We start from the raw sequence: 54,645 nt of genomic DNA, 5'->3' as shown, positions 1-54,645 counted from the left end.
GTTGCCCCACACCGCCAGGGCCAGGGTGTGGCCGATGGCCTCCATCAGCGCGGGCATGCGTTCGCGTGCCAGGCGCACCGCGTCCAGCCGTGCCAGGGACGCCAGGCCCAGCTTCAGCGCCGCAGGGCCCAGGTCGTAGCGCGCGGTCCGCGGGTCCTGGGTGACCAGGCCCAGGCGTTGAAAGCTCACCAGGTACCGGTGGGCCTTGGCCGCGCTCATGCCGGCGGCTGCGGCCACGTCCTTGAGCATCAGCGGCCCGCGCGAGCGCGTCAGCCCGTCCAGCAGCGCAAAACCCACCTCCACCGATTGAATGCCCGCACGGCCTTTGTCCATGTGCACTAAAATTTGCGAGTTTTGTTTGGTTAAATCAATTCACCCAATCGTAATTCGTGTTGGGTGACGCACCGGCCTCGCCGCAGGTCCCGCCCCCATGAAACTCGCTACCTACAAAGACGGTTCGCGCGACGGCCAGCTGGTGGTCGTCTCGCGCGACCTGGGCACAGCCCATTATGCGACCGGCATTGCTGCCAAGCTCCAGCAGGTGCTGGACGACTGGGGCTTTCTGTCGCCCCAGCTGCAGGACCTGTACGACCAGCTCAACAGCGGGCGGGCACGCCACGCTTTTCCGTTCGACCCCGCGCAGTGCATGGCGCCGCTGCCCCGTGCCTACCAGTGGGCTGACGGCTCGGCCTACATCAACCACGTGGAGCTGGTGCGCAAGGCGCGCAACGCCGAGGTGCCCGAGAGCTTCTACACCGACCCGCTGATGTACCAGGGCGGCAGCGACGACTTCCTGGGCCCCTGCGACGACGTGGTGGTACCCAGCGAAGCCATGGGCATCGACTTTGAGGCCGAGATCGTTGTCATCACCGGCGACGTGAAGATGGGGGCCACGCCCGAGCAGGCGCTCGACGGCATCCGGCTGGTGACGATTGCCAACGACGTGAGCCTGCGCAACCTGATCCCGGCCGAGCTGGCCAAGGGTTTCGGCTTTTTCCAGAGTAAGCCCGCCACGGCGTTCGGCCCGGTGGCCGTGACGCTGGACGAGCTGGGCGACGCGTGGGAGCAGGGCCGCCTGCACCTCACGGTGCAGTCCACCTGGAACGGCCGCAAGGTCGGCATGTGCGACGCCGGCCCGGAGATGACCTTCCACTTTGGCCAGCTGATCGCCCATATCGCCAAGACCCGCAACGTGCGCGCCGGCTCCATCGTGGGCAGCGGCACCGTCAGCAACAAGGGCGTGGAGCACAACGGCCGCATGGAATGGCCCAAGGGCTACAGCTGCATTGCGGAAAAGCGCTGCATCGAAACCCTCCAGGACGGCAAGCCCAGCACCGAGTTCATGAAGTTCGGCGACACCATCCGCATCGAGGTCCAGGGCAAGGACGGCACCAGCCTGTTTGGCGCGATCGACCAGACCATCGCCGCGCCCGCAGCGTGACGAGAATTTGGATGAAATTGGCCTCTAGCGCCCGTCCATCCAGCGCAAGAAGCTATTAATTTAGTAGCGAATGAGCATGGACGCCGGGCGCGGGCGACGCTTGCTGGTGTCTGTGGGGCGTTCGGCGCCAGGGGGCTTCTGTCACCCGGGCGTGTGGCAGACCGCTTCCACGTTGTTGCCTTCTGGATCGATCACGAAAGCGCCGTAGTAATGGGCGTGGTACTCGGGCCGCAGGCCCGGGGCTCCGTTGTCCTTGCCGCCGGCGGCGATGGCCGCCGCATAGAACGCATCGACCTGGGCGCGGTTTTGCGCGCGCCACGCCAGATGGCATCCCGTGGTGGCCGGCGGGCCGCCGTAGGGCGAGGGGCCGTCGATGAACCACACATCGGCCTTCTTGCCGTCGGGCTCGGACGCATCGGGGTAGGCGAAGCCCAGGATGTTCATGCCGTAGTTGCCCTCAAAGGACAGGCTGTAGCCCAGCGGTGCCAGGGCGGCGCTGTAGAACGCCTTGGCCCGGCCGATGTCGGTCACGCGGAAAGTCATGTGGTCAAGCATGGAGTGGCTCCTGAATGGAAAGGGGCGCGCGCCGGGGTGGCGCGCCAGTGGACTGTATTTAAATACAGTGTCTCTGGCAAGACCTTCCTGCAGCCCTCGCCGTGACGCTGCGCACCCTAGTCCCACCCCTCCAGCACCAGCTTGCCCCGCGCCGTGCCGCTCTCGATCAGCGCGTGCGCGCGCCTCAGGTTGTCGGCGTTGATCGGACCCATGCGCTGGTCCAGCGTGGTGCGCAGCAGGCCCGCGTCCACCAGCTGCGCCACCTCGCTCAGCAGGCGGTGCTGGCCGACCATGTCGGCGGTGCCGAACAGCGCGCGCGTGAACATCAGCTCCCAGTGCAGGGACACCGACTTGCGCTTGAACTTCGTCACGTCGAGCGACACCGGGTCGTCGATCAGCGCGAACTGGCCCTGCGGCGCAATGGCTTCCACGATCTGGTCGAAGTGGGCGTCGGTCTGCGTGAGGCTCGCGATGGTGTCCACCGTGGGGTGGCCGATGCGCGCCAGCTCCTGCGTAAGCGGCAGGCTGTGGTCGATGACATGGTGGGCGCCCAGGTCGCGCACCCATTGCTGTGTTTCGGGGCGCGATGCGGTGCCGATCACCGTGAGGCTGGTGAGCCGCGCGGCCAGCTGCGTGAGGATGGAGCCCACGCCGCCGCTCGCACCGATGATGAGCAGGGTCTTGTGGGTCGGCCGCTTGCCGGGGGCCACGCCCAGCCGGTCAAAGAGCAGCTCCCACGCGGTGATGGTGGTCAGCGGCAGCGCCGCGGCTTCGGCAAAGTCCAGTGACTTCGGCGCGTGGCCCACGATGCGCTCGTCCACCAAGTGCAGTTCGCTGTTGGTGCCCGCGCGCGCAATGGAGCCCGCGTACCAGACGCGGTCGCCGGGCTTGAAGAGCGTGACCTCGGGGCCCACCGCGCGCACGATGCCGCTGGCGTCCCAGCCCAGCACCTTGTACCCGGGGCCATCGCCGCTGCGCGAGTTGCTGCTGCGCACCTTGGTGTCCACCGGGTTCACGGACACGGCGCGCACCTCCACCAGCAGGTCGCGGCCGGTAGCCACGGGGTCGGGCAGGGTGATGTCGAGCAGCGACTCGGGGTGGTTGATGGGGCGGGCGGTCTGGTAACCAACGGCTTTCATGAAGAGCTCCTGGGGTGTTGCAAGGAAAAGGGTGGGGAGGGCGGCGCTGGCGCTCAGGCCGCCGTCGCATCGGCCGCTGCCTGGGGGCTGGTGGCTGCTGCGTAGTCGGTGTAGCCGCGTGCGCCGCCGCCAAACAGCTGGGCCGGATCGAACGGCGCCAAGGACAACCCCGCCGCAAGGCGCGCAGGCAGGTCGGGGTTGGCGATGAACGGCCGCCCAAACGCCACCAGGTCGGCCAGGCCGGAGGCCAGGATCTGCCGGGCGCGCTCGGGGGTGTACTGGCCCGCCACGATCACGCGGCCGCTGAAGGCGGCGCGCAGCGCGTGGCGGAAGCTGTCCGGCACGGCGGGGGCGTCGTCCCAGTCGGCCTCGGCCAGGTGGATGTAGGCCAGGCCCAGCGCGTCCAGCTCGCGTGCCAGGTGCAGGATGGTGGGGATGATCTCGGGGCAGTCCATGCCGCGCTGGGTGATGAACGGGGCCAGGCGCATGCCTGTGCGCTCGGCGCCGGCCTCGCTGGCCACGGCCGCGGCCACCTCGCGGGCAAAGCGGGTGCGGTGCTCCACCGGGCCGCCATAGGCGTCGGTGCGGTGGTTGGACGTGGTGCGCAGGAACTGGTCGATCAGGTAGCCGTTGGCGCCATGGATTTCCACGCCGTCGAAGCCGGCGCGCATGGCGTTGGCGGCGGCCCGGCGGAAGTCGTCCACCACGCCGGGAATCTCGGCGGTGGCGAGTGCGCGCGGCACGGGGCAGTCCAGCAGGCGGCCCACGCCGTCGTCGCCGGCAACCCACACCCGGGCAGCGGGCGCCAGGGCCGAGGGCGCCACGGGCAGGCCGTCGGCATGGAAGCTGGGGTGCGACATGCGGCCCACGTGCCACAGCTGCAGCACCATGCGTCCGCCGGCGGCATGCACCGCCTCCGTGATGCGGCGCCAGCCCTGCACCTGGGCCTCGCTGTAGATGCCCGGGGTGAAGCTGTAGCCCTGGCCCTGGCGCGAGACCTGGCTCGCCTCGCTGACGATCAGGCCCGCGCTGGCCCGCTGCGCGTAGTAGTCAGCCATCAGCGCGTTGGGCGCATCGCCGGGCTGGCTGCTGCGGGCGCGGGTCATGGGGGCCATCACCATGCGGTTGGGCAGCTGCAACGGACCCAGTTGCAATGGTCGGAAGAGGGGCGCGGAGGGGTTGGTGGCGGTCATGGGGTCAAGGCGGGCAGCCCGGAGTTGGAACATGCCGCAATGGTGATTGCGGTGTGTATTTCTTTAAATGGGATGGCTGTTGAAGAAATATTCAAGGAAAATTTGAAAATACGCCGCGCCGACGCCATGCCCCATGAAAAGCCTGCAAGACCTCGACATCTTTGTGCGCACCGTGGACAGCGGCAGCCTGTCCGCCACCGCCCGTGCGCTGGACCTCACGCCCGCCGCCGCCAGTGCCGCGCTCAAGCGGCTCGAGGCGGAGCTGGGCGTGGCGTTGTTCGTGCGCTCCACCCGCAGCCTGCGCTTGACGCAGGAGGGCGCGCTCTTCCTGGAGCACTGCCGGCCCGCCCTGGCCGCGCTGCAGCAGGTGCACGGGCAGTTGCAGGGCGGGCGCGCCGGCGGGCTGCGCGGCACGCTGCAGCTGGCCGCCCCTTCGGACCTGGGGCGCAATGTGCTGCTGCCCTGGCTGGATGATTTCCAGGTGGAGCACCCGGGCATCGACTTGCGCCTGCAGCTCTCGGACCGCATGGCCAACGTCTACAGCGAGCCGGTGGACGCGGCCTTTCGCTACGGCAAGCCGCAGGACTCCAGCCTGGTGGCGCTGCCGCTGTCGGCCGCGCACCGCCGCGTGCTGTGCGCCGCGCCCGCCTACCTGGCCGCACGCGGCGCGCCCGCCACCCCGCACGCGCTGGCCGACCACGACGGCCTGTGCTTCATGCTGGGCGAGGACGTGCACGACCGCTGGCGCTTCTGGGACGCGGCAGGCCGTGAGGTGCAGGTGCGGGTGCGCAGCCGCAACGTGTCCAACGACGGCGACGTGGTGCGCCGCTGGGCGCTGCGGGGCCGGGGCATCGCCTACAAGTCGTTCTTTGACGTGGCCCACGACTTGGCTGCCGGCCGCCTGGTGCCGCTGTGCACCGACTGGGTGACGGAAACCGTGCCCCTGTTCCTGGTGGCCCCCAGCCGGCGCCAGCTCACGCCACTGCTGCGGGCACTGCGCGACTTCATGGCCGGGCGGCTGCAAGCGCTGGCCGACCAGGCCCCTGGGCGGACCTGACCGAATGGAAGAGGGTTGTCCGGCGGGCGACGTGCAGGGCGCACGCGCCAGTCGCACAATGACCTGCTGCGCGCGCGGGCTGTTCCGGGCGCTCGTTCACCCACCACGCCATTTCCACGCCATGCTGAACTTCGACTTCCACAACCCCACCCACATCGCCTTCGGCCAGGGCCGCATTGCCGACCTGGACCGGCTTGTGCCCGCCAGCGCCAAAGTGCTGATCCTGGTGGGCGGCGCCAGCGCCGAGAAGACCGGCACCCTGGCCGAGGTGCGCGCCGCGCTGGGTAGCCGCCAGCACGCCACCTTCAGCGGCATCGAGCCGAACCCGAGCTACGAAACCTCCATGAAGGCCGTGGCGCAGATCCGCGAGGGCGGGTTCGACTTTCTGCTCGCGGTGGGTGGCGGCTCGGTCATCGATGCCACCAAATTCATCGCGGCGGCGGTGAAGTTCGAGGGCGGCGACCCCTGGGCCATCCTGGAAAAGCACGGCCGCAACGTCGCGGGCGCGCTGCCGTTCGGCACCGTGCTCACGCTGCCCGCCACAGGCTCGGAGATGAACAACGGCGGCGTCATCACCCACCGCGCCCAGGGGGCGAAGCTGTCGTTCGGCAGCAACCACACCTTCCCCGTGTTCTCGGTGCTGGACCCCACCAAGACCTACACCCTGCCGCCCCAGCAGCTGGCCAATGGCGTGGTCGATGCCTTCGTGCACACGGTGGAGCAGTACCTGACCTACCCGGTCAACGCGCCGGTGCAGGACCGCTTTGCCGAAGGCATCCTGCAGACGCTGATCGAGATCGGCCCGCGCCTGCTCACGGCCTCCGAGCCCGTGTACGACGACCGCGCCAACCTCATGTGGGCGGCCACCATGGCGCTCAACGGCCTGATCGGCGCCGGCGTGCCGCAGGACTGGGCCACGCACATGATCGGCCACGAGCTGACGGCGCTGCACGGCATCGACCATGCGCGCACGTTGGCCATCGTGCTGCCCGCGCTGCTGCACGAGCGCCGGGTCGCCAAGCGCGCCAAGCTGCTGCAGTACGGCGAGCGCGTGTGGGGCATCACCACCGGCACGGACGACGAGCGCATCACCGCCGCCATCGAGCGCACGCGCGACTTCTTTGAAAGCATGGGCATTCGTACCCGGCTGTCGGGCTATGGCCTGGGCGCCGACGTCATCGACAAGGCCGTGGCCCAGCTCGAGGCCCATGGCATGGTCAAGCTGGGCGAGCAGCGCGAGATCACGCCCGCCGTGAGCCGCCGCATTCTCGAAGCGGCGCTGTAGGCCAGCGTCCCCTTCGCCCCGGGGTTCTCACCGCGCTGGCGCCGCATGCGTCATCAGTACGGCAGGATGCCCGGCAGCAGCGGCCGGTGCAGGCGCTGGCACCACCATTTGAGGGCCTCGCCCCGGTGCTCCGGCTTCCAGGCCAGCCAGAAGGTCTCGTCGGGGCGGGGCTCCTGCACCGGCAGTTCCACGAGGATGCCGTTGTGCAGCTCCACGCGCACGCAGGCGCGCGGCACGAAGCCATGGCCCAGCCCCGCGGCCTGGCACGCGATCTTGGCCTGCATGGAGGGCACCGTGATGCGCCGTTGGCCGGGCAGCAGGCCCACCGTGCGGTCTGACAGCGTGCGCGCCCCGTCGCCCACCACCACCGCCGTGTGCTCCAGCAGGTCTGCACGGGTGAGCGGGCGGCCCAGCCGTGCCAGCGGGTGTGTGGCCGTCACGCAGAACACAAAGTCCAGGCGGCCCACCGCCACGGCCTTGTAGCCGCCGCCGGCCGGGCCTTCCCCGGCCGCCACGATGAGGTCCGCCCGGCCCTCGCGCAGCGCTTCCCAGGTGCCGGTCAGGGTCTCGCAGCCAATGCGCAGCCGCGTGCCGCAGTTCAGGGCCTCGAAGGCGGCAATGTCGTCGTTGAACGCACTGGTGGGGATGAGCGAGTCGTGCACCAGCCGCAGCTCGGACTCGAAGCCCGTGGCGATCTGCCGCAGGCGGGACTCCAGCTGCCGTGCCGACGCCAGCAGCCACTGGCCCTCCTTGAGCAGCTCCTGGCCCGCCGGGGTGAGCGCCACGCGCGGCCCGTTGCGCGTGAACAGGGCCAGGCCCAGCTGCTCTTCGAGCTTGCCCACGGCATAGGAAATGGTGGAAGGCACCTTGTGCAGCCGCTCCGAGGCGCCTGCGAACGAGCCATGCCGGGCAATGGCATCCACCAGTTCAATGGCTTCGAGGGTGAGTTTCAACATGGGCGGGCGGCTGGATGTGGATCATCGAAATTATCGATGATGAAGGGCCAAAACGTTCAACCAACGCGCCCGCCATGCGTCCGATACTTCCTTCATCGCAGCACCGAACGCCAATGAGGTTGCGCTGATTTTCAAGACGGCGTCCAGTGTGAAATTTATCGACAGCTACTGAAAGGAAGACCCCATGCTCGACATCCGCAAAGCCCAACACCGCGGCAAGGCCAACCACGGCTGGCTGCAATCGAACCACACCTTTTCCTTCGGCCACTACCACGATGCAAACCAGCAGGGGTTCTCGGACCTGCTGGTCATCAATGATGACCGCGTGGCCCCGGGCCAGGGCTTTGGCACCCACCCGCACCGCGACATGGAGATCTTCTCGTATGTGCTGGAGGGCGCGCTGGAGCACAAGGACTCGATGGGCACTGGCTCGGTCATCCGCCCGGGCGACGTGCAGATGATGAGCGCCGGCACGGGCGTGCGCCACAGCGAGTTCAACCACTCCCACGAGGAGCCGGTGCACTTCCTGCAGATCTGGATCGTGCCCGGGGCGCGCGGCGTGCAGCCCCGCTACCAGCAGGTGCATTTCAGCGCGGCCGAAAAGCGCGGCCGCCTGCGCCAGATCATCTCGCCCGAGGGCGAAGGCGGGTCGCTGGCCGTGCACCAGGATGCCCGTGTGTATGCCGGCCTGTTTGACGGCAGCGCGGAGACGGCCACGCTGGACGTGGGCCCGGACCGCCATGTGTATGTGCATGTGGCCCGCGGCAGCCTGGAGGTGAACGGCGAGCGCCTGTCCGAAGGCGATGGGGCGCGCATCCGCAACGCCGGCGCGCTACGCTTCGGCCAGGGGGAGGGCGCCGAGGTGCTGGTGTTCGACCTGCGCCCCCACGAGCTGCCCACGATGCCGCAGTGAGGTGGCAGCCGGGGGCCGTGGGCCGCGTTCAGGGCCTCAGGCCGGAACGGCCGGCCCGTGCGGCTGCAGGCACATGGGCCGCTCGTCAAACGCCAGCCAGCCCAGCGTGTCGCACAGCGATTGCACCCAGGCGGTGTAGTCGGTGCGCAGCGTGCAGTGCATGGTCAGGGGGCCGTCGGCGGCCGCCTCGGGCAGGTGGAATTCCACCGGATGGCCCAGCACGGTGGCGTGGCCCCAGGTGGGCAAGGCCCACTGCAGGCCGGGCAGCACCCGGGCCAGCGAAGCCTTGATGTGCTCGATGTCGCGCAGCACCTGTACCGTGTCGGGGGAGAGCTCCTCGGTGGTCAGCGGCAACCGCGTGGGTTGGAAGAACAGGTAGGTGTAAGCCATGGGCCGGATGTTGCACCTGGTTGCACCTGGCGCCCGCAAGCCGCCGGCCCCGGGCGTGAACTATTGCGCAGCCGGGCCTTCCGGCTGCGGCCGGGGCGCAGGCGGGGACGGAACGCCTGGGGCGGCCCGTCGGCTACCCGAAGTGGTCGAACGAGGCGTAGCGGTGGTCCACCGGCCGCCCTTGCGCGTCCACCAGGCGCAGGCCGGTTTCTGCCTGTACCGTGCCGATGCGGGTCACCGGCGTGGCGCTGGCGCGGGCCGCGGCCGCCACGGCCGCGCTGCGCCCCGGCGGGGCGGTGAACAGCAGCTCATAGTCGTCGCCCCCGGCCAGGGTGCATTGGCGCACTAATTCTTCATCAAAATGGCCTGTAGCGCTTGATGGGCAAGCGCAAGCAGCTATCAAATTTGAAGTAACCTGGGTGTCGATGCAAGCCCCCACGCGGGAGGCTTTCAGCAGGTGCGACAGGTCGCCCAGCAATCCGTCGCTCACGTCCATGGCGCTGCTGGCCACGCTGCGCAGCACCTGGCCCAGCGCCACGCGCGGCGTGGGCCGCTCCAGCCGCTGGCGCGCATGGTCCAGCACGGGGGCTGGCAGGCGGATATGGCCCAGCAGCGCCTCCAGGGCCAGGCGCGCGTCGCCCAGCGTGCCGCTCACATAGATGTCGTCGCCCGCCCGTGCGCCGCTGCGCAGCAGGGCCTGGCCTGCGGGCACCTCGCCGAACACGGTGATGCAGATGTTGAGCGGCCCCTGCGTGGTGTCGCCCCCCACCAGTTCGCAGCCGTGCGCATCGGCCAGCGCCAGCAGCCCGCGCGAGAAGCCGGCCAGCCACGGCTCGTCCACGCGCGGCAGGGCCAGCGCGAGCGTGAAGGCCAGCGGCCGCGCGCCGCAGGCCGCCAGGTCCGACAGGTTCACGGCCAGCGCCTTGTGGCCCAGGGCCTGCGGGTCCACGTCGGCAAAGAAGTGCCGCCCCTCCACCAGCATGTCGCTGGAGACGGCCAGCTGCATGCCCGCGGCGGGTGCCAGCAGCGCGCAGTCGTCGCCCACGCCCAGCGCGGCGTGGCGCACGGGGCGCGTGAAATAGCGTGCGATCAGGTCGAATTCACCCATGGTGTGTGCAAAGAAACGGTGAGGGAGGCCTATGCGCCGCCGCGCTCCTGCGCGGCAAACCACCCGGCCCAGTGGTCGATGCAGGCTTGCACCTTGGGCAGGCGGTGGCGGCGCGTCAGGGTCACGGCGTGGATGGGGCTGGGCTGCAGGTCCACACAGTCCGCCAGCACGGGCGCGAGCACGCCCTGGCGCACCAGCGGCCCAGCCACCACGGTGGCCAAGCGCGCAATGCCCAGGCCCTGCAGCGCCATGCGCGCCGTGATGGCCGTGCTGTCGGAACGCCAGTGGCCGTCGGCCACCAGCACCTGTGGCGCGCCATCGACCTGGAAAGGCCAGTGGTTCAGAAAGGCCACCGCGCTGTTCGTGATGAGCCGGTGCTGGCGCAGATCGTCCGGGCGCCGGGGCACGCCGTGGGCCTGCAGATAGCCGGGTGTCGCGTACAGTCCGCGCGCCAGCGTGCCCAGCGGGCGCGCCACCACGGTATCGGTGGGCGGCGGCCCCGTGCGGATGGCGATGTCGATGCCATCGCGCGCCATGTCGGCCATGCGGTCGTCCACCACCAGTTCCACGCGCAGCTGCGGGTGGCGTTGCTGCAGGCTCTCAAAGCTGGGGATCAGCAGGTGTTCGGCCACCACCGAGCTGGAGGCCACGCGCACCCAGCCGCTGGGCTGGCCGCTCTGGGTGGCGAACTCGCCTTCCAGCTCGTCCAGCGCGCCGGTAATGCGCCGGCAGTAGTCCAGGAAGGTGAGCCCTTCGGCTGTGAGTGCAAGCCCGTGGGTGCTGCGGTGGACCAGCCGGGCGCCGCACGATTGCTCCAGCCGCGCCAGGGTGCGCGAGGCTTGGCTCACCGGGGCGTTGCGCTCGCGCGCCACGGCCGAGAGCGAGCCCAGTTCGGCCACGCGCACGAACAGGTGCATGTCTTCGAAACGGAGGTCGCGCATCGGGCAATGGTAACGGGGCCTCGGGTGTGCCAGGCCTTGCACCCGCTGCAAAACGCCCTTGCGCGGCAGGCTGTTTCGCGGGCGGTGCGCGGTGCCTACAGTCCCGTTCACCCCAGCCAACCCCCGATGAGGAGCCGCGCCATGCAACCCCTGTCTCCGGACGAATACCACCGCCTGCGCGAGCAGGCCCAGCGCCGCGCGGTGGAGCTGCGCCGCGCGGCGGTCCACGATGCGCAGGACCGGCTTGCCCGCACGCTGCTGCGGTGGGTGCGCCAGGCCCTGCACCGCCCGGGTGCGCGCGCTGCGGCCCGCGCCACTCCCTTGATGCCATCGCCCCAGGAGACCACAGCACCATGCCCACGCTCGTTTTGAAGATCGCCCCCTTGCACAACCCCGAGCGCTACCCGCAGCTGGCCCGCGCGCTCACCGATCTCACGGTGGAGCTGCTGGGCAAGCGGCGGGAGGTCACGGTCGTGGTCATCGACGATTTGCCGGCAGCGCGCTGGCACATCGGCGGCCAGGCTGCGGCGCAGCCCGCGGCACTGCTGGAAGCCAGCATCACGCAGGGCACCAACACGCCGGCGGAGAAAGCCGCTTTCGTGCAGGCGGCCTTTGCCGAGCTGCGCCGGCAACTGGCGGGCGACGGACCGCTGGCCGAGGCCAGCTACGTCATCGTGCGCGAGCTGCCCGCGGGCGACTGGGGCTATGGCGGGCGCACCCAGCAGGCCCGCAAGGCGGCCCTGGCCGCCTGAGCCCGCCGCCGAGCGGGCGGCGTGGAGCGCTCAACCAAGCGCGCCGCGGAAACGCAGCGCCGCCTGGCGGCTCACCTCGGCCAGCAGCTGCTCCTCGCTCTGGCGCTGGCGCAGCCAGCGGGCGTCGTTCTGGCCCGCTTCCACCTCGGTGCGCAGCATGTGCATGGCGCTCGCCGCCCCTTGCCGGGCGGCGTGGCTGGCCACGGTGTCCATGGTGCGCAGGATGTGCTCGCGCAGCGGCATGTGGTCGCCGGTGGCCGGGTCCACGTACACCGCGTCCATGCCAAAGCGGCAGGCCTGGAAGCGGTTGTAGGTGTAGACCAGGTAATCGTCCTCCTCGGGCATGAACGGCTGGTCGGCCAGGAACCAGGCCCCCAGGGCCTGCACATAGCCCGCGAGCGCGGCCGCGCGCTCGATGGTCAGCGGCGTGTCGAACACGCGGATCTCGATGGTGCCGAACTCGGGCTTGGGACGGATGTCCCAGTAGAAGTCCTTCATGCTGCGCACCACGCCCGTGCGGGTCATCTTGTTGAAGTAGACCGTGAAGTCGTCCCACGTCAGGGCCATGGGCGCGCGTCCCGACAGCGGGAAGGCGAACACCGAGTTCAGCCGCGCCGAATCGAACGCCGTGTCCTGCCCCTGCACATAGGGGCTGGAGGCGGACAGCGCGATGAAGTGCGGGATGTAGCGGCTCATGCGGTGCAGCATCAGCAGCGCGGCGTTCGCATCGGGGCAGCCGATGTGCACGTGCTGCCCGAAGATGGTGAACTGCTTGGACAGGTAGCCGTACAGCTCCGACAGCTCGCGAAAGCGCGGCTTGTCGTAGATGCGCCGCTCGTGCCACTGCTGGAAGGGGTGCGTGCCGCCGCCCACCACCGCGATGTTGAGCTTGTCGGCGCTGCGCACCAGCGCGTCGCGGATGGGCGTGAGCTGGCCCAGCACCTCGCTGGCCGAGTGGCAGATGCCGGTGGAGATCTCGATCATGCTGTTCGTCATCTCCGGCACCACGCTGCCGGGCAGCGGCGTCTTGCGCATGAGGCGCAGCATGTCCTCGGCGTAGGGGGCCAGGTCGTAGTCGTTGGTGTTGACGAGCTGCAGCTCCAGCTCCACGCCCAGCGTCAGCGGTTCGGAATGGTTGAAGGCTTCAAGACTCACGGCCGGTATCTCCGTTGTTGTTGTTGCCAGGGCTGGTCAGTGCGGCCCAGGGCTTGGAGCTTTCGCCCGCACGGTAGATGGCCACGGTGGCAATCACCGAGCCCAGCACTTCCATCAGCAGGATGGCAGGCAGCGCCACGCCCGCGATGACGTGGCCGGTGGATGGCGACGCCAGCACGAACTGCGATGCGATCAGGAGCGCGATGGAGGACATGGGCGTCATCGCGCAGCCCACCCACAGCGCCTGCTTCCAGCTCGCGCCGCTGCCCACGTTGCCCAGCGCCACGCCCACGGCCTTGGCCAGCAGGCGTACCGTGATCAGCGCCAGCACCACGCCGGCCACGTGCGCGCTCCAGTCGGCCTGCGCGGCCACGGTGGAGACCAGCACGAACATCAGCATGGTCAGCAGCGACGACGCATTGCCCAGCTGCCGCGGCCAGGCCCAGGGCCGGGGGTTGAGCTGCTTGAGCAGCATGCCCGCCAGCAGCGCGGCCAGCGGCGCCGAGCCGCCCATGTGCGCGGCCACGGCGGTGCCAGCGGCCACCAGGGCCAGGAACAGCATGGACGTGTTCTCGCTGGTAGGGCTCATCACGCGCAGCGCCATGCGCAGCACCAGGGCCAGCACGGCGGCCACGATGATGGAAACCCCCAGCACCACCACCACCGGCGAGATGGTCTCCAGCACCGTCACGCTCTGCCGGTTGAGCAATTCGGCGCGTGCGCTGCCCAGGGTCAGCGCGTACAGCGACGAGAGGGTGGTGAGCACGATGGCGCGTTCCGTCACCGGACCGGCGGCGCGGGTGTCCGCCACCACCCGGGTCAGCACCGCGGGCGATGCGGCCAGCGCCACCAGGGCCAGCGGCCCGGCCACCTGCGTGGGCAGGTTCAGCCACACCAGCACCCAATACACGGCAAAGTAGGTCAGCACCGATTCGGCAATGCTCTGCACCAGCACCATCGGGTTGTGCCGGAACCAGCGCAGCGGAATGCGCCCGCCGCATTCGAACAGCACGATGGCCAGGCCCAGTTCCAGCAGGAACAGGCCGATGCCCTGCAGCGGCCACACGGCGCCGCTGAACCCCGCCAGCCCGGCGGCCGTGCCCACCAGCGAGTAGCCCAGCACCTTGGGCAGGCCCGTGTGGCGCTGCGTGAGATAGCCTGCCATCGCGGCCACGGCCAGCAGCAGCGACCATTGCACCGTAGGCAACCCGGCCGAGGGGCGCAGCCATTGCGCCCAGAAGCTCAGGATTTCATTCATGTCATGGAACCTCCGTGTCACCGCAGGAGCCCCCGCGGTGCTGTTGTTGTCGATAGCCGGGCCCTGGCGGGCCCTGCAGGGTTACGCCCCGCGCGGGCTTGAATTTACAGGCTGAAACACGGGGGCGGTGTAGGACACGGGCGCCGATTGGCCCAGGGACGGCCGGACCTGTGGGCGACCCGCCGGGTTGGCTGGCTATCAACGCCGCGGCAGGAAGAAGCTCAGCGGCGCGCTGCGCAGCCGGGCCCGCAGCGCCGCGTAGATGCGCGAGCGTTCCACGCCGCTCACGTTCTGCGCCTGCAGTGCCAGGCGGAACGCCAGGTAGAAGCTGACGGACACATTGAAGGCCCCCAGCAGCGGCAGCGTGGCCGCCGCCCACCAGAAGGCCGGCGTGTGCAGCGCCGGCAGCCCCAGCGATGCCACGGCCGCGGCGACTTGTCCGGTGGACAGTGTGACATGCCGGACGTCCAGCGCCAGCCCGAAAAACCCCGCGAACGCCGGCACCAGGCCGAGCATGAAGCCCAGGGAAATGTTGGCCGCAAAGCCTGAGATGTTCTCGCGCAGGAAGCGCGCCCAGCGGGCCGCGCGCGCGGCGCCCAGCCAGCGGGTGATGCGCGGGTTGTAGTGGATGGCCGAGTCCAGCCGGTGCAGCACGAACCAGTTTTCCGTCCAGCCCGCGACGATGCTCGACGCAAACAGCAAGACCCCCGTGAAGGCCGCGAACAGCACGGAGGGGCCCAGTAGGTGCAGCGACTCCAGCACATGCCCGGCCTGGGCGTGGCTGATCGCGGGGGCGCCGGTGCCCCAGGCGATCAGCGCGGCCAGGGCCAGCACGGCCGGGAACACCACCAGCACGTTGCCCAGCACCGCGGCCACCTGCGAGCGCACCAGGTGCGTGATCTCGTCCACAAAGGCTTCCGTGCCGCCGCCGGTGCTCAGTTCCTTGAGCTTGGCCGCCATGGCCGGCGCCGTCATGGCGGGCTGCTTGGTGGCCACGGTCAGGTGCAGCAGCTGGATGAGCACAAAGCTCACGGCGTAGTTCACGCCGGCCCAGAAGCCGCCCCAGAAGGCCGACAGGGCCAGCGCGTACAGCCCGAACTTGGCGAGCGTGGTGAAGGCCATCAGCGCCCCGCCGCCGGCGGCCTTGCGGACCATGGCGCGGTATTCGGCGCCGGTGCGGGTGATGTAGTGCTCGCCGGTCTCGGCGCTGCGCTCGGCCACCTTGGCGGCCAGCAGTGATGAGTTGGAGGCCAGCAGCGCGCGCAGGCTGCGGCGGTCCTGCCCCACCATGACCAGATGCGCCATCAGGCGCGCGGCGGTGGCGGCGGGGGTGGGCGAGAGCAGGCAGTCCAGCAGCTCGCGCACCCGCAGGATGCGCTCGCGCAGCTGCCGCAGCCGGAACACCAGCCCCACGGAGACGCCGTTGTCTTCAAAGTGGGTGTACACGGTGGCGGCGGCCGCGCGGCAGCCCTCCAGGCGCTCGCGCAGGCGCTGTGCGGCCTCGTTCAGGCGGTCGGGGGTGCGCAGCGCGTGCAGCACCTCCACCCGCAGGCTCTCCACATCGCGGATCAACGCGTGAAAGGGCTGCGCATCGCGCGCCGCCTCGCTCATGCGCAGGCGCAACTCGGGCGCAAAGCCGGTGGAGAGGATCTGCCCCGCGCAATAGGTGATGGCGTCCAGCAGCGCCTTCTGCCAGCGCGAGGCGCCGCCCCCGCCCCGCGTCTCATCCGCAGGGGGTGCGGCCAGCAGCGCGACCAGGCGCTGGAGTTGCGTTTCCTCCAGCGCCGCAAGCCATTGCGCGTCGAATTCGCCCGGCAGGGCCAGCATGAACAGCTCCGACGCGTCGATGGTCTCGGGGCTGTGCGGCAGCAGCTTGGTGCGCAGGCGCTCGGCCATCTCGCTGACCAGCGCGGTGCGGGGCGCGAAGCCGAAATCCGCCAGCAGTGTCGTGATGTCCACATGCTCCACCAGCGTGGTCCACCAGGCCCGCAGGCGGGTGGCCACGTCCGGCCGGGCTTCCACCGCATCCAGGAACAGCTGGACCCGCCCCACGGCGGCCGGCACAGAATCGCCCTTGCCGCGCACCCAGTCCAGCAGCTGGATCAGCCACAGATGGCGGTCCGCCAGGCCGGCCTCGGGGTCCAGCGCCGCCAGCAGGCCGGCGAGGTCGGTCGGGGCGGGGAGCGGCAAGCCCGGGTTCTTCGCCGTCAATGCAGCACCCGGCTGCTGATGGGCGTGCCGCCCGGGCCCTGGTGCATGGCCTCCAGCATAAAGAGGGGCACGGGGGTATCAAACGGCTCGCCGTCTTCCGCCACGCAATGGAAGGTGCCGTGCATGGTGCCGCTGGAGGTGCGCAGCCGGCAGCCGCTGGTGTACTGGAAGGATTCGCCGGGCTTGAGCAGAGGCTGGTGGCCCACCACGCCCAGGCCCTTGACTTCCTCGGTGTGGCCCTGCGCGTCACTGATGACCCAGTGGCGCGAAATCAGCTGTCCCGGCGCGTCGCCGGCATTGGTGATGGTGATCGTGTAGGCGAAGCTGAACACCGCGCTCTCGGGCGACGACTGTTCGGGCAGGTACTCGGGGACCACCGCCACATCGAACTGGTACTTGGGCATGGCGGAATGGTAACCGTGGCCGGCAAATAGCCGCCGGGCCGCGGGCTTTGCGACAATCCGGGCATGAGCAGCCCCACCTACCGCATTGCCCCCTCCATCCTGTCTGCCGATTTCGCCCGCCTGGGCGCAGAAGTGCAGACCGTCATCGCCGCCGGCGCCGACTGGATCCATTTCGACGTGATGGACAACCACTACGTGCCCAACCTCACCTTCGGCCCCATGGTGTGCCAGGCCTTGAAGCCCCACGCCAGGACCCCCGCGGGCGCGGCCGTGCCCATCGACGTGCACCTGATGATCCAGCCCGTGGACGCGCTGGCCGCCGCCTTTGCCGAGGCAGGCGCCGACTACATCAGCTTCCACCCCGATGCTTCGGGCCACGTGCACCGCAGCATCCAGGCCATCCGCGCCAAGGGCGTAAAGCCCGGCCTGGTGTTCAACCCCGCCGAGCCGCTGGATGTGCTGGACTGGGTGATCGACGACATCGACCTCATCCTCATCATGAGCGTCAACCCCGGCTTTGGCGGCCAGAGCTTCATCGACTCGGCCCTGCGCAAGATCGAAGCGGTGCGCAAGCGCATCGACGCCTCGGGCAAGGACATCCGCCTGGAAGTGGACGGCGGCATCAAGGCCGACAACATCCGCCGCGTGGCCGATGCCGGCGCAGACACCTTCGTGGCCGGCAGCGCCATTTTCGGCAAGCCGGACTACAAGGCGGTGGTGGACGCCATGCGCGGCGCACTCGCCGCAGCCTGAGCCTTCGGGTTCCGCCGCGGTTTACGTGTCCCGCGGCTGCAGCGTGCTGTAAATGCTATTAAATTAATAGCTTCTAGCGCTTGATGGATAAGCGCTAGAGACCATTTTAATGATATTCCGCCGCCCCCCGCTTACTGGGGAATCACCGTGGTCGTGATCGACTCGCGCAGCACGCCGCCGCCCGGCACGGAACCGCTGGCGGGGTCGCTTTCGATCCGGCGCACGCATTCCGCACGGTCTGCCGTGTTCTGGAACGCTTCGCAGCGCTGGGTTGCGTTGGCAATGGCAATCGGACCCGGGTCGCTCAGCTGGCCCTTGCGGGCGGCGTCGTAGGCGTTGGTGGCTTCACGCAGGCAGGTGGCCAGACTGTCCTGGATGTTGTTCGTCTGGCACCGCTGGCGTTCCTGCTCGTAGCGCGCCCGCGCGTCTTGCGGCGGCGTCTGGGCGCTGGCGGCGGCGCAGGCCAGCAGCAGGGTGGCGGTGAAAAGCGGTTTGACGGCATCACGGTATCGCATGGGACAACTCCTTTTTGGTGCGCGGGCAGACTGGTCCACCCATGGAAGGGCAGCGTACGCCGGGGTGCGGCGGCTGTCTGTCAGACACCACCAGACGCGGCCGTCCGCAGAGGCGCCGCTGGGCGTCTCTGTGCAATGAATTTCCGACTTGGCACACTAACCCAGCCGCTGGAACGTCAGCGTGAAGGCCACGCCGCCCTCCGTGTTGCGCGCATTGACGGTACCGCCCATCTTGGCCATGTAGGTCTTGGCGACGAAAAGCCCCTGGCCTCGGTGCTCGGATTCACCCGGCGGTGCGGGCTGGCCCGGGTCGGATACGCCCAGCTCGAAGATGCGCTCCAGCAGCTCTTCCTCGATCGTTGAGCCCTGGTTGTGCAGGGTGGCGCTGGCGGTGGATTCCGACGCGGCCAGCGTCAGCGTGATGGGCGAGCCCGCGGGGCGGTAGCGGTCGGCATTGCCCAGGATGTGGGTCACCACGTCCTCCAGCGCAAACTCGTCCGCCCGCACGATGACCGGCCCGGCACCGCCCTGGTACACCACGTTGGCAATGCCTGCAAAGTGCGCGTTGTCGGCCACATGGCGCAGGAAGGCGCCCAAGTCCAGCCGGCCCTGCGGCACATCGGCGGCCTGCAGCGCCTCGGCCGGCGAGGCCGTGCCGTAGAGCACGTGCACCGCCTGCTGCATGCGCTGCACGTAGCGGTGGCCGGGGTCGTCGGCGCCGCCGTGCAGCACCATCAGCGACTGCAGGGGCGACATGATCTCGTGCCCCACGGCGTGCCACATGTCGCGCTCCTGCTGGGCGCGCAGGCGCTCGCGCGCCAGGTCGTCCTTCACGCGCTGCAGCAGGTCGGCCAGGCCGCCGGCCAGAATGCCCAGCTCGTCCGATCCGCGCAGGTCCGACACCTCCAGGTCGCCCAGGCGCGGGCCGACATGGCCGTCCTGCACGGTGTACGACACGGCCGCGGCACGGCGGGTGAGGGCGGTCACGCGGCGCAGCAGGCCCACCTCCACTACCAGCCACGCCAGCCCGATGGCGGCCAGCATGGCGCCCAGGTACCACGACATGCGCGTGGCCACCACGGCCAGGTTCTGCTCCACGCCGCGCAGGTCGCCGGTGAAGGTGACGGCGTAGTTGCCCACGGGCGTGTCCAGCATGTCCAGGCCCGCCGGCGCCTTGGGCTGCGGGCGCCGGCCTGGGTGGGTCAGCGTGCCGTCCAGCGGCAGCCAGCTGATCAGGCGCAACAGCCAGGGGGCCGAGGGCCCCGCCTCCACTGCCGAGCCGCGCAGCGTGAGCGCCTCCTGCTCGCTGCTGCCCAGCTTGCGGATCTGCACCTTTTCGCCCGGCAGCAGCGAGCGCACCACCTCGGCCAGCGATGCCGCGGGCTGGGCGCCGGGGGTGTTGCTGTCGAACAGCGCGGGCGCGGAGCCTGGGCCCAGCATCTCCACCCGCAGGCGCATGCTGCCCAGGTCTTCGGGCGGCCACACCACGCGCTGCTTGTGGTTGAACAGCGCCTCGCGGAACAGCTCCACAGGCAACCGCACCGAGTAGAACGTGCGCCGCTGGCAGCCGGGCTGCGTTCCCGCCAGATCGCGGCACAGGTTGTTTTGCCACAGCCAGCCGCGGAAGTCGCGCACCGGGCGGGCGCGGGCGTCCAGCAGGTCGGCGCCCTCGCTGCCGTCGCTCCCGTTGCTGTGGTCCACAAAGCCGGTGAGCCGCCCGCGCGTCTGGATGCTGCCCTGCGGCGGCAGCGCCTCGAAGGGGGCTACCCATCGGTAGGTGCTGCCGCGCATATCCAGCGTGATGCGGGCGCGGTGCACGCCGGCCAGGTCCAGCACCCCGCGCTCGCGCGGAACCAGCTCGCCCGCGTAAAAACTGCCCACCAGGTAGATGAAGCCGCCCGCGTAGGGGTTGTTGCCAATGGCCGCGCAGGCCGTGGCGCCGTCGGGGTAGGCCACCGAGCAGCCCGCCATCTCCACCGCCTGCTGGGCCTTGTTCTGGTCGTCGAAATCGATGGCCGAATACGGCAGCAACAGCGGCGCCAGCGGCGTGGCGGCCTGGCCCTGCAGGTGCGCGTTGAGCAGCGCCAGCTGGCCCGACGGGTGGCGCAGCCGCGCCATCACCTCGGCCTGGCTGCGCTCGAAGCCGTGCTGGTAGCTCTGCCAGGCGCGCTCCTTTTCCTCCTTGAGCAGCACCACGCTCAGCGCCAGCGTGGCCACGGCCAGTAGCACGAACACACCACGCACGAGGATGCGCAAACGGAACGCCGGCAGGCCCAGCCGGGGCATCTCCAGGCGCGGGATTTCCAGCGCGGGGCGCAGCAGGCGTTTCATGGGCGCTTGCTGCCCGCCGAGGCGGGCAAGCCCACCCACCGGAATCCGCGCATCGGCACGTTCTCGATGCCTTCAAAGCTCGGGTCCACTTCGCGCAGCGCCTCCCGGATGGTGCTCACATGCTTGCGCACGTTGTCGCGGTTGCGGCCGCTTTTCACCACCTCGAACAGCTCGTCGTACGAGACCACTTCGCCGCTGCGCTGGTGCAGCGTGGCCAGGATGCGCTGGGCCGTCAACGGCAGGTTGATGCGCTCGCCGCGCCAGGTGGGGCTGCGCTGCCACAGCGGGTCCAGCACCAGGGCGTCGCCCGCGGGGGCAGCCGGCGCAGCGGACACGGGGGTGGCGGTGCGCAGGATGTCCAGGAAGGTCTCGATGAAGTCGGACTCCTCGAACGTGGTTTTCTGCAGGTAGTCCCACGCGTCCAGCGCCTTCATGATGCTGCGGTAGATGGCGGCCGGCATGGCCGACACCACCAGCACGGGCGTGCCCTGGCGGCGCTTGTTGATGGCGTTGATGAGCGCCACGCCCGCATGGCGCTCGCGGCCCAGCTCGATGTCGAGCACCACGGCGTCGTAATGCTCGCGCGCCAGGGCCGCCTCGGCGTCGTCGCGGGTGAACCACTGGTCGATCACGATGCCGCTCTTGGCGCTGGCAATCCAGCCGGCCAGCTGGTTGCTGGTGGGCAGGTCGTCTTCGATCACGGCAATGCGGGTCATGGCAGAGGGCGGGGCAGTGGGGGTGAGCGGATTATCCCGGCCGCCCGGGTTGATCCGGTGTGAGTTTTTCTTCCGGGGCCGGAGTGTTCACGCGGCCAGCGTGAGGGGTTTGGGCGGCGCGCCGCGTTGTTGCTTCCGGGGTGGATTCGAACAATCGGTCCTCAATGAGCCAGCCTTGGCGGCGGCCCAGAGACTGACAACAACACCGAACCCCAACCGAGAGAGAACACACCATGAAAACCACCTGGAACCGCCTCGTGCAGACCCTGAAGGGCCGCTCGTCCACCGCTTTGCCCGAGACCGGCACAGAGCCCGTGCTGGATGCTGACCTGCAAGAAGGCGCCGCCGCGGCGGACACCGCACCGGCAGCGCCCCTGAACTGGGCCTACCTGCTGCCCACCGCCCGCACCGTGCGCTGGCTGGCCGCGGGCACGGTGGTGGCGGCGGCGGGCTGGATGGTGGTTCGCAACCCGCCCGTGCAGCACATGGCGCAGGGCGAGCTGGGCGTGCGCCTGAACCAGTTCACCGGCAGCGTCAGCCTGTGGCGCGACGGCAGCGTGTGGGTGGTGCCGGGGCTGCACACGCTGCGCGTCTTCTCGCTGCGCGACCAGAGCTACCGCCCCGAGGCCATGCGCCAGGCCACGGGCAGCGCACCGCTGCAGTCGGTGGAAGGCCTGTCGCTGGGCCTGGACCTGAGCGTGCGCTACGCCCTGGACCCGAACTCGCCCGCCGTGCGCGGCGGCAACCTGCCGGACAACGTGGGCGCCGACATCGTGGAGCCGGCGGTGCAGGGCCTGGTCTACAAGGTGTTTGCCCGCTACACCGTGCGCGAGATCTTCTCGTCCAAGCGGGCCGAGATCGCGCAGACCATCGAGACCGAACTGCGTGCCCGACTGGCTGCGGACGGCGTGACGCTGCGCAGCGTGCAGATCGGCAAGGTGGACTTGCCCGCCGAATACCGCCGCGGCATGGACAGCCTGCTGGCTGAGGAGCTCGCTTCGGAAAAGATGCGCTACACGCTGGAGCTCAAAGACAAGCGCGTAAAGGAAAACGAGCTGGACGCCACGGCCGAGAAGGTGCGCCGCGAAGTAGCGGCCGAGGCTGCTGCGCGCGAGCAGGTCATCGCCGCCAAGGCCCAGGAAGAAGCCATGAAGCATGTGCTGCCCTTCAAGCAGCGACAGATCGAGCAGCGCCAGCTGGAGGCCGAAGCTGAGCGCGTGGCCCGCGTGAAGGCCGCCGAAGGCGCCGCCCAGGCCCGCCGCATCGAAGCCGCCGGCGAGGCCGAAGCCCGCCAGAAGTTGGCCGAGGCCGAGGCCTACCGCATGGACCGCATCGGCAAGGTGAACGCCGAGCAGATGGCGCGCGAAGGGGCGCTCGTGACCAAGCACCCGCTGCTCATCCAGAAGACGTTGGCCGACAAGCTCTCGGACAAGATCCAGGTCATCATCGCGCCCCCGCCCACCAACGGCGACTTCATTGGCGCCGCATTGCTGGGCGGCCAGCGCAACGCCCAGGCCGGGGCAGCGCAGGCCGCGGCGGCTGCAGACGACGCCACCGCCACCACCACGGAGCAATGAACATGAACGCCACCCTCGCAACCCTGGTGGTGGCCGTGGCCAGCGCTGCAGCCACCGTGGCGGCCGAAGCCGCTCCCACGTCCCCCGCCAGCACCCTCGGCAGCGCCATCGTGGTGCAGGACCAGGCCAGCCTGCGCGCCGCGCCGCGCGATGGCGCCCAGCAGCAGACGGTGCTCTGGCAGGGTGAAGTGCTGGAAGTGCGCGGCGAACGCCTGGACTACCTGCAGGTGTGGGACCACAAGCGCGAACGCGGCGGCTTCATCCGTGCGAGCGAGGTGCGCCGCGTGGTGCTCACCGAGGCCGAGGCCCCCGCACTGCTGGCCGTGGTGCGCTTTGTGCAGGATACGCCGGGTGCGGAGGCGCTGGGCATTGGCCTCACCGCTGCGTATCTGCAAGCTGCGCCGGCCCAGACACTGGCGGGCGCGGAGGGCGCGCAGGCCTTCGATGCGCTGGGCACCTTTGCCGACCGGCTGGCGCGCCGTGCCTCGGCGGCTGTGCCGGGCAAGGCCTCGGGCGCCACGCTGTCGGCGCACCTAGACGTGGCCAGCGGCTACGGCGTGCGCTTTGCCACCTATGAGGTGGAAGGCCGCATGCAGGTCTGCTATGACGGCGAAGCCTTCCGCCGCCTGCTGGCCCTGCCTGTGGCCGATGCCGGGCAGCGCGCCCGCGCGGCCCTGGCGCTGACCCGCCCCGAGTGCATCAACCCCGACCTGCCTGCGCACGAGCGCGCCCAGGTCACCGCCTGGCAGGCCGACGTGCTGGAGCGTGCGGACGTGGCCGGCCTGCCCGGCTACCTGCGCAACCGCGTGCAGATGCGCCGCGCCAGCGTGTGGGGCGCCACGGCTTTCCAGCAGGCCCGCAAGGGCGTGACCGACCCGGCCGTGGCGGCCGCTGCAGCCCGTGCCCTGACCGAATTCACGGGCGTGAACAAGGCGGATCTGACGGACGACGACCAGAGCACGTACAACGATGCCGCCATGCGCGTGAGTGCCGTGCGCTGGGCCTTGGTGAGTGCCGCGGCGCCTGCCACTGCGACCGCCGGCAATCGCCCCATGCTGCTGACCGAGCCCGGCGCCCCAGGGGAAAACTGCGTGCTGCTCGTGGACGCCCAGCATGGCGCCCAGGCCCCGCTGCTGCGCCGCTGCACCTATGGCGTGGTGTGGACGGCATCGGCCAGCACCAACCGCGAAGGCACGGCCGTGGCGCTGGCCGTGCAGCCGATGGAAGGCTGGCGCGAGCTGTGGGTGCTGCGCAAGAGCGAGGGCGGCTGGCTGGCCGACGTGCTGCCCCCTGCCGCCGCCACGCCCGAGACCGGCGTGGCCGAATGGGCCGGCTGGGTGCCCGGCGGCCAGCAGATGCTGGTGGCCCGCGAGGCGCGTGGCCAGGGCCGTTACCGCAAGAGCTTCGAGGTGGTGCGGCTGGATGGCTTGGCCACCGAGCGCGTGACGGGCGATGTGGCTGCGCTGCCCCTGTTCCAGCGCTGGCAAGACCCCGCCTGGAAGCGGCAGACGCTGAGCCTGCGGTGATTGGCAGGGCAGGCCGAGTGCGCTGTGCCCTCAGCCTGCCGCGGCGTTGAATTCGGCCTGCATCGACTGCACCAGCTCGGCCACGGGCGGCAGGGCATTCACGCCCGACACGGAATGGCCCGCGCTCCACAGGTCTGCCCAGCGCTGGATGACAGCGCTTTCCGAACCCCCGCCAAACTTCTCGCGCGCCGCTTGCACCGACACGGTTTCGTCCAGGTCGTCGGGGTTCAGCCCCACGCGGACGATGGACGGCTTGAGGAAGTTGGCGGGCAGCCCCGTGAAGGCGCGCGTAGCCAGCACGTCGTCCATGGAGCTGTGCAGCAGCATCTCCTTGTACGGGTCGGACGCCAGGCTCTCCTGGGTGGCGATGAAGCGCGTGCCCACGCACCCCAGGTCGCAGCCCAGGACGGTCGCGGCGCGCAGGGCAATACCGTCCGACAGGCCGCCTGAGAGCACGATGGGGCCGTCGAACATCTGGCGCACGGCGCGCACAAAGGCAAACGGGTTGGCCCAGCCGGTGTGCCCGCCAGCGCCGGACGACAGCAGAACCAGACCATCGACCCCCGCCTCCAGCGCGCGCTCCGCGTGGTGCAGCGATGCCACGTCGGCCAACACCAGGCAGCCGCCGTCGTGCAGCGTGGGAATCACCGAGGCCGGCGAGCCCACGCTGGTGATCACCAGCTCGGTGCGGTGCCGCACGATCAGATCCACCTCGGCCTTGAGCCGCTCGGGGTTGCGGCGCATGATGAGGTTCGGGCAGTACGGGGCCCGCTGTGGCTGCTCCGCAGCTTCCCGGTTCAGGCGCTGCAGCCAGGCGTCAAACTCGCCCAGTGATGCGCAGTTGGCGGTCGGGAAGGCGCCGATGACGCCTGCGGCACAGGCCGCCGACACCAGCTCGATCCCCGAGACGCGCAGCATGGGCGCCGCAATGACCGGCAGCACGAGCCGGTCCATGAAAGGCAGTCGGTTCATTGTTTTTCCATTGAATCCATCGAATCCATTGCAACCAAGGCGGGGAGGGCCGTGATGGCTTGCACGGCCTCCGCCACCAACTCATTCACGATGACCTGCAGCGGCTCGATCCGCTGCGCAAACGCAATCGACGGCCCGAGCGAGGCCATGCCGTGCTGCCAGTCGCCCTGCGCGTAGCAGCGGTCGCGCGTGGTCGTGCCGGCGAGGAGGTCGCCAAAGGCAGCGTGGTTCCGCGCGCCGGCCTGTTCTAGGGCTTGCACTTGCCGCGCGGTCTCGTTGTGCAGCACGCGCCAGGTGCTGCCCAGCGACTGCAGCAGCCGTACGGTGGCGTGCTCGTCACAGGTCAGCAGGTGCTCCTTGTAGCGCGCATGCGCGCTGATCTCTTCGCAGACCAGAAAGCGGCTACCGATGAGCACGCCATCCAGCCCCTGGGCCAGCACCGCTGCCAGCTGCCTGCCACGCCCGATGCCGCCGCCCAGCACCACCGGCACGCTGAACCGGCCGAGCGCCAGCGCGCCCAGGAGCATGGTCGGCAGCTCGTTGGCACCCGGGTGGCCGCCTTCTTCCATGCCGACCAGCGCGATGGCATCCGCGCCCGCGCGCTCGGCCGACAGCGCGTGCCGCAGGTTCGATGCCTTGTGGACCACGATGGCGTTGGAGCGGTGCAGTGCGCGGATCAGTTCGGCCGGCGCATGCCCGGCGGTCTCGAAGATCCGCACCCCATGCGCGAGCGCGGCCTCCATCCAGCGCGGCACCGCTGCATTGGCCTCGGGCCGGTGCGACAGCGTGAGGTTCACGCCAAAGGGCTTGCCCTGGGTCAGCTCCGCGCAGCGCTCCAGGGCGTCGCAGAAATCCGCCTCGCCCGCATAGGACCGCGGCGTGACGAAGCCCATGCAGCCCGCATTCACCAGCGCGGCCACGTATTGGGCGTCGGACAGCCACATCAGGCCGCCGCCCAGAATGGGGTGGTCGATCCCCAGCAGCTGGGTGATCCGTGTGCGCAGTGGGCCGGGCATCGCTTTGCTTTGCCTGTCTACCAGCCCGAGCTGCCCAGCGCGGGGCAGGGCCCCAGCACCGCGCCCTCCACCCCTTCCATGCGCACTGGAAAGCGCACCAGCGGCAGATCGGCGCCCGGCGCGAATTTGCCGCGCGAGACAAAGTGCGGCTGCGCTGCCAGTTCGGCGGGAGGCACCACGGGCGCACAAGGCACGTCGTGCCGGCACAGCAGGTCGAACGCATCGTGCGAGTCCATGCCCTCGACGGCTTGCTGGATGCGCTGGTTGATCGCGTCGGCCACGGCCTTGCGGGCCTTGTGCCCGGCGTACTCCGCGCCGTCGAAGGGCGCAAGGCCGAGCGCAGTGCACAGGCGCTTCCAGAAATGGTCCTCCAGGGCGGCAATCGAAAGGTAGCGCCCGTCCCGGCACCGGAAGGCACCGTAGGCCGCCTTGACCAGCGTGATGTCCCGCTGCGCCTGCAGCGTGTCGGCCCCGCCGGCACGGTACGCGCCCAGGCGGGGGTTCATCCAGTGCAGCGCGCAGTCCGCCAGAGCCACGTCCAGGTGCTGGCCTCGGCCGGTGGCCTGGCGCTGGAACAGTGCAGCCAGCGTGGCGGACAGGGCGTACATCGCACCGCACAGGTCGGCCACGGGCAGCCCGAAGCTCTGGGCTGGCGCGCCGGAAGGCGTGCCCGAGACGGCCAGCACGCCCGCGGCGGCCAGGTAGTTGATGTCATGCCCCGGCAGGTCGGCCCAGGGCCCCGTCTGCCCGTAGCCGCTGAGCGAGACGTAGATCAATTGCGGGTACGCCTGGCAGAGCGACGCCGCGTCCAGACCGAGCCGCGCCATCACGCCGGGGCGGTAGGACTCGACCACGACATCGGCCGACGCGATCAGCTCGCGGACCTGGGCGCGCTGGGCTTCGTCCTTGAGGTCCGCCAGCAGGCTCTGCTTGCCCCGGTTCACGGCCTCAAAGGCACCCTGGCCCAGGTGCCGCGCGTTGTCGCCATGCGGCGGGCGCTCGATCTTGAGGATGCGTGCGCCCATTTCCGCCAGGTTCTGCGTGAGGAAGGGGCCCGGCAGCAGCTCGCTGAAATCCACCACCGTGATGCCCTGCAGCGGCGGCCTGGCTGTGGCGGCGGTCATGCGCCGGCTCCTTCGGCCACGCGTTCGATGATCACGGCATCGAGCGGCAGCACGCCCTCGCCTTGCACGCCAATCCACACGGGGTTGAGGTCCATTTCCTCGATGCGATCGGCGTTGTGCACCACGAAGTCCGAGATCCGCAGCAGCAGCGTCTGCAGTGCCTCCAGGTCCGCCGGCGGGCGGCCGCGTGCGCCTTCCAGCAAGGGAAAGCACCGCATCTCGCGCACCATCGCCGCGGCCTCGCCGGCAGAAAGCGGCAGCATGCGGCGGGTCACGTCGCGCAGGATCTCCACGTAGATGCCGCCCAGGCCGAACGTCATCACATGACCGAACACCGGGTCGCGCGTGACGCCGACCATCAGCTCCAGGCCACCGCGCGGCGCCATCTTCTCGACCAGCAGGCCGTCGATGTGCGCGTCGGGCCGGTGGTGCCTGGCCGCCGCCATGATGTCCTCCCAGGCTTGGCGCAGTTCGTCGGCGCTCTGCAGCCCCACTATCACGCCGCCAATGTCGGATTTGTGGACGATCTGTTCGCTCGCAATCTTCGCCACCACGGGGTAGCCCATGGCGTTGGCGGCCGCGACGGCTTCCTCCACGGAGGGGGCCAGTGCGTTGGGCAGCAGCGGGATGCCGGCAGCCTGCAGCTGCGACTTGGCTTCGGCCTCGGAGAGGCTGCGGGTTGCCGTGGCAGGCGGCAGCGCTGCCGCAGGGTTCAGCGGCGGGTGCGCATCGCGCGCGCGCTTCCAGCGGCCGTATTCGATCCAGCGCTGGATGGCCTTGATGGCCTTGCCCACCGAACGCGGCGGTGCGAATCCGGCTTCGACCAGCATGCGATAGCCCTCGCCCATGCGGTCGCTCATCCAGATGGGAATGACGGGCGTGGCGCAGCCTTTTTGCGCCGCGATGATGGTGCGTGCCAGCTGGATCGTGGTCTCTCCATAGTCCAGCGCAATGGGAGCGATCACACAGCTCAGGTTCGGGTCCACCGCCACCGCGCTCAGCGATTTTTCGATCAGCGCCGGGTCGCTCAGCACCGCCGCAGTGGTATCCACGGGGTTGTCCAGCGCCGCGTAGGTGGGCAGCAGATCAGCAAGCGCCTGCCGCGTGTGGGGGGCAAACTGCGCAAGGGTCAGGCCCGCGGTGCCCACGGCATCCGCTGTCAAAGCGGCGGTGCCGCCCGACGAGGTGTAGATGGCCACCCCTTCGCTGGGCGCCGGCTCGCCGCGTGCGAACAGCCAGGCGGTATCGACCAGCTCGTCGATGTCATCCACCTCGATCACGCCGCACTGCTTGAACACCGCGCTGTTGACCTCGGCCGATCCGGTGAGGGACGCGGTGTGGGACTGCGCCGCCTTCTGCCCGTAGGCCGACTTGCCGACCTTGAGCGCGATCACCGGCTTGCCGTTGGCCGCGGCCCGGTTCACCGCGGCCACGAACTTCGCGCCATCCTTGATGCCTTCCAGCAAGGTCACGATCACCTGGATGTCGGGTGCATCGGCCATGTAGTGGATGAAGTCCGCCACCTGCAGGTCCACCTCGTTACCGGTGGAAGCCCACAGGCCGATGCCGATGCCGCGGTCCATGGCCTGCATCACGTTGCGCCCCAGGCCGCCGCCCTGCGTCGCCAGGCCGATGGGCCCTTTGACGAGGTCGTGCGGGAACGAGGGCGAGAAGGTCAGGCCCAGGCGGTGATTGACGTTGGTGAGGCCCGGGCAGTTGGGGCCATACAGGCGCATGCCACTGGCGTCGGCGATTTCCTTGAGCCGCACCTGGGCGCGCTCGCCTTCTTCACCGGCTTCGCCAAAGCCCGAGGTGAGCACGATGGCGAACGGCACGCCCCGCGCTGCGCACTCCTCGGCCACCGCCAGCACGCCGGAGGCGGGCACCACGATCACCGCCACATCGGGCGTAGCGGGCAGCGATGCGACGCTGGGCCAGCAGCGGCGCCCGCGGATCTCTGCCTTGGTGGGGTTGACGAGGTAGATGTCCCCGTCGAACTCGGAATAGTCCAGCAGGTTGGTCAGCGTGCGCTCCCCAATGCTGTGCGTGCGGTCCGAGGCGCCCACGAGGGCGATCGAGCGCGGGCGGATCAGTCGTGAAAGGTCGGTCAATCTTGTCTCCTGGTTGTTCTGTGGCGCGAGGGATCAGGCAATCGCCGAGATGCCCAGGATTTCGCGGCCGGCAATCAGGGTCTGCACTTCGGTGGTGCCTTCGGGGATCGTGCCGCCGCGGGTGTCGCGGAAGATGCGCTCGATGGGGTAGTCGGTGGCATAGCCCAGGCCGCCATGCACCTGCAGCGCCATGCTGGCCACTTCATGCGCGGCCTCGGTGGCGTAGAGCTTGGCGATGGAGCAGGCCGTGCGTGCGTCGGCATTGGCGTCCAGCGCGGCAGCGGCGCGCAGGCCCAGCGCACGGGCCGCCTCCACGCGGATCGTCATGTCCACGATGAGCTTTTGCACCAGCTGGAAGCTGCCGATGGGTTTGCCGAACTGCGTGCGGGTGCGGGCGTAGTCGATCGACAGGTCCAGGGCTGCCTGCGCGGCGCCCACCGCGCCCATGGCGATGTTGACGCGCGCGCTATCGAGCCCCATCAGCATCTTCTTGAGCGCATTGCCTTCTTCGCCCAGCAGGTTCTCGCGCGGCACCTTGACGTTGTCGAACGAGAGCTCTGCCGTGCCGGTGCTGCGCAACACCATCGTGTCGACACTGCGCACTTCATACGGAGATACATCGCGCTCCACCAGGAAGGTGGAGAGCCCGCCCTGGCAATCGGGGCTGAACGTGCGCGCGACCACGATGCCGAAGTCGCCAAAGGCCCCGTTGGTGATCCACAGCTTGCGGCCGTTGAGCACGTAGTGGTCCCCCTGCAGGTCGGCGCGCGTCTGCACCTGGGCGATGTTGGAGCCCGTGCCCGGCTCGCTGATGGCGTTGAACACCTTGCGCTCGGACGCCAGCAGGGGTTTCAGGAAGCGTTCGCGCTGCTCTTCGTTGGCCTCTGCGGCCAGCTTGTTGATGGCCGCGTTGGTGATGTTCACCATGGTCCGCAGCGACAGCCAGGTGTAGCCGGCTTCTTCCATGAGCATCGCCCAGGTCATCTGGTCCATGTCCATGCCGCCCAGGGCCTCGGGCAGCCGGCCGCCGATGTACCCGAACTGGGACAGCTCCTGGAGCAGTTCGAACGGGAAGGTCTTGTCCTTGTCGTGCTGGGCGACATAGGGTGCGACTTCGCTTTTCATGAAGCGGCGCACGCTGTCACGCAGCATTTCTTGTTCGGAATTCATGGCGGCAAACATGGGTAGGTCTCCTGGTAGTGAATGCGTGGGCCGGGCCGCTAGGCCGGGCTGGTGTCTTTGGCGGCGGCGCTGCGCCGCCCCGCTGGGGCCCGCAGTGGCGGTGTGGCGTTGGGTGCGTGGAACACGAGGGCCTGCACCTCCTTGAGCGCCTGCAGGCAGGCCTCCTGCGTGCGGCGCAGCCGTTCCGTGGGCCCGGCGATTGACAGCGCCAGCGGCTCGTCGCCCAGGTAGCCGGCCACGGCAATCGCGGCCAGTCCGTCAAAGCCTTCGTTTTCCACCCACATCCAGCCCTGCTGGCGGGCTTGCTCCACCTGCGCCTCCAGCACCGCGAGGTCGGTGATGGAGCCGGGGGCAATCTGCTTGAGCGGCTTGAGCCGCAGCTGGCGCGCGGCTTCCTCGGGCGTGCCCAGCGACAGGACAGCCTTGCCCAGGGCGGAGACGTGCAGGGCAATCTTGTTGCCCACGTTTTCCACATAGCGCAGCGGGTGCGTGCCTTCGGCAAAGGCCAGCACCTTCACGACGCCCGCCTCGACCCGGCCGCACATGCCGGTCTCGCCGGTCTTGTCGCGCAGCAGCTCGCAGGCTTCCGAGGCCACGGCGTAGAGCGAGTCACCTGCGGCGATGCCCTTGGCAATGGTGAGCAGGCGGGCCGTGGGATAGAAGCGCCGCGTGCGTGCGGTGCGCATCAGGTACCCCAGTTCGTGCAGCGTGTGCAACAGGTCGGAGCAGCTGCTCTCCGGCAAATCCATCAGGCGTGCGAGGTCGGAGTTGGAGAGTTCGCGGCGTTCGCGGGCGAACACCTCCAGTAGGGCCATGGTGCGCGAGGCGGCGGGGACGATGGTAGGCATTTTTTCTCCGGTATTTCGTAGATATCAACGAATCATAGCTAGGGAGATGCGTGATTGCTTTTGTGTTGTTGGGAGAAATTTTCAGCAAAACCTCTGTCAATCAAGCGACTCCAGGTATTGCATGTCTACGAAATGTTGAAGTATTCTACGACCAGCCGCAATCAAGTGGCAATACAAAACGGAGACAAGCATGCGTAGAACCTTGCGAAAACTGGTGGTTTTTGGCGTGGCCTCGCTGGCCGTTGGCGTCCTTCATGCGGCGGGCGATGCCTGGCCCAGCAAGCCCATCACCTTCGTGGTGCCGTTCCCGCCCGGGGGCATCACGGACAACACGTCGCGGCTTCTGGCCAAGCTGCTCAGCACGCAGCTGGGCCAGTCGGTGGTGGTGGACAACCGGCCGGGCGCCGGCGGCTCCATCGGGGTCGAGTCGGCGTCGCGCCAGCCGCCGGACGGCTACACCCTCATTTACGGCACGCAGGGAACGCATGGCGCCAACCTGGCGCTGTACAAGAACGTGCGCTACGACCCGGTGGCGGATTTCGTGCCCGTGCACGCCATGTCCGAGACGCCGCTGATGCTGGTGATCAACCCTTCGCGCCCGTTCAAAACAGTGCCCGAGCTGATTGCCTATGCCAAGGCCAACCCCGGCAAGCTCAACTACGGCTCTGCGGGGCCGGGCACCGGCACCCACCTCACGGCCGAGCTGTTCCAGACCGCGGCGGGCATCAAGATGACCCACGTGCCGTACCGCGGCAGCGCCCCCGCGCTCACCGACCTCATGGCCGGCAGCATCGACCTGATGTTCGACTACCCGGCCGTGGTGCTGCCCCAGGTGCAGGCCAACAAGCTCAAGGCGATCGCGGTGACTTCCAAGACCCGGCTGGCCAGCTCGCCCGACGTGCCCACCGTGGGCGAGCTGGGTGTTCCGGAAGCCGAGTCGACGGCCTGGGGCGCCGTGTTCGCGCCGGCCAAGACACCGCCGGACATCGTGAAGCGCCTGGGCGACGAGATCGCCAAGGCCATCGTGAACCCCGAAATGGTGCAGGCCACGGAGAAGTTCGGCAGCGTGCCGCTTGTTGGCCTGCGCGACGCCAAGCTGGGCGCCTTCGTGAAGTCGGAGATGACCCGCTGGCGCACCGTGGTCCAGCAGTCCGGCGCCAAGCTCGACTGATGTGCCGGGCGGCGCGCGCACGACCACCCCATTCCTCTTTTCTTTGACACCCATCCTGCCCATGACTGATACCCAGGCTTCCCTGAAGCCGGCGCAGCCCACGCTCTACGCGCTGGCTGAAGACGGCCGCTCCCTCAACTTCCTCTTCACGCAATGCGGCGCCTGCGGGGGCTTAAGCTTTCCGGCCAATGTGCCGGGCTGCATGCATTGCGGGCAGCCGCTGGAAGGCGCCGCGCAAGTCGCCCGCCCTGGCGGCGGGGAGTTGCTGGAATTCGTCACCCTGCATGTGCCGCTGCTGCCCGGCATGGCCGCGCCCAGCATTGCCGGGGACATCCGTATCGCGCCCGGAATCATCGAAGAGGGCGTGATTGCCGTCGCCGATGAAGCGCTGCTGCGGCCCGGCATGGCCCTGCAGGCAGTGGCGGCGGTGAATGCAGCCGACGGCGTGTACGCCTGCCGCTTTGTTCCTGTGAACCCGGAGGCCGTGCAATGAGCGACGCTGACACCCAGGCTGGCAACTGGCTCGACGCCAACGGTGGCGTCTTCATTGCCGGCATCGGCCTGCACCCCTACCAGTTCCCCACCGAGACGCCCTACACCGTGCTGGGCCTCACGGCGGTGCGCGCAGCGCTGGCCGACGCAGGCGTACCGTGGGATCGCGTGCAAAGCGCCTATGTGGGCACGACCTCCATCGGCATGGCCGCGGGCCGCGTAATGCTGCGCCACCTCGGGTCTTCCGGCCTGGCGGTGACGCAGGTAGAGAACGCTTCTGCCTCCGGCTCGTTCGCCTTCCGCCAGGCCTGCATGGAAGTGGCCACCGGCATGAGCGATGTGGTGCTGGCCGTGGGCGTGGACAAGCACGGCGACGGCCGCCGCGCAGCCAACAAGGACGGCCTGGAGCGGCTGAGCGAGACGGCCACCATCCCGGCGGTCAAGTTCGCCATGATGGCGCGCACCTACCTGCGCGAACGCGGTGCCTCGGTGGAAGAGATGGCTGGCGTGGCGGTGAAGAACCACGCCAACGCGGCGCGCAATCCGTTCGCGCAGTTCCGCAAGCCGCGCACGCTGGAGCAGGTGCTGGCGTCGCCCCGCGTGGTGGGCGACCTCACCGTGCAGCAGTGCTGCCCCCGGGGCGAAGGGGCAGCCGCCGTGATGGTGGTCTCGGGCAACGCGATCCGCAAGATGGGTCTGGATGCGCGCCGCTGCGTGCGCGTGCGGGCATCGGTTGCGGGCAGCGAGCGCCCCGAGACGCACTACGGCGACAGCGCCGTGGAACTGGTGCGCACCAGTGCGCAAGCGGCTTTTGAGCAGGCCGGCATCGCGCCCCGGGAGCTGGACCTGCTGGAGCTGCACGACGCCTTCTCGGTAGAGGAGCTGCTGTACAGCGAGGCCATCGGCGTGTGCGATCCCGGCGAAGGCGCGCGCTACCTGGCACGCGGAGATTCGCAGATTGGCGGCCGGTGCGCCATCAATGCCTCGGGCGGCCTGATCGGCATGGGCCATCCGCTGGGTCCCACCGGCATCGGCCAGCTCGCGGAAATCACCCGCCAGCTGCGCGGTGAGGCCGAGGGCCGCCAGCACGCCCGCGCGCGCTGGGGCATGGCCCACATGATCGGGCTCGGCTCCGTCTCCGTCGCCCACGTGCTCTCGGCATCCGCCTGAAGCGCCCCTGCCCATTCTTTGAAAGCAAGCCAATGACGACCCCTGACATCCAGGACCTGGGCACACTGCTCTACGAAGTGCGCGACCGCGTGGCGGTGATCACGCTGAACCGGCCCGACCGCATGAACACGCTGGGCGGCACCATGAAAGCCGACCTGGCCCGCGCGTTCTTTGAACTGGCGAGGAACGACGACCGTGTGCGGTCCGTGCTCATCACCGGCAGCGGAGACAAGGCGTTCTGCGCCGGTGCCGACATCAAGGAGCGCGCCACCGACGTGGTGCGCGGCACGGAATACTTCGTGCGCCAGAAGGCCACGCACGAGCTGTTCCGCAACATCGAGGAGTTCGAGAAGCCCGTCATCGCCGCCATCAACGGCGTGGCCCTGGGCGGCGGGCTGGAGATTGCGCTGTGCTGCGATCTGCGCATCGCTGCCGATCACGCCCGCTTCGGCCTTCCGGAGCTCAAGCTGGGCGTGATCCCCGCGGCCGGCGGCACGCAGCGCCTGCCCCGGGTGATTGGCGAAGCCCGCGCCAAGGAACTGATCCTCACGGCCGACCTGGTGGATGCCGAGACCGCGCTGCGCTACGGACTGGTCAGCCGCGTGCTGCCGCAAGCCGAACTGATGGCCGCCGCGATGGAGCTGAGCCAGCGCATCGCCCGCCATCCCCCGCTGGCCGTGCGCTTTGCCAAGCGCGCCATCAACCGCGGCATGCAGACCGACCTGGACTCGGGCCTGGAGTACGAGCGCTATGCGGCCGCCATGATCGTCGACAGCGAAGACCGCCTGGAGGGCATGCGCGCCTTCGTCGAGAAGCGCGAACCCCAATTCAAGGGACGGTAGTGCGGCACCGCACGCGTTCCCCCATTCAAACAGCCAACACGAAAAGGAATCCCATGCAACTCGGATTGAACGGACAGGTCGCGCTCGTCACGGGCGGCGGCCAAGGGGTGGGTCGGCAGATCTGCATCGAACTGGCGGCCGAAGGCGCGCGCGTCGTGGTGAACGACCTGTTTGCCGAGCGCGCCCAGGCGGTGGCAGATGAAATCAACGCCACGGGCGGCCAGGCCTATGCGGCGCCTGCGGACATCACGAAGCTGGAGGAGGTCGATGCCATGGTGGCCGGCGCCGCCCGGCATTTCGGTGCGCCCATCACGGTGCTGGTGAACAACGCGGGCATCATCCCCGAGCGCCGCGAGAAGGGCGGCCGCACGCCCCCCTTTGTGGACACGCCCGTGGCGGACTGGGCCAAGATCGTGAACCTGAACGTCTACGGCACCATGCACTGCTGCCGCGCCGTGCTGCCCGGCATGGTGGAGCGCAAGACAGGCCGCATCATCAACATCATCTCGGAAGCCGGCCGCATCGGCGAGGCCAACATGGCCGTGTATTCGGGCGCCAAGGCGGCGATTGCCGGCTTCGCCAAGGCCCTCGCGCGGGAGCATGGCCGCCATGCGGTCACCGTCAACTCCATCGCGCTGGGCGCCGTGTCCCACGAGGGCATCAAGGACGGCCCGCTGAACATCCACGCCACGGTGGAGAACAACGAGCTGCTGGGCAAGATGCTCAATGCCTATCCCATCTCCAAGGGCGTGGGGCGCCTTTCGCGGCCGGCCGATGTGTCGGGCATCGTGGCGTTCCTGGCGTCGGACCGTGCGCTGTTCATCACCGGGCAGACCATCGGCGCCTCGGGCGGGTTCGCGATGGTTTGACGCCAGGCGGTGCGCCCCGGCGCCCGCCGCGCTCTGCATCTCCCGCTGCGCTACCGCACACACACAAGAAACCAGGAGACAAGTCCATGATGAACCGCCGCCATTTCTCGGCCTCTCTGGGAGCGCTGGCGCTCTCGCCCTCGGCCTTCGCGCAGGGCAGCTACCCGCAGCGTCCCATCACCCTTGTGGTGCCGTTCTCCGCGGGCAGCGTGGTGGATGTGCAAGCCCGGCTGATCGCGCGGGCGCTGAGCGACAACCTGGGCCAGCCCATCGTCATCGACAACCGGGTCGGGGTGAGCGGCTCCATCGGCGCCGAGTTCGTGTCCCGGGCCGCGCCCGACGGGTACACCCTCCTGATCGGCACGCAAGGGACACAGGGCACGAACACGGCGCTCTTCAAGAACATCCGCTACGACCCGGTCAAGGACTTCGTGGCCATCCACGGGCTGACGGGGAACGCGAACGTGCTGGTCGCCAATCCCGGCCTGAAGTTCAGCACCGTGGCCGATGTGATTGCCTTTGGCAAGCGCAACCCGGGAAAGCTCAACTTCGGGTCGGGCGGCAACGGCACGTCGGCGCACCTGTGCCTGGAACTGCTGCAAACCGAGACGGGTGCGCGTTTCAACCACATCCCCTACAAGTCCAGCACGGCGGCCATGGTCGACCTGATTGCCGGGAACCTGGATGTGATGTTCGACTACGTGCAGACCTCCCGGGCGCAGATCCGCGACGGGAAAATCACCGCGCTGGCCGTGACCAGCCCCGGCCGCCTGGCCGTGCTGCCCAACGTGCCCACCATGGCCGAGGCCGGAATCCCCAGCGTGGTGGCCATGAACTGGGGCGGTGTCTTTGCCCCGGCCCACACACCGGCGCCCATCGTCAAGCGCTTGTCCGATGCGGTGGGCCGGGCACTGAACTCGCCCGAGGTCACGGCGTCGCTGGATGCGGTCTCGAGCGTGAAGATGGGCATGCCGCACGAGGAGTTCGTGCCCTTCGTTGCGGCCGAAGCCGCCAAGTGGGGCGAGGTGATTCGCAAGTCTGGAGCGAGCCTGTGATGCCCGCGCGCCAAGTCGCCGTGGTCACTGGCGCGGGCAGCGGCATCGGCCGCGCGCTGGCCCTGGCCTGCGCCCGCGAAGGCATGGCGGTGGTGGCGGCCGATATCGAGGCTGATGCCCTGGCGCAAACGCAGGCGCTGGTGGAAGCCGCAGGCGCTGCGTGCATGGTGCAGCGCTGCGATGTGTCCGACGCCGCGGACGTGGAGCAGCTGGCCGAGGCCAGTTGGCGCCGGTGGGGCGGCGTGGACTGGCTTTTCAACAACGCCGGCGTGGCCGTGCTCGGGACAGCCTGGGAAGCCACGGACGACGACTGGCAGTGGGTGCTGGGTGTCAACCTGATGGGCGTGGTGCATGGCGTGCGCAGCTTTGTTCCGCGCATGCGCGCCCGGGGCACGCCGGCCCACATCGTCAACACCGCGTCGGCCGCCGGCCTCGCCACCGTCGGGGGCTCCGCCGTGTACTGCGCCAGCAAGCATGCAGTCGTCGCCTACTCGGAATGCCTGGCCAAGGATCTGGAGCAGGCGGGCTCGCCCATCGGCGTGTCGGTGCTGTGCCCTTCTCTGGTGGCCACGCGCATCCACGAGTCGCAGCGCAACCGGCCCGCCGCTTTGGCAGGGGCCGGCCCGACGGCGGCGGCCTATGAAGAGCGGGTGCGCGCCGGCATGGCCGCCTCCGCCGTCAGTGCCGAGGATGTCGCGCGCGCCGCCGTCGAGGCGATTCACGCGCGCCGCTTCTACGTCATTCCCCACGCACACACGGGTGCGTCCGTGAGAGACCGCGCCCAAAAAATCATGGGCGATTTCCAAGCCATTCACCAGGAGACTTTTCAATGACCGCAGCCTACCCATCGGACGAGCTTTCGGCTCTCCAGGACCAGGTCCGAACACTCGCGGAACGCGTGGAACAGATGGAGAGCATCGAAGCCATCCGCGCACTGCGCGCCCGCTACCACGAACTCGTGAACGAGGATGCGGGCCACCGCCTCTACGAACTGTTTGCCCCCGGCGCGTACGTGGCCTACGGCGGACGTCCCGAGGTGCAAGGGCGCGACAACATCCGCGCGTTCTTCGCCTCGTTTCCTGTGCAAACGGCCCGGCAGTTCATCCACAGCCATGTCGTGCAGGTGCAGGGCGACCGGGGCACGGGGTCCAGCTACCTGGACGGCCGGCCCGTGCGGGACGGCAAGAGCTTCTATGTGGTGGGTCGCTTTGACGACGAATACATCCGCCTGGACGGGCAGTGGTTCTTTCAGCGGGTCACCTTGAGCGTGCACTACATGATCGAGGCCACCGAGCGCTGGGACCACCTCATTCCGCTGCAAGGAGCTCATTGATGCGCGGTGCTGAAACCAGGGCCTCGTTGCCTGCCTTGTTTGATCTGACCGGCCAGCGGGCGTTGGTGACCGGCGCCGCCAGCGGCCTGGGCCTCGCCATCGCAGAAGCCTTGCTGGACGCGGGCGCGGAAGTCGTGCTGTCCGACAGCAACGCCCAGGCGCTGGACGCCGAAGTGCAGCGCCTGCGCCAGACGCATGCGCAGGTGCAGCAGCGGGTGATCGACGTCAGCGATGGCGCCGAGGTGGACCGCCACATCGACGCTATCGCGGCCGAGGGCCCGATCGACTGCGTGTTTGCCAACGCGGGCATGAGCGCGGGACGCGGCTTTCTGGTGGAGCCGGGGCGCCTGGAGAACGTGGACCCGGCAGCGTGGGAGCGGGTGTTGCAGGTGAACCTGACGGGGGTGCTGGCCACGCTGCGCGCGTCCGCGCGCCACATGAAGCCGCGCCAGCAGGGGCGGATCATCGTGACCTCGTCCATCGCGGGGATGCGGTCCGAGGCGAACTCCGGCTACGCCTACGTGGCCTCCAAGGCCGCGGTGAACAACCTCGTGCGCCAGGCGGCCATCGAGCTGGCGCCTTTCAACATCCTGGTGAACGCCATCGCCCCCGGCCCCTTCGCCACCGGCATCAACGGCGGCCGCCTGCGCCTGCCGGAGAGTGCCGAACGCATGCGCATCTACATTCCGCTGGGCCGCATCGCCGAGCCGCGCGAGATCCAGGGGCTGGCGCTGCTGTTGGCGTCGCCGGCCTCCAGCTACATGACCGGTGCCATCATCCCCATCGACGGCGGCGCCAGCGCGCGTTAGCGCCAAGGCGGAATCTTATGTCCGCCCGTCCCTTCGTCCGCGCCACAACAACCCGAGGAGCCACCGCCATGATCATCATCACAGGCCACGTCATCGCACGCCCAGACACGGAGGCCGAGGTGGAGCGGCTGGCCGTGGAGCACGTGCTGCGCTCCCGGGCCGAGCCGGGATGCGTGTCGCACGAGGTCAGCCGCGACGTGCAGCAGCCGCGGCGTTTTGTGTTTGTGGAGCAGTGGAGCGACCTGGCGGCGCTCCAGGCGCATTTCCGTGTGGAGGCGTCGCGGACGTTTGCGCAGGCCATGGCCGAGCGGTGCGAGGGCCGCCCGCAGATAGCCATCTACCAGGCGGAGGCCATTCGCATGGGGTGACGGGGCTGGGGCGGCGTAGCCCTGGAGACGTGGGCACCCTTACCATTTGCGGTTTTCCCACTTCTTTTCAGCTGTTGTGAACTTTCTTCCGGTAGATCCGTCCCGCCTGGACGCCGCCATCATCGACCTGGACGGCACCATGGTGGACACCCTCGGTGATTTCAGCGAGGCGCTGAACCGCATGCTGCGGGACCTGGGCCTGCAGGCCGTCGGCGCGAGCGCCATCGCGTCGATGGTGGGAAAAGGCTCCGAGCATTTGCTGCGTTCGGTGCTCAACCACGTGCTGGCGCCCGTCGATGTGGCGCAGCGTGCTACCCAAGTGGACGCGCTCTACCCGCAGGCCTGGGCCAGCTACCAGCGGCACTACCTGGCCATCAACGGCCAGTACGCCGCCGTGTACCCCGGCGTGGAAGAGGGCCTGGCCGCCTTGCGCGCGGCCGGGCTGCGCCTGGCGTGCCTGACCAACAAGCCCACCGCGTTTGCGCTGCCGCTGCTGGAGGCCAAGGGCCTGGGGGGGCTCTTCGCGCAGGTGTTCGGCGGCGACGCCTTTGAGCGCAAGAAGCCCGATCCGCTGCCCCTCGCCAAAACCTGCGAAGCCCTGGGCACGGCGCCGGCGCGCACGCTGATGGTGGGCGATTCCAGCAACGATGCGCAGGCGGCGCGCGCTGCGGGCTGCCCGGTGGTGCTGGTCACCTACGGCTACAACCACGGCCAGCCGGTGCGGGCCGTGGATGCAGACGGGTTTGTGGATTCGCTGGGAGAGCTGCTCCAAAAATAGGAGCTGCTTGCGCTTGATGTCTCTTGATTTGAATGGGAAAAGTGCTTGAAATCAAGAATTGGCAAGCGCTGGAAGCTCTCTTTTTGAGAGCGAAGGCAGCCCTGCGGCGGCCTGGTGGGCGCCCGGCACGCGGAACACCGCCACCGCCTGCACCAGCTGGCCGGCCTGCGTCTTGAGGCTGTCGGCCGCGGCAGCGCTTTGCTCCACCAGCGCGGCGTTTTGCTGGGTGGTCTGGTCCATCTGCGTGATGGCTTCGCCCACCTGGCTCACGCCCTGGCTCTGCTCGCTGCTGGCGGCGCTGATCTCGCCCATGATGTCGGTCACGCGGCGGATGGCCGCCACCACTTCGGCCATGGTCGTGCCGGCCTTGTCCACCAGGGCCGTGCCGCGTTCCACGCGCTCCACGCTGGTGCCGATCAGGCCCTTGATCTCCTTGGCGGCTTCGGCGCTGCGCTGGGCCAGGCTGCGCACCTCGCCGGCCACCACGGCAAAGCCCCGGCCCTGCTCGCCCGCGCGGGCGGCCTCCACGGCCGCGTTCAGCGCCAGGATGTTGGTTTGGAATGCGATGCCGTCGATCACGCTGATGATGTCGGCGATCTTCTTGCTGCTGTCGTTGATGCCCTTCATGGTGTCCACCACCTCGGCCACCACCGCGCCGCCCTGCTGGGCCACGGTGCTGGCGCTCACCGCCAGCTGATTGGCCGTGCGCGCGTTGTCGGCGTTCTGGCGCACGGTAGAGCCCAGCTGCTCCATCGACGCCGCCGTCTGCTGCAGGGCCGAGGCCTGCTGCTCGGTGCGGGCGGACAGGTCGTTGTTGCCGGTGGCGATCTCCACGCTGGCCGTGGCCACGCCTTCCGCGTTGTGGCGCACGTTGCCCACGATGGTGGCCAGCCGCGCCTGCATGGCGGCCAGGGCCTGCAGCAGCTGCGCGGTTTCATCGCGGCCGGCCGCTTCCACGGGGTGCGTCAGGTCGCCGTTGGCAATGCTTTCGGCGGCCTCTTTGCCCTGCTGGAGCGGCCGGATGATGGAGCGCGTCACGGTCCAGGCCAGCAGCGCGCCCAGCGCCACGGCCACCAGCGTGCCCACCCCCAGCAACGCCTGGCTGGCCTGGGCCAGCGTGGCGGTGTCGGCCTGGCTTTCGGTCAGCTGCCGGGCCATGGCCTTGCGCAGATCGTCCAGCGCCTTCAGGTACTGGTCGGCCAGCGGGCGCAGGTCCTTGTCCACCATGGCGGGCACGTTGGGCTCGCCGCCGCGGTGGAGTTCGCGGATCTCGGACTGCTTGCCGTTGTAGGCATTGCGGGCGGTGGCAATGGCGGCCAGCAGTGCGCGGCCGGGCTCGCCCTGCACCAGCGCTTCGATGCGCCGCACCTTGGCGTCCACCCCTTGCGCGGCGGCCTGGGTGTCGGCCGCCAGCTTGTCCATGTAGTCGCGGTCGATGGCCTTGAGGAAGGCCTCGGTGCGCACCCAGTTCAGGCGGACCTCCGCCGCCCAGTCCTCCACCAGCATCTGCTGCTCGATCTCCTGCGTCGCCACCTGCTCGCTGGCGCGCTGCAGGCTGGCGATGCGCCACATGCCCAAGGCGGCGATCAGCGCGGTGATGAGCAGGATGGCTCCGAACGAGGCGCCCAGGCGCAGTCCGACGGGAAAATGGCTGAGTTTCATGGTGATGAGCGCTGAAAGGTTGGAAAGGCAAAGGCCACGCAGGGCCGGCAGGGCGGGCACCGCGGGCGTGCGCATGGCGTGTCCTCCCGCAAGAAGCCGCGCCGCGCCGCGGCTCCGGCCGCTTACACAAGGTTACGTGCGGGCCTGCGCCGCGCTTGTCGGCCGTGCGACACGCAGGGCCCGGATTTCGTGAGGGTTTGTCCGAGGGGTCAGGCCGGCTTGCCGAGCAAGGCGTCCTTGAGCTTCCAGTCGGCCGGCACATTGCCCAGCCAGATCCCCAGCAGCGCGTTGAAGAACTCGGGCTCCTTGAAAGGCTCGCCCTGGGGCTTGCCCTTGACCGTGATCACCGTGCCCGTGCCGGGAATCCAGTCGACCATGAACTGGTCGCCGGCCTGCAGCTTCTTGTGGTCCGAAAAGATCTGGCTCATGCGCAGCACGCCCGGGATCAGCTTGGAGAACGCCGCCTTGTCGAGGTTGTCCTCCATGCCGCGCGAAAACAGCTTGCCCAGCTCGGACGAGTCGATTTCGCGCAGCATGGTGATGCTGATGCGCTTGGGGCCCTTGAGGGCCATCACCTCGGCGGGAGTGGTGGCCTTCTTCTCGAGGTACAGCCCCGCGGTGTAGACCTTGAAAACCGCCTTGTAGCGCACGCCCGCGCCATTGAGGTGGAGGGTGCTGGCGTTCAGCTGGGCGGTGTCCTCGTATTTCACGTCCGCCACGGTCACGGGCTGGGCCACGGCGCTTGCCGCCACCAACAGACAGGCCCCGGCCACGACGGCGCATTGGTGCAAGTACTTCATGCGCGGCTCCTCCAAAAAAAGAACGATCGTTCGTTTCTGTTGCCATTGTTCGCCGCTTCCGGTGGCGCTGCAACAGGGTTTTCGATGGGTTGTGCGACGTCGCCTGCGGGCCGCGCCGGGGCGCGCAAAAAAGCTTTGCTACACTTTGCGGCATGTTCATTCATCACGTGTTCATCACAGGTTGCAGCGACCGGGGAGCCTGGCCCTGGCGTCAGCCTGCCGCATTGAACGCCTGATGGCACCTGGGCCGACGCCCCAGCGTGCACCCGTGGCGCCCGCCTGCAGCGGCGGGGCCGTTTGAATGGACCGCAGCGCCCCTTTTTTCACAGGGTCACCGCGCTGCCACAGCTGGGAGTCCTCCCCGTGATCACTGAACTTGAATTCAAAAGCCTGGCCGGCGAAGGCTACAACCGCATCCCGCTCATGGTCGAGGCGTTTGCGGACCTCGAAACGCCGCTTTCCCTGTACCTGAAGCTGGCGCACACCAAGGACGGCGGCAAGCACAGCTTTCTGCTCGAATCCGTGGTGGGCGGCGAGCGCTTCGGGCGCTACAGCTTCATCGGGCTGCCCGCACGCACGCTGTTGCGCGCCAGCGGCTTTGGCGCCCAGGCGCGCACCGAAGTCGTCACCGACGGGCAGGTGGTCGAGACCGCGGCCGGCAACCCGCTGGATTTCATCGCCCAGTACCAGCAGCGCTTCAAGGTGGCGCTGCGGCCCGGCCTGCCGCGTTTTTGCGGCGGCCTGGCCGGCTACTTTGGCTATGACGCGGTGCGCTACATCGAGAAGAAGCTGGAGTCCACCTGCCCGCCCGATACGCTGGGCTGCCCCGACATCCTGCTGCTGCAGTGTGAAGAGCTGGCCGTCATCGACAACCTCTCGGGCAAGCTGTACCTCATCGTGTACGCCGACCCTGCCCAGCCCGAGGCCTACACCCGTGCCAAGAAGCGCCTGCGCGAACTGAAGGAACAGCTCAAGTACTCGGTGAGCGCGCCCGTGGTCAAGCCCACCGAAAGCCATCCCGCGCAGCGCGACTTTGCCAAGGCCGACTACCTGGCCGCCGTCGAGCGCGCCAAGGAACTGATCGCGGCTGGCGACTTCATGCAGGTGCAGGTGGGCCAGCGCATCCACAAGCGCTACACCGAGTCCCCGCTGTCGCTGTACCGCGCACTGCGCTCGCTGAACCCGTCGCCTTACATGTACTTCTACGACTTCGGCGACTTCCACGTGGTGGGGGCCAGCCCGGAGATCCTGGTGCGGCAGGAGAAGACCGAGGAGGGCGCCAAGATCACCATCCGCCCGCTGGCTGGCACCCGTCCGCGCGGCGCCACGCCCGAGAAGGACAAGGCGACCGAGGTGGAACTGATCAACGACCCCAAGGAGCGTGCCGAGCACGTGATGCTGATCGACCTGGCTCGCAACGACATCGGCCGCATCGCCAAGACGGGCACCGTGAAGGTGACCGAGGCTTTTGCGGTGGAGCGCTACAGCCACGTGATGCACATCGTGAGCAATGTGGAAGGCATCCTGCACGACGGCATGACCAGCATGGACGTGCTCAAGGCCACCTTCCCGGCCGGCACGCTCACCGGCGCCCCCAAGGTGCATGCCATGGAGCTGATCGACCAGCTCGAACCCACCAAGCGCGGCCTGTACGGCGGCGCTTGCGGCTACCTCAGCTACGCGGGCGACATGGATGTCGCCATTGCCATCCGCACCGGCATCATCAAGAACGGCACGCTGTATGTGCAGGCCGCCGCGGGCGTGGTGGCCGACTCGGTGCCCGAGCTGGAGTGGAAGGAAACCGAGCACAAGGCCCGCGCGCTGCTGCGCGCCGCCGAACTCGTCGAGGAGGGCCTGGAATGAGCCGCGAGACCTCACGCGCCATCGACACCGTGCAGCACTGCACCACCATGGACGACGTGCGCGCCTATATCGACGCGCTGGATGACATCCTTGTGCCGCTGCTCGTGCAGCGCGGCGGCTACATGACGCAGGCCGCGCGCATCAAGCAGGATGCGGCGCAGGTGCGCGACGAAGGCCGCATCCAGGCCATCGTGGACCGCGTCCGTGCGCGCGCTGCGGCCGAAGGCGGCCCGCCCGACGTGATCGAGGCCATCTACCGCAGCCTGATGGAGGCTTATATCGACTACGAACACCGCGAGTTCGCGCGCCTGCGCGCGGCCGCCCCCGGCACGGCACAGAAAGGGTGAACGCCATGAAACTGCTCATGATCGACAACTACGACAGCTTCACCTACAACATCGTGCAGTACTTCGGCGAGCTGGGCGCGGAGGTGGCGGTGTTCCGCAACGACGAGATCACCGTGGCCGACATCGAGGCCCGCCTGGCCGCCGGGCAGCTTGACCGCCTGGTCGTCTCGCCCGGCCCCTGCTCGCCGGCCGAGGCGGGCATCTCGGTGGCGGCCATCCAGCACTTTGCCGGCAAGCTGCCCATCCTGGGCGTGTGCCTGGGCCACCAGAGCATTGGCGCGGCCTTCGGCGGCACCATCGTCCGCGCGCAGGAGCTGATGCACGGCAAGACCAGCGTCATCACCACCACGCAAAAGGGCGTGTTCGCCGGGTTGCCCGAGAAGTTCACCGTCAACCGCTACCACTCGCTCGCCATTGAACGTAACACCTGCCCCGACGTGCTGGAGGTGACGGCCTGGACGGAGGACGGCGAGATCATGGGGGTGCGCCACAAGACGCTGCCGATTGAGGGCGTGCAGTTCCACCCCGAGAGCATCCTCACCGAACACGGCCACGCGATGCTCAAGAACTTCCTGGAGCAGCGTGCATGAACTTCATCGACGGCCACCAGCTGGTGATGTTCATCGCGGCCGGCTGGCTGCTGAACCTCACGCCGGGCCCTGATGTGCTCTACATCGTGACCAACGCGCTCAAGTCCGGTACCCGCGCCGGCATCGTGGCGGGGCTGGGCATCACGGCGGGGTGCTTTGTGCACATCTTCGCCGCGGCGGTCGGCGTGGGTGCGCTGTTGGCCGCATCGGCCACCGCGTTCACGGTGCTCAAGTGGATCGGCGCGGCGTACCTGGTGTGGATGGGCGTGCGCATGCTGCTGTCCAAGCCCGGCGCCGAGGGCGGCAACAGCGCAGCGCTGGCAGCCGCCCAGGCAGCCACGGCACCGCGCACGCCGCTCTCCAAGGTGTTCCTGGGCGGCTTCTGGACCAATGTGCTCAACCCCAAGGTCGCCATCTTCTTCCTGGCCTTTGTGCCGCAGTTCATCGCGCCGGGCGCGGACCACAAGGCGCTGGCCTTCTTGCTGCTGGGCGTGCTGTTCAACCTCAACGCCATTCCCGTCAATGCGGGCTGGGCGTTGGCGGCGTCGTGGATGGCGCGGCGCGCCACGGCGATCCAGCGCGGCATGCACTGGCTGGACCGCGTGGCCGGGGCCATGTTCATCGGCTTCGGGCTCAAGCTGGCCCTCACGGACCAGCCCTCTGCATAAATACCAGGAGATATTCCATGCCCATCACTCCCCAGGAAGCGCTGCAGCGCACGATTGAACACCGCGAAATCTTCCACGACGAGATGCTGCACCTGATGCGGCTCATCATGCAGGGCGAGCTGTCGCCCGTCATGACGGCAGCCATCATCACCGGCCTGCGCGTGAAGAAGGAAACCATTGGCGAGATCACCGCCGCCGCGCAGGTGATGCGCGAGTTCAGCACCAAGGTGCACGTCAAGGATGCCACCCACATGGTGGACATCGTGGGCACGGGCGGCGACGGTGCCAACACCTTCAACATCTCCACCTGCTCCATGTTCGTGGCGGCTGCGGCAGGCGCCAAGGTCAGCAAGCATGGCGGGCGCGGCGTGTCGAGCAAGAGCGGCAGCGCCGATGTGATGGAGGCCCTGGGCATCCACATCAACCTCCAGCCCGAGCAGATCGCCCAGTGCATTGCCGAGGTCGGCATCGGCTTCATGTTTGCGCCCAACCACCACCCGGCCATGAAGAACGTGGCCCCGGTGCGCAAGGAGCTGGGCGTGCGCACCATCTTCAACATCCTGGGGCCGCTGACCAACCCGGCCGGCGCGCCCAACATCCTGATGGGCGTGTTCCACCCCGACCTCGTGGGCATCCAGGTGCGTGCGCTGCAGCGCCTGGGCGCCGAGCACGCGCTGGTGGTCTACGGCCGCGACGGCATGGACGAAGTGAGCCTGGGCGCCGCCACGCTGGTGGGCGAGCTGAAGAACGGACAGATCACCGAGTACGAGATCCACCCCGAGGATTTCGGTCTGGCCATGGCCAGCAACCGGCCCCTCAAGGTCGAGACACCCGAGCAGTCGCGCGAGATGCTGATCGGCGTGCTCAAGGGCGAGCCCGGCGCCGCGCAGGACATCGTCTGCCTGAACGCGGGCGTGGCGCTGTATGCGGCCAATGTGGTCGACTCCATCCCCGCCGGGATTGCCAAGGCCCGCGCCGCCATCGCATCGGGCGCCGCGCTGGCCAAGCTGGAGCAGGTGGTCACGCGCACGCACGCGCTGGCCGCGGCCGCCTGACACCGCCATGTGGCGTGACCCCGGCACCTGGATCGCACTGGGCGTCTCAGCCCTGTTCATCGTGGCCGGGTTCGTGATGCACCGCGTGTTCACCAACATTCTGAAGCGGGGCTCGCCCGAGCCCGCCGATTCCCCCACCGACAAGCCGAAGGCTACGCACCATGAGCAGTGACATCCTCAACAAAATCGTCGCCGTCAAGCACGAGGAAGTGGCCGCCGCCAAGAAGCGCCTGCCGCTCCCCGCCATGCGCGCCGACGCCGAAAGCCGCGTGCTCACGCGCGACTTCGAAGGCGCACTGCGCGCCAAGATCGCCAAGGGCCAGGCGGCCGTGATTGCCGAAGTCAAGAAAGCCAGCCCCAGCAAGGGCGTGCTGCGCGCCGACTTCGAGCCCGCCGACATCGCCCAGAGCTACATGGAAGGCGACGGCAAGGTCAGCGCGGCCTGCCTGTCGGTGCTGACCGACCGTCAGTTCTTCCAGGGCCAGCCCGACTACCTGAAGCAGGCCCGCGCCAGCACCACGCTCCCCGTGCTGCGCAAGGACTTCATGGTGGATGCGTACCAGATCTACGAATCGCGCGCCATGGGCGCCGACGCCATCCTGCTGATCGCGGCCTGCCTGGACGATGCGCAAATGAAAGACTTCGAGGCCATTGCCCACAGCCTGGACATGGCCGTGCTCGTGGAGGTGCACGACCGGCCCGAGCTGGAGCGTGCGCTCCAGCTCAAGACCCCGCTGGTGGGCATCAACAACCGCAACCTGCGCACGTTCGAGGTCACGCTGGACACGACGCTGGGCATGCTCAAAGACGTGCCGGCCGACCGTCTGCTGGTCACCGAATCCGGCATCTTGAAACCCGCCGATGTGAAGACGATGCGCGATGCCGGCGTGCACGCCTTCCTGGTGGGCGAGGCCTTCATGCGGGCGGACGACCCGGGCCTGGCGCTGGCCCAGCTTTTTGCCTGACCTGAATTGCTATTAAATTTATAGCTGCTTGCGCTTGATAGGTAAGCGCTGGAGGCCATTTTGACCACAAAGACGGATCCCCACGGCCGCGTGCCCGACCAGTTGCCCGATGCCAACCCCGCCCACTGGCCCGTGGCCCCGGGCTGGCAGCCGGTGGTGGAGGGGTTCTTCGAGAGCCCGGTGGGGCACAAGCTGCTGGCGTTCCTGCAAAGCCGGGTGGACGCGGGCGCCAGCATCTTCCCGCCCCGCCCGCTGCGCGCACTGGAGCTGACCCCGCCCGACGCCGTGCGCGTGGTCATCCTGGGGCAGGACCCGTACCACGGCCGGGGCCAGGCCGAGGGGCTGGCCTTCTCGGTGGCGCCCGGCGTGCGCCTGCCGCCCTCGCTGCAGAACATTTTCAAGGAAATGCAGCGCGACCTGGGCACGCCGTTCCCGCCGTTCCCCGACCCGGGCGGCAGTCTGGTGAAGTGGGCGAAAAACGGCGTGCTGCTGCTCAACACCTGCCTGACGGTGGAAGAGGGCCAGGCAGCCAGCCACGCCGGCAAGGGCTGGGAGGTGCTCACCGACGCCGTGATCCGCCATGTGGCCGAGGGCCCGCGCCCGGTGGTGTTCATGCTGTGGGGCTCGCATGCGCAATCCAAGCGCGCGCTCATTCCGCAGGACCGCGGGCATCTGCTGCTGATGTCCAACCATCCGTCGCCCTTGTCCGCGCTGCGCCCGCCTGTGCCGTTCATCGGCAACGGGCACTTTGGCAAGGCGCGGGATTTCCGCCAGCAGCACGGTTACTGAGCAAGCCAGCGGGCGTTCTACCCGCGTCCCGGCAGCTGTTCCTTGAGCAGCTCCAGAAAGGCCTGCGCCGCCACCGGCAGGCTGCGCCCCGCCAGGGTCTGGATCTCGATGTCGCGCAGGTCCATCCCGGGGTCGCTGATGGGGCGCGCCACGAGGGCGCGCTCGGCCACCAGATGCCGCGCCGCGATCTCGCTGGCCACCGACAGCCCGCCGCCGTTGGCGACGAAGTTCAGTACCGTCTTGGCGTGGTTGCTGATGAGCACGGGCGCCAGCTGCAGGCCCTGGCGGCTGCAGACGATGTCGATCATCTGGCGCACCGTGGTTTCTGCCGGGGGCAAGGCCAGGGGGTACGCGGCCATTTGCGCCAGCGTCACCTGGCGTGCGCGGGCCAGCCGGTGGCCCGGGGGCAGCAGGGCGAGCACCGGGGCGCTCTGGCGGTAGGCCACCGCGATGTCCCGGTGCGGCGCGCGGCTGAAGCACAGGCCGATGTCGGCCGCGCCGCTGCGCACCGCGTCGGGCACCTGCGCGGTGGGCAGCGACATCACGCTGAACTGGATGCCTGCGTGGGTCCGCTGGAACTCCACGCACAGGCGCGGCACCAGCTCGTTGGCAAACGCGTCGGAGGTGGCCAGACGTACCTGGCCCGCCCGCAGGCCTTGCAGCGCGCCGATCTCGCCCAGGGCACGTTCGGCGTCCAGCGCACTGCGCCGCGCATGCAAGGCCAGGATTTCACCCGCCGCCGTCAGCACCATGCCGCGCGGGTGGCGATCGAACAGCGGCGTGCCCAGCTGGGCTTCCAGCCCCGCGATCTGGCGGCTCAGCGCCGAGGCCGCCACGTGCAGCCGGGCCGAAGCCTCGGTGAGCGAGCCGCTTTGCGCCACTTCCAGGAAGTAGCGCAGGGTGGTGTCTTGCAGCAGGTGGGCGCGCATCGGGGGCGGATTCTCCAAACGAGGCCGCAGTATGCGTTGGTTTGCCGCAGCGGCAAAGCCGCTTGCCGAAATGCTGGTGGTCAAGCAAGGCGCAGCTTCCTAAGATGGCCCACTCGCTTGGTGTGGTGTTCAACTTTTGGGCTGGAGGGCTGGTATGCGTCTACTTTCCTGGGGCCGTGGTGTCTGGGGCCTGGCGGGCCTGCTGGTGCTGGCATCTGCTGCGCAGGCCCAGGCCAACTGGCCGGACCGCCCCGTGCGGGTGATCGTGCCCTTCCCGGCCAGCGGCGCGACCGACCTCGTGGCGCGCGTGGTCACGCAGCGCGTGGCGGCCGACCTGGGCCAGCAGCTGGTGGTGGACAACAAGCCCGGAGCGGGCGGCACCCTGGGCACGGCCGAGGCGGCCAAGGCCGCACCCGACGGCTACACCCTGTTGCTGACCACCAGCAGCACGCATGCCATCTCGCCTCATCTGATGCCCAAGCTGGCCTACGACCCGCGCAAGGACTTCACGCCCGTGGCCCACGTGGCCGATGCGCCCAGCGTGCTGCTGGTCACCAATTCGCTGCCGGTCAAGACCGTGGGCGAACTCATTGCCTACGCCAAGGCCCACCCCGGCAAGCTCAACTACGCCACCAGCGGCAACGGCACCATCGTGCACCTGAACACGGCGGCCTTCAGCGCCCAGGCGGGCGTGGAGATGACCCACATCCCCTACAAGGGCACGGCCCTGGCCATCCCGGACCTGATCGCCGGGCAGACGCATGTGCTGTTCGACTCGCTGCCCACCGGCATGCCCCACGCCAAGGCGGGCCGCCTGCGCGCGCTGGCCGTGACCAGCGAAAAACGCAGCGCCCTGGCGCCCGAGCTGCCCACGCTGGCCGAGTCCGGCCTGCCTGGCTATGCGTCGGTGACCTGGTTTGGCGTGTACCTGCCCGCGGGCGCGCCGCCCGCGCTGGTCGCCAAGGTGCACCAGGCCTTCGCCAAGGCCGTGCAGGCAACCGAAGTGGCCGAGAGCCTGGCCAAGCTGGGCGTGGAGCCCGCCGCCCCCAGCACGCCTGCGCAGTTTGGCGCCATGGTGCAGGCCGACAGCAACCGCTGGGCTACCGTGATCCGGCAGCGCAAAATAAGTATTGAATAACCCCCCTGAGTCGCCTTCGGCGCCTTCCCCCCCAGGGGGACGACGCCCTCGGTGCGGGGCGGCCCTTCCTCGGCGTCCCTCGCTTTGCGCCGCGCCGGTTTCATGCAGCCCGCCCTGTGCGGGGCAACAGAGTCAGAACGCTATGAATACCCCATCCCTCGACTGGTCCCTTCCCTACGCCTCCCACCGCAGCGCGGTCATGGGGCGCAACGTGGTCTCCACTTCGCAGCCGCTGGCGGCGCAGGCGGGCCTGCGCATGCTGCTGGCGGGCGGCAATGCAGTGGACGCTGCCATTGCCGCCGCCATGGCGCTCACGGTGGTGGAGCCCACGGGCTGCGGCCTGGGCAGCGACGGCTTTGCCATCGTGTGGGACGGCCAGGCGCTGCACGGCCTCAATGCTTCGGGCCGCTCGCCTGCGGCGTGGACGCCGGAGTATTTTGAAAAGCTGGGCGGCATTCCCGAGACGGGGTGGAACGCCGTCACCGTGCCGGGCGCCGTGTCGGCCTGGGTGGCGCTTTCCAAGCGCCTGGGCAAGCTGCCGTTTGCGCAGCTGGCCCAGCCCGCCATCGACTACGCGCGCAACGGCTTCCCGGTGTCGCCCACCATCGCCCGGCTGTGGGCGCTGGGCGCGGCCAAGCTGGGCACGCAGCCGGGGTTCGCCGAGTGCTTCATGCCGAATGGCCGCGTGCCCCAGGCCGGCGAGATCTTCCGCAGCGAAGCCCATGCACGCACGCTGGAGCTGATTGCCGAAACCGAGGGCGAGGCCTTCTACCGTGGCGTGATCGCCGAGCGCATCGCAGCGCATGCACAAGCCCATGGCGGCGCCATGACCCTGGCCGACCTGGCCGCGCACCAGGCCGATTGGGTGGGCACCCTCCAGCAGCGCTTTGGCGACTCGGTCATTCACGAGATCCCGCCCAACGGCCAGGGCATTGCGGCGCTGATGGCGCTGGGCATGCTCGACGCCCATGGCATCGGCGCACACCCGGTGGACGATGTGGAAACCGTGCACGCCAGCATCGAGGCCATGAAGCTCGCGTTTGCCGACCTTTACCAGTACAACGCCGACATCGACGCCATGGCGGTAAAGCCCGATGCCCTGCTGAACCCCGACTACCTGCGCAGCCGCGCCGCGCTGATCGACACCGCGCGCGCTGGCGACCCCGCCTACGGCGCGCCGCGCCCTGGCGGCACGGTGTACCTGGCGGCGGCCGACGCGTCCGGCATGATGGTCTCGTTCATCCAGTCCAATTACATGGGCTTTGGCTCGGGCGTGGTGGTGCCGGGCACCGGCATCAGCCTGCAGAACCGGGGCCACGGCTTCAACCTCACGCCCGGCCACGCCAACCAGGTGGCGCCGCGCAAGCGCCCCTCGCACACCATCATCCCGGCCTTTGCCATGCATGCCGACGGCACGCCGCAGATGGCCTTTGGCGTGATGGGTGGCCCCATGCAGAGCCAGGGCCACACGCAGATGGCGCTGCGCGTGCTGCGCTACGGCCAGAACCCCCAGGCCGCCGCCGATGCGCCCCGCTGGCGCGTGACGGGCGGAAAGGGCGTGGCCGTGGAGCCGGGCTTCGACCCCGCCGTAGTCGAAGCACTGCGCGCGCGCGGCCACGAGGTGACGGTGGAGCAAGGCAACGGCGTGTTCGCCTTTGGCGGCGCGCAGCTGGTGCTGAAAAATGGCGCCAGCTACATCGCCGGGTCCGACCCGCGCAAGGACGGGCACGCCGTCGCGTTCTGACCGTGCACGCAACGGTGCGCGGCGGTCAGCCCGCCGGGCAGTCCGGAAACCGCTTCTTCAGCGCCTCTGCCGGCAGGAGCTCCGCCAAGTCCCGGTTGCGCACGATGGGGAGATAGTCGCCCGGCGCGGCAAACCGGATCAGCGTGGTCACCACCCGGTTGCGCGGGCCGCTGTGCAGGCAACCGGCCAGCTCCAGCCCCAGGCCCAGTTCGCGCTTCCCGTCGTCGGTGCCCTTCCAGGCCAGGGCCGTGGTGCGCAGCGCCTGCAGCCGGGGCAGGGCGGCGGGGTCGATGCGCCACACCTGCACCACGGCCTGCGGGCCGTCGTACCCCGCCAGCGGGCTGCGCTCGGCCGTGCTGTGCAGCTCCTGCAGCGGGAGGGTCTCTTCCAACCGCTCGGTGGCCGTGCTGCCGTTGGGCTGGCGCACCGTGCGCGACACGCTGACCGTGAGTTGCAGCGCATTGCTGTCGAGCTGCAAAGCCGGGGCATGCACCACCGCCGCGCGCAACGCGGCCGGGTCCAGCGTTTCCAGGTTCAGGCGGCGCAGCTGCCACAACGACGACACCGGAATGCTGCCGCAGGCGGCCAGCGCCAGCGTGGCCAGTGCAGCGGCGGCTGCGGCAGCAGGCCGGAAAGCGGAGCGCCGACGCGGGGCGGGGGAGGCAGGCAAGTGCAGCATGGTGGGGACTTGAATTTCTGTGAGACGGTATATTATTATTGTTTTACGGTAATTTTTGGGGAGCCGTGCCATGTCTTCTTCTTCACGCACCGCAGGGTCGCCCGTGCAGAGCCGGTCGTTTCGGCGATTGGCCTGGGGGCTGCTGGGGCTCAGCTGGACCTGCGCGGGGGCATCGTTCGCGCTGTCGCTGTTGCGGTGGGCGGCCATCGGGCACGCCGACGGCTGGGGCGGCTGGATGCCCGTGGGGCTGGTGCCCGCGCACGCGCAACTCGCGGGGCTGACCCCGCCCGCCTTCATGGACTCGCCCTGGCGCTGGGTGGGCGTGGCGCTGGAGTGCATTCCGGCCGCGGCCATGTTCTACACCGTGCTGTGCGTGCACCGCATCTGCCGTGCCTTCTTGGCGGGCGAGGTGTTTGGCGCCATCGTCGTGGCGGGGTTTCGGGGCGTGGGCTGGGGGTTTCTGGCGATGTTCGTGACCTCGCTGCTCTACCAGGTCGGGGTCACCGCGCTGCTGTCGTGGCTGGCGTCGGGGCAGAACGGCGGAATGATCGCGCTGGGGGTGGGGCCGTTTGAGGTCAGCACCCTGGTGGTGGGGCTGATGATGCTGCTGCTGGCCCATGTGCTGGCCGAGGGGCGCCGCCTCCAGGCCGAAGCGGATGCATTTGTCTGAGCACGCCATGCCCATTGTTGTCACCCTGGATGAAATGCTCGTGCGCCGCAAGGTCAAGTCGCGCGACCTGGCGGCCCATGTGGGCATCACCGAGGCCAACCTGTCCCTGCTCAAAAGCGGCAAGGTCAAGGGCGTGCGCTTTGAAACCCTGTCGGCCATCTGCGAATACCTGCAGTGCCAGCCCGGCGACCTGCTGGCGTGGGTGGACGACGGGGGCGGCGCGGCAGGCGCCCCGGAGGCCGCGGCCGACTCCGGCGGCTGAGTGCGGTACACCGGCCATGGCCCCGCGTGGGGGCGCACGCGCAGCCGGCGTGTGGCGTGGGCGGTGCTGGCCTCCCTGCTGCTGCACGGGGCCGTGCTCACGGCATGGGATCGGCAGCGCCCGCACGGCGGGCCCGCGCTGCCCGCGCCGCGCCAGGCGATGGAGGTG

General features: G+C 69.1%; 57 protein-coding genes (1 of these 57 only partly in view). 32 read left to right on the top strand and 25 right to left on the bottom strand.

The window, feature by feature from the left end:
- Positions 1 to 333, bottom strand: partial view of an IclR family transcriptional regulator gene (locus LWW96_RS11200; protein WP_291486971.1) — the start only. It extends 450 nt beyond the left edge of the window; only the first 333 of its 783 coding nucleotides appear in the window; it begins with the start codon at positions 331 to 333; its stop codon lies off the left edge, out of view.
- A 97-nt stretch (positions 334 to 430) separates the two neighbouring features.
- Between LWW96_RS11200 and LWW96_RS11195 the strand changes: the two genes are divergently transcribed.
- Entirely contained in the window at positions 431 to 1,441 is a 1,011-nt protein-coding gene (locus LWW96_RS11195; protein ID WP_291486970.1) for a fumarylacetoacetate hydrolase family protein, read from the top strand.
- A gap of 141 nt (positions 1,442 to 1,582) precedes the next feature.
- On the opposite strand, the gene LWW96_RS11190 is transcribed toward LWW96_RS11195, so the two are convergent.
- From LWW96_RS11190 to LWW96_RS11180, 3 genes are all read right to left on the bottom strand, one after another.
- Entirely contained in the window at positions 1,583 to 1,996 is a 414-nt protein-coding gene (locus LWW96_RS11190; protein ID WP_291486968.1) for a VOC family protein, read from the bottom strand.
- A 116-nt stretch (positions 1,997 to 2,112) separates the two neighbouring features.
- Positions 2,113 to 3,135 (bottom strand): zinc-binding alcohol dehydrogenase family protein, encoded by a 1,023-nt coding sequence (locus tag LWW96_RS11185; RefSeq protein WP_291486967.1) that lies wholly within the window; start codon positions 3,133 to 3,135, stop codon positions 2,113 to 2,115.
- A 53-nt stretch (positions 3,136 to 3,188) separates the two neighbouring features.
- Positions 3,189 to 4,328: an alkene reductase gene (locus LWW96_RS11180; RefSeq protein WP_291486965.1), complete on the bottom strand. Its 1,140-nt coding sequence runs from the start codon at positions 4,326 to 4,328 to the stop codon at positions 3,189 to 3,191.
- A gap of 133 nt (positions 4,329 to 4,461) precedes the next feature.
- On the opposite strand from LWW96_RS11180, the gene LWW96_RS11175 reads away from it, so the two are divergent.
- On the top strand, positions 4,462 to 5,385 hold the full coding sequence (locus tag LWW96_RS11175) for a LysR family transcriptional regulator (protein WP_291486963.1): 924 nt from the start codon (positions 4,462 to 4,464) through the stop codon (positions 5,383 to 5,385).
- Positions 5,386 to 5,506: 121 nt separating this feature from the next.
- Complete coding sequence (locus tag LWW96_RS11170; RefSeq protein WP_291486961.1) at positions 5,507 to 6,670, top strand: iron-containing alcohol dehydrogenase; 1,164 nt, start codon at positions 5,507 to 5,509, stop codon at positions 6,668 to 6,670.
- Between the two features lie 53 nt (positions 6,671 to 6,723).
- On the opposite strand, the gene LWW96_RS11165 is transcribed toward LWW96_RS11170, so the two are convergent.
- Positions 6,724 to 7,626 (bottom strand): LysR family transcriptional regulator, encoded by a 903-nt coding sequence (locus tag LWW96_RS11165; protein ID WP_291486960.1) that lies wholly within the window; start codon positions 7,624 to 7,626, stop codon positions 6,724 to 6,726.
- Between the two features lie 184 nt (positions 7,627 to 7,810).
- Here LWW96_RS11165 and LWW96_RS11160 point away from each other — a divergent pair, with 184 nt between their 5' ends.
- Positions 7,811 to 8,539 (top strand): pirin family protein, encoded by a 729-nt coding sequence (locus LWW96_RS11160; RefSeq protein ID WP_291486958.1) that lies wholly within the window; start codon positions 7,811 to 7,813, stop codon positions 8,537 to 8,539.
- A 36-nt stretch (positions 8,540 to 8,575) separates the two neighbouring features.
- Here LWW96_RS11160 and LWW96_RS11155 read toward each other — a convergent pair whose 3' ends face one another.
- From LWW96_RS11155 to LWW96_RS11145, 3 genes are all read right to left on the bottom strand, one after another.
- The gene (locus LWW96_RS11155) at positions 8,576 to 8,929 is read right to left on the bottom strand and encodes a hypothetical protein (protein WP_291486956.1); all 354 of its coding nucleotides are present in this window, start codon (positions 8,927 to 8,929) and stop codon (positions 8,576 to 8,578) included.
- A gap of 133 nt (positions 8,930 to 9,062) precedes the next feature.
- Positions 9,063 to 10,037 carry a thiamine-phosphate kinase gene (thiL, locus tag LWW96_RS11150; RefSeq protein ID WP_291486954.1) on the bottom strand — a complete coding sequence of 325 codons (975 nt, stop codon included), beginning with the start codon at positions 10,035 to 10,037 and terminating at the stop codon, positions 9,063 to 9,065.
- A gap of 29 nt (positions 10,038 to 10,066) precedes the next feature.
- Positions 10,067 to 10,978: a LysR family transcriptional regulator gene (locus LWW96_RS11145; RefSeq protein ID WP_291486953.1), complete on the bottom strand. Its 912-nt coding sequence runs from the start codon at positions 10,976 to 10,978 to the stop codon at positions 10,067 to 10,069.
- Between the two features lie 141 nt (positions 10,979 to 11,119).
- Here LWW96_RS11145 and LWW96_RS11140 point away from each other — a divergent pair, with 141 nt between their 5' ends.
- Entirely contained in the window at positions 11,120 to 11,350 is a 231-nt protein-coding gene (locus LWW96_RS11140) for a hypothetical protein (RefSeq protein WP_291486951.1), read from the top strand.
- The gene (locus LWW96_RS11135) at positions 11,332 to 11,730 is read left to right on the top strand and encodes a tautomerase family protein (protein WP_291486950.1); all 399 of its coding nucleotides are present in this window, start codon (positions 11,332 to 11,334) and stop codon (positions 11,728 to 11,730) included. Before LWW96_RS11140 ends, LWW96_RS11135 begins: the two co-directional genes overlap by 19 nt.
- 30 nt (positions 11,731 to 11,760) lie before the next feature.
- Here LWW96_RS11135 and LWW96_RS11130 read toward each other — a convergent pair whose 3' ends face one another.
- The 4 genes from LWW96_RS11130 to apaG form a co-directional block, all read right to left on the bottom strand.
- Complete coding sequence (locus LWW96_RS11130) at positions 11,761 to 12,885, bottom strand: YbdK family carboxylate-amine ligase (RefSeq protein WP_291486948.1); 1,125 nt, start codon at positions 12,883 to 12,885, stop codon at positions 11,761 to 11,763.
- Positions 12,875 to 14,143, bottom strand: coding sequence for a cation:proton antiporter (locus LWW96_RS11125; RefSeq protein WP_291486946.1), 1,269 nt, complete (start codon positions 14,141 to 14,143; stop codon positions 12,875 to 12,877). Before LWW96_RS11125 ends, LWW96_RS11130 begins: the two co-directional genes overlap by 11 nt.
- A 198-nt stretch (positions 14,144 to 14,341) precedes the next feature.
- The gene (locus LWW96_RS11120) at positions 14,342 to 16,333 is read right to left on the bottom strand and encodes a site-specific recombinase (RefSeq protein ID WP_291486944.1); all 1,992 of its coding nucleotides are present in this window, start codon (positions 16,331 to 16,333) and stop codon (positions 14,342 to 14,344) included.
- Between the two features lie 17 nt (positions 16,334 to 16,350).
- Positions 16,351 to 16,758 (bottom strand): Co2+/Mg2+ efflux protein ApaG, encoded by a 408-nt coding sequence (gene apaG / locus LWW96_RS11115; RefSeq protein WP_291486943.1) that lies wholly within the window; start codon positions 16,756 to 16,758, stop codon positions 16,351 to 16,353.
- Positions 16,759 to 16,821: 63 nt separating this feature from the next.
- Between apaG and rpe the strand changes: the two genes are divergently transcribed.
- Entirely contained in the window at positions 16,822 to 17,511 is a 690-nt protein-coding gene (gene rpe, locus LWW96_RS11110; protein WP_291486941.1) for a ribulose-phosphate 3-epimerase, read from the top strand.
- 131 nt (positions 17,512 to 17,642) lie between these two features.
- Here the strand turns inward: rpe and LWW96_RS11105 are convergent, their stop codons facing one another.
- The 3 genes from LWW96_RS11105 to LWW96_RS11095 all read right to left on the bottom strand — a co-directional run bounded on the left by LWW96_RS11105 (position 17,643) and on the right by LWW96_RS11095 (position 21,073).
- Positions 17,643 to 18,026 (bottom strand): hypothetical protein, encoded by a 384-nt coding sequence (locus tag LWW96_RS11105; RefSeq protein WP_291486939.1) that lies wholly within the window; start codon positions 18,024 to 18,026, stop codon positions 17,643 to 17,645.
- 156 nt (positions 18,027 to 18,182) lie between these two features.
- A complete protein-coding gene (locus LWW96_RS11100; RefSeq protein ID WP_291486937.1) occupies positions 18,183 to 20,357 on the bottom strand; it encodes a HAMP domain-containing sensor histidine kinase in 2,175 nt (724 codons plus the stop codon).
- On the bottom strand, positions 20,354 to 21,073 hold the full coding sequence (locus LWW96_RS11095; RefSeq protein WP_291486935.1) for a response regulator: 720 nt from the start codon (positions 21,071 to 21,073) through the stop codon (positions 20,354 to 20,356). The genes LWW96_RS11100 and LWW96_RS11095 overlap by 4 nt, the downstream gene beginning before the upstream one ends.
- Before the next feature lie 233 nt (positions 21,074 to 21,306).
- Here LWW96_RS11095 and LWW96_RS11090 point away from each other — a divergent pair, with 233 nt between their 5' ends.
- Both LWW96_RS11090 and LWW96_RS11085 read left to right on the top strand, forming a co-directional pair.
- Positions 21,307 to 22,650, top strand: a complete 1,344-nt coding sequence (locus LWW96_RS11090) for an SPFH domain-containing protein (RefSeq protein WP_291486933.1) — start codon at positions 21,307 to 21,309, stop codon at positions 22,648 to 22,650.
- 2 nt (positions 22,651 to 22,652) lie between these two features.
- Positions 22,653 to 24,176, top strand: coding sequence for a hypothetical protein (locus tag LWW96_RS11085; RefSeq protein WP_291486931.1), 1,524 nt, complete (start codon positions 22,653 to 22,655; stop codon positions 24,174 to 24,176).
- 30 nt (positions 24,177 to 24,206) lie between these two features.
- Here LWW96_RS11085 and LWW96_RS11080 read toward each other — a convergent pair whose 3' ends face one another.
- From LWW96_RS11080 to LWW96_RS11055, 6 genes are read right to left on the bottom strand one after another with little or no spacing between them, the layout of a single operon-like run.
- A complete protein-coding gene (locus LWW96_RS11080) occupies positions 24,207 to 25,148 on the bottom strand; it encodes a nitronate monooxygenase (protein ID WP_291486929.1) in 942 nt (313 codons plus the stop codon).
- Positions 25,145 to 26,164, bottom strand: a complete 1,020-nt coding sequence (locus tag LWW96_RS11075; protein ID WP_291486927.1) for a nitronate monooxygenase — start codon at positions 26,162 to 26,164, stop codon at positions 25,145 to 25,147. Before LWW96_RS11075 ends, LWW96_RS11080 begins: the two co-directional genes overlap by 4 nt.
- Before the next feature lie 17 nt (positions 26,165 to 26,181).
- On the bottom strand, positions 26,182 to 27,288 hold the full coding sequence (locus LWW96_RS11070) for a CoA transferase (RefSeq protein ID WP_291486925.1): 1,107 nt from the start codon (positions 27,286 to 27,288) through the stop codon (positions 26,182 to 26,184).
- On the bottom strand, positions 27,285 to 29,399 hold the full coding sequence (locus tag LWW96_RS11065; RefSeq protein ID WP_291486923.1) for an acetate--CoA ligase family protein: 2,115 nt from the start codon (positions 29,397 to 29,399) through the stop codon (positions 27,285 to 27,287). The genes LWW96_RS11070 and LWW96_RS11065 overlap by 4 nt, the downstream gene beginning before the upstream one ends.
- Before the next feature lie 33 nt (positions 29,400 to 29,432).
- Positions 29,433 to 30,569: an acyl-CoA dehydrogenase family protein gene (locus LWW96_RS11060; protein ID WP_291486921.1), complete on the bottom strand. Its 1,137-nt coding sequence runs from the start codon at positions 30,567 to 30,569 to the stop codon at positions 29,433 to 29,435.
- A gap of 50 nt (positions 30,570 to 30,619) precedes the next feature.
- A complete protein-coding gene (locus LWW96_RS11055) occupies positions 30,620 to 31,429 on the bottom strand; it encodes an IclR family transcriptional regulator (protein ID WP_291486919.1) in 810 nt (269 codons plus the stop codon).
- 190 nt (positions 31,430 to 31,619) lie between these two features.
- Between LWW96_RS11055 and LWW96_RS11050 the strand changes: the two genes are divergently transcribed.
- The 11 genes from LWW96_RS11050 (at position 31,620) to gph (ending at position 40,316) form a co-directional block, all read left to right on the top strand.
- On the top strand, positions 31,620 to 32,600 hold the full coding sequence (locus LWW96_RS11050; protein WP_291486918.1) for a tripartite tricarboxylate transporter substrate binding protein: 981 nt from the start codon (positions 31,620 to 31,622) through the stop codon (positions 32,598 to 32,600).
- 61 nt (positions 32,601 to 32,661) lie between these two features.
- Positions 32,662 to 33,093 carry a zinc ribbon domain-containing protein gene (locus LWW96_RS11045; RefSeq protein WP_291486917.1) on the top strand — a complete coding sequence of 144 codons (432 nt, stop codon included), beginning with the start codon at positions 32,662 to 32,664 and terminating at the stop codon, positions 33,091 to 33,093.
- Positions 33,090 to 34,262 (top strand): thiolase family protein, encoded by a 1,173-nt coding sequence (locus tag LWW96_RS11040; RefSeq protein ID WP_291486915.1) that lies wholly within the window; start codon positions 33,090 to 33,092, stop codon positions 34,260 to 34,262. Before LWW96_RS11045 ends, LWW96_RS11040 begins: the two co-directional genes overlap by 4 nt.
- Before the next feature lie 32 nt (positions 34,263 to 34,294).
- A complete protein-coding gene (locus LWW96_RS11035; protein ID WP_291486914.1) occupies positions 34,295 to 35,104 on the top strand; it encodes an enoyl-CoA hydratase-related protein in 810 nt (269 codons plus the stop codon).
- A gap of 53 nt (positions 35,105 to 35,157) precedes the next feature.
- The gene (locus LWW96_RS11030) at positions 35,158 to 35,973 is read left to right on the top strand and encodes an SDR family NAD(P)-dependent oxidoreductase (protein WP_291486912.1); all 816 of its coding nucleotides are present in this window, start codon (positions 35,158 to 35,160) and stop codon (positions 35,971 to 35,973) included.
- 86 nt (positions 35,974 to 36,059) lie between these two features.
- The gene (locus LWW96_RS11025) at positions 36,060 to 37,028 is read left to right on the top strand and encodes a tripartite tricarboxylate transporter substrate binding protein (protein WP_291486910.1); all 969 of its coding nucleotides are present in this window, start codon (positions 36,060 to 36,062) and stop codon (positions 37,026 to 37,028) included.
- A complete protein-coding gene (locus LWW96_RS11020) occupies positions 37,028 to 37,861 on the top strand; it encodes an SDR family NAD(P)-dependent oxidoreductase (protein ID WP_291486908.1) in 834 nt (277 codons plus the stop codon). Before LWW96_RS11025 ends, LWW96_RS11020 begins: the two co-directional genes overlap by 1 nt.
- Positions 37,858 to 38,361: a nuclear transport factor 2 family protein gene (locus tag LWW96_RS11015; protein ID WP_291486906.1), complete on the top strand. Its 504-nt coding sequence runs from the start codon at positions 37,858 to 37,860 to the stop codon at positions 38,359 to 38,361. The genes LWW96_RS11020 and LWW96_RS11015 overlap by 4 nt, the downstream gene beginning before the upstream one ends.
- Before the next feature lie 35 nt (positions 38,362 to 38,396).
- Positions 38,397 to 39,170 (top strand): SDR family NAD(P)-dependent oxidoreductase, encoded by a 774-nt coding sequence (locus LWW96_RS11010; protein WP_291486904.1) that lies wholly within the window; start codon positions 38,397 to 38,399, stop codon positions 39,168 to 39,170.
- Between the two features lie 68 nt (positions 39,171 to 39,238).
- Positions 39,239 to 39,538, top strand: a complete 300-nt coding sequence (locus LWW96_RS11005) for a putative quinol monooxygenase (RefSeq protein ID WP_291486903.1) — start codon at positions 39,239 to 39,241, stop codon at positions 39,536 to 39,538.
- Positions 39,539 to 39,614: 76 nt separating this feature from the next.
- Complete coding sequence (gene gph / locus LWW96_RS11000; RefSeq protein WP_291486901.1) at positions 39,615 to 40,316, top strand: phosphoglycolate phosphatase; 702 nt, start codon at positions 39,615 to 39,617, stop codon at positions 40,314 to 40,316.
- Positions 40,317 to 40,367: 51 nt separating this feature from the next.
- Here gph and LWW96_RS10995 read toward each other — a convergent pair whose 3' ends face one another.
- Positions 40,368 to 41,978, bottom strand: coding sequence for a methyl-accepting chemotaxis protein (locus tag LWW96_RS10995; protein ID WP_291486899.1), 1,611 nt, complete (start codon positions 41,976 to 41,978; stop codon positions 40,368 to 40,370).
- Positions 41,979 to 42,187: 209 nt separating this feature from the next.
- Positions 42,188 to 42,778, bottom strand: coding sequence for a chalcone isomerase family protein (locus LWW96_RS10990; protein WP_291486897.1), 591 nt, complete (start codon positions 42,776 to 42,778; stop codon positions 42,188 to 42,190).
- Positions 42,779 to 43,141: 363 nt separating this feature from the next.
- On the opposite strand from LWW96_RS10990, the gene trpE reads away from it, so the two are divergent.
- Genes trpE through LWW96_RS10950 form a run of 8 tightly spaced genes read left to right on the top strand, consistent with a single transcriptional unit; the run spans position 43,142 to position 49,055 of the window.
- Positions 43,142 to 44,641: an anthranilate synthase component I gene (gene trpE / locus LWW96_RS10985; protein WP_291486895.1), complete on the top strand. Its 1,500-nt coding sequence runs from the start codon at positions 43,142 to 43,144 to the stop codon at positions 44,639 to 44,641.
- Positions 44,638 to 44,988 (top strand): chorismate mutase, encoded by a 351-nt coding sequence (locus LWW96_RS10980; RefSeq protein ID WP_291486893.1) that lies wholly within the window; start codon positions 44,638 to 44,640, stop codon positions 44,986 to 44,988. Before trpE ends, LWW96_RS10980 begins: the two co-directional genes overlap by 4 nt.
- A 5-nt stretch (positions 44,989 to 44,993) precedes the next feature.
- Positions 44,994 to 45,578, top strand: coding sequence for an aminodeoxychorismate/anthranilate synthase component II (locus LWW96_RS10975; protein ID WP_291486891.1), 585 nt, complete (start codon positions 44,994 to 44,996; stop codon positions 45,576 to 45,578).
- Positions 45,575 to 46,246, top strand: coding sequence for a LysE family translocator (locus tag LWW96_RS10970; protein WP_291486889.1), 672 nt, complete (start codon positions 45,575 to 45,577; stop codon positions 46,244 to 46,246). Before LWW96_RS10975 ends, LWW96_RS10970 begins: the two co-directional genes overlap by 4 nt.
- A gap of 17 nt (positions 46,247 to 46,263) precedes the next feature.
- The gene (gene trpD / locus LWW96_RS10965) at positions 46,264 to 47,301 is read left to right on the top strand and encodes an anthranilate phosphoribosyltransferase (RefSeq protein WP_291486887.1); all 1,038 of its coding nucleotides are present in this window, start codon (positions 46,264 to 46,266) and stop codon (positions 47,299 to 47,301) included.
- Between the two features lie 7 nt (positions 47,302 to 47,308).
- Complete coding sequence (locus tag LWW96_RS10960; RefSeq protein WP_291486885.1) at positions 47,309 to 47,473, top strand: hypothetical protein; 165 nt, start codon at positions 47,309 to 47,311, stop codon at positions 47,471 to 47,473.
- Positions 47,463 to 48,266: an indole-3-glycerol phosphate synthase TrpC gene (trpC, locus tag LWW96_RS10955; RefSeq protein ID WP_291486883.1), complete on the top strand. Its 804-nt coding sequence runs from the start codon at positions 47,463 to 47,465 to the stop codon at positions 48,264 to 48,266. The genes LWW96_RS10960 and trpC overlap by 11 nt, the downstream gene beginning before the upstream one ends.
- 60 nt (positions 48,267 to 48,326) lie before the next feature.
- The gene (locus LWW96_RS10950; protein ID WP_291486881.1) at positions 48,327 to 49,055 is read left to right on the top strand and encodes a uracil-DNA glycosylase; all 729 of its coding nucleotides are present in this window, start codon (positions 48,327 to 48,329) and stop codon (positions 49,053 to 49,055) included.
- Between the two features lie 17 nt (positions 49,056 to 49,072).
- On the opposite strand, the gene LWW96_RS10945 is transcribed toward LWW96_RS10950, so the two are convergent.
- Positions 49,073 to 49,984 (bottom strand): LysR family transcriptional regulator, encoded by a 912-nt coding sequence (locus LWW96_RS10945; RefSeq protein WP_291486880.1) that lies wholly within the window; start codon positions 49,982 to 49,984, stop codon positions 49,073 to 49,075.
- A gap of 154 nt (positions 49,985 to 50,138) precedes the next feature.
- On the opposite strand from LWW96_RS10945, the gene LWW96_RS10940 reads away from it, so the two are divergent.
- A complete protein-coding gene (locus LWW96_RS10940; RefSeq protein WP_291486878.1) occupies positions 50,139 to 51,122 on the top strand; it encodes a tripartite tricarboxylate transporter substrate binding protein in 984 nt (327 codons plus the stop codon).
- A 142-nt stretch (positions 51,123 to 51,264) separates the two neighbouring features.
- Positions 51,265 to 52,866 (top strand): gamma-glutamyltransferase family protein, encoded by a 1,602-nt coding sequence (locus LWW96_RS10935; RefSeq protein WP_291486876.1) that lies wholly within the window; start codon positions 51,265 to 51,267, stop codon positions 52,864 to 52,866.
- 25 nt (positions 52,867 to 52,891) lie between these two features.
- Here LWW96_RS10935 and LWW96_RS10930 read toward each other — a convergent pair whose 3' ends face one another.
- Positions 52,892 to 53,545, bottom strand: coding sequence for a hypothetical protein (locus LWW96_RS10930; RefSeq protein WP_291486874.1), 654 nt, complete (start codon positions 53,543 to 53,545; stop codon positions 52,892 to 52,894).
- A gap of 70 nt (positions 53,546 to 53,615) precedes the next feature.
- Between LWW96_RS10930 and LWW96_RS10925 the strand changes: the two genes are divergently transcribed.
- Positions 53,616 to 54,215, top strand: a complete 600-nt coding sequence (locus tag LWW96_RS10925; protein ID WP_291486872.1) for a DUF2975 domain-containing protein — start codon at positions 53,616 to 53,618, stop codon at positions 54,213 to 54,215.
- Positions 54,216 to 54,222: 7 nt separating this feature from the next.
- Positions 54,223 to 54,477, top strand: coding sequence for a helix-turn-helix transcriptional regulator (locus tag LWW96_RS10920; protein WP_291486870.1), 255 nt, complete (start codon positions 54,223 to 54,225; stop codon positions 54,475 to 54,477).
- Positions 54,478 to 54,645: the final 168 nt, after the last annotated feature.

The organism is Acidovorax sp., assembly GCF_021287135.1.
Classification (GTDB): domain Bacteria; phylum Pseudomonadota; class Gammaproteobacteria; order Burkholderiales; family Burkholderiaceae_C; genus Acidovorax.
Note: the sequence above shows the minus strand (reverse complement) of the source record. Positions and strands in the feature narration are given on the sequence as shown.

Bases quoted from the DNA above. Each gene is read 5' to 3' on its own strand.
- LWW96_RS10980 (WP_291486893.1), top strand. From the start codon at position 44,638: ATGAGCCGCGAGACCTCACGCGCCATCGACACCGTGCAGCACTGCACC.
- trpC (WP_291486883.1), top strand. From the start codon at position 47,463: ATGAGCAGTGACATCCTCAACAAAATCGTCGCCGTCAAGCACGAGGAA.
- LWW96_RS10920 (WP_291486870.1), top strand. From the start codon at position 54,223: ATGCCCATTGTTGTCACCCTGGATGAAATGCTCGTGCGCCGCAAGGTC.
- trpD (WP_291486887.1), top strand. From the start codon at position 46,264: ATGCCCATCACTCCCCAGGAAGCGCTGCAGCGCACGATTGAACACCGC.
- LWW96_RS10935 (WP_291486876.1), top strand. From the start codon at position 51,265: ATGAATACCCCATCCCTCGACTGGTCCCTTCCCTACGCCTCCCACCGC.
- LWW96_RS11025 (WP_291486910.1), top strand. From the start codon at position 36,060: ATGATGAACCGCCGCCATTTCTCGGCCTCTCTGGGAGCGCTGGCGCTC.
- LWW96_RS11155 (WP_291486956.1), bottom strand. From the start codon at position 8,929: ATGGCTTACACCTACCTGTTCTTCCAACCCACGCGGTTGCCGCTGACC.
- LWW96_RS10940 (WP_291486878.1), top strand. From the start codon at position 50,139: ATGCGTCTACTTTCCTGGGGCCGTGGTGTCTGGGGCCTGGCGGGCCTG.
- LWW96_RS11170 (WP_291486961.1), top strand. From the start codon at position 5,507: ATGCTGAACTTCGACTTCCACAACCCCACCCACATCGCCTTCGGCCAG.
- LWW96_RS10975 (WP_291486891.1), top strand. From the start codon at position 44,994: ATGAAACTGCTCATGATCGACAACTACGACAGCTTCACCTACAACATC.
- LWW96_RS11105 (WP_291486939.1), bottom strand. From the start codon at position 18,026: ATGCGATACCGTGATGCCGTCAAACCGCTTTTCACCGCCACCCTGCTG.
- LWW96_RS10930 (WP_291486874.1), bottom strand. From the start codon at position 53,545: ATGCTGCACTTGCCTGCCTCCCCCGCCCCGCGTCGGCGCTCCGCTTTC.
- rpe (WP_291486941.1), top strand. From the start codon at position 16,822: ATGAGCAGCCCCACCTACCGCATTGCCCCCTCCATCCTGTCTGCCGAT.
- LWW96_RS11195 (WP_291486970.1), top strand. From the start codon at position 431: ATGAAACTCGCTACCTACAAAGACGGTTCGCGCGACGGCCAGCTGGTG.
- LWW96_RS11030 (WP_291486912.1), top strand. From the start codon at position 35,158: ATGCAACTCGGATTGAACGGACAGGTCGCGCTCGTCACGGGCGGCGGC.
- LWW96_RS11050 (WP_291486918.1), top strand. From the start codon at position 31,620: ATGCGTAGAACCTTGCGAAAACTGGTGGTTTTTGGCGTGGCCTCGCTG.
- LWW96_RS11180 (WP_291486965.1), bottom strand. From the start codon at position 4,328: ATGACCGCCACCAACCCCTCCGCGCCCCTCTTCCGACCATTGCAACTG.
- LWW96_RS11165 (WP_291486960.1), bottom strand. From the start codon at position 7,626: ATGTTGAAACTCACCCTCGAAGCCATTGAACTGGTGGATGCCATTGCC.
- LWW96_RS11020 (WP_291486908.1), top strand. From the start codon at position 37,028: ATGCCCGCGCGCCAAGTCGCCGTGGTCACTGGCGCGGGCAGCGGCATC.
- LWW96_RS11055 (WP_291486919.1), bottom strand. From the start codon at position 31,429: ATGCCTACCATCGTCCCCGCCGCCTCGCGCACCATGGCCCTACTGGAG.
- LWW96_RS11060 (WP_291486921.1), bottom strand. From the start codon at position 30,569: ATGAATTCCGAACAAGAAATGCTGCGTGACAGCGTGCGCCGCTTCATG.
- LWW96_RS11175 (WP_291486963.1), top strand. From the start codon at position 4,462: ATGAAAAGCCTGCAAGACCTCGACATCTTTGTGCGCACCGTGGACAGC.
- LWW96_RS10995 (WP_291486899.1), bottom strand. From the start codon at position 41,978: ATGAAACTCAGCCATTTTCCCGTCGGACTGCGCCTGGGCGCCTCGTTC.
- LWW96_RS11085 (WP_291486931.1), top strand. From the start codon at position 22,653: ATGAACGCCACCCTCGCAACCCTGGTGGTGGCCGTGGCCAGCGCTGCA.
- LWW96_RS11005 (WP_291486903.1), top strand. From the start codon at position 39,239: ATGATCATCATCACAGGCCACGTCATCGCACGCCCAGACACGGAGGCC.
- LWW96_RS10960 (WP_291486885.1), top strand. From the start codon at position 47,309: ATGTGGCGTGACCCCGGCACCTGGATCGCACTGGGCGTCTCAGCCCTG.
- LWW96_RS11160 (WP_291486958.1), top strand. From the start codon at position 7,811: ATGCTCGACATCCGCAAAGCCCAACACCGCGGCAAGGCCAACCACGGC.
- LWW96_RS11080 (WP_291486929.1), bottom strand. From the start codon at position 25,148: ATGAACCGACTGCCTTTCATGGACCGGCTCGTGCTGCCGGTCATTGCG.
- LWW96_RS11185 (WP_291486967.1), bottom strand. From the start codon at position 3,135: ATGAAAGCCGTTGGTTACCAGACCGCCCGCCCCATCAACCACCCCGAG.
- LWW96_RS11190 (WP_291486968.1), bottom strand. From the start codon at position 1,996: ATGCTTGACCACATGACTTTCCGCGTGACCGACATCGGCCGGGCCAAG.
- LWW96_RS11015 (WP_291486906.1), top strand. From the start codon at position 37,858: ATGACCGCAGCCTACCCATCGGACGAGCTTTCGGCTCTCCAGGACCAG.
- LWW96_RS11125 (WP_291486946.1), bottom strand. From the start codon at position 14,143: ATGAATGAAATCCTGAGCTTCTGGGCGCAATGGCTGCGCCCCTCGGCC.
- LWW96_RS11070 (WP_291486925.1), bottom strand. From the start codon at position 27,288: ATGACCGCCGCCACAGCCAGGCCGCCGCTGCAGGGCATCACGGTGGTG.
- LWW96_RS11090 (WP_291486933.1), top strand. From the start codon at position 21,307: ATGAAAACCACCTGGAACCGCCTCGTGCAGACCCTGAAGGGCCGCTCG.
- LWW96_RS11075 (WP_291486927.1), bottom strand. From the start codon at position 26,164: ATGCCCGGCCCACTGCGCACACGGATCACCCAGCTGCTGGGGATCGAC.
- apaG (WP_291486943.1), bottom strand. From the start codon at position 16,758: ATGCCCAAGTACCAGTTCGATGTGGCGGTGGTCCCCGAGTACCTGCCC.
- LWW96_RS11035 (WP_291486914.1), top strand. From the start codon at position 34,295: ATGACGACCCCTGACATCCAGGACCTGGGCACACTGCTCTACGAAGTG.
- thiL (WP_291486954.1), bottom strand. From the start codon at position 10,037: ATGGGTGAATTCGACCTGATCGCACGCTATTTCACGCGCCCCGTGCGC.
- LWW96_RS10945 (WP_291486880.1), bottom strand. From the start codon at position 49,984: ATGCGCGCCCACCTGCTGCAAGACACCACCCTGCGCTACTTCCTGGAA.
- LWW96_RS11040 (WP_291486915.1), top strand. From the start codon at position 33,090: ATGAGCGACGCTGACACCCAGGCTGGCAACTGGCTCGACGCCAACGGT.
- LWW96_RS11135 (WP_291486950.1), top strand. From the start codon at position 11,332: ATGCCCACGCTCGTTTTGAAGATCGCCCCCTTGCACAACCCCGAGCGC.
- LWW96_RS10970 (WP_291486889.1), top strand. From the start codon at position 45,575: ATGAACTTCATCGACGGCCACCAGCTGGTGATGTTCATCGCGGCCGGC.
- LWW96_RS10925 (WP_291486872.1), top strand. From the start codon at position 53,616: ATGTCTTCTTCTTCACGCACCGCAGGGTCGCCCGTGCAGAGCCGGTCG.
- LWW96_RS11095 (WP_291486935.1), bottom strand. From the start codon at position 21,073: ATGACCCGCATTGCCGTGATCGAAGACGACCTGCCCACCAGCAACCAG.
- LWW96_RS11145 (WP_291486953.1), bottom strand. From the start codon at position 10,978: ATGCGCGACCTCCGTTTCGAAGACATGCACCTGTTCGTGCGCGTGGCC.
- LWW96_RS11140 (WP_291486951.1), top strand. From the start codon at position 11,120: ATGCAACCCCTGTCTCCGGACGAATACCACCGCCTGCGCGAGCAGGCC.
- LWW96_RS11045 (WP_291486917.1), top strand. From the start codon at position 32,662: ATGACTGATACCCAGGCTTCCCTGAAGCCGGCGCAGCCCACGCTCTAC.
- LWW96_RS10990 (WP_291486897.1), bottom strand. From the start codon at position 42,778: ATGAAGTACTTGCACCAATGCGCCGTCGTGGCCGGGGCCTGTCTGTTG.
- LWW96_RS11100 (WP_291486937.1), bottom strand. From the start codon at position 20,357: ATGAAACGCCTGCTGCGCCCCGCGCTGGAAATCCCGCGCCTGGAGATG.